The sequence below is a fragment of the Streptomyces sp. NPDC058279 genome (genome assembly GCF_042881255.1).
Taxonomy (GTDB): Bacteria; Actinomycetota; Actinomycetes; order Streptomycetales; family Streptomycetaceae; genus Streptomyces.
The window spans coordinates 53,796-107,887 of record NZ_JBHVYA010000010.1; the positions used below are offsets into that span (position 1 = coordinate 53,796).

Annotated in this window: 57 protein-coding genes, 1 tRNA gene and 1 pseudogene (2 of these 59 cut by a window edge); 24 read left to right on the plus strand and 35 right to left on the minus strand. The window is 69.5% G+C overall.

Features of this window, described 5'->3' with window-relative positions:
• Both ACFVXJ_RS20165 and ACFVXJ_RS20170 read right to left on the minus strand, forming a co-directional pair.
• On the minus strand, positions 1-463 hold the start of the coding sequence (locus tag ACFVXJ_RS20165) for an NlpC/P60 family protein (protein WP_389663352.1). The gene continues 635 nt to the left of window position 1, outside the view; the window shows 463 of its 1,098 coding nt (coding positions 1-463); the start codon lies at positions 461-463; the stop codon falls past the left edge of the window.
• 207 nt (positions 464-670) lie between these two features.
• The gene (locus ACFVXJ_RS20170) at positions 671-1,483 is read right to left on the minus strand and encodes a class I SAM-dependent methyltransferase (RefSeq protein WP_389663354.1); all 813 of its coding nucleotides are present in this window, start codon (positions 1,481-1,483) and stop codon (positions 671-673) included.
• Positions 1,484-1,647: 164 nt separating this feature from the next.
• Here ACFVXJ_RS20170 and mshA point away from each other — a divergent pair, with 164 nt between their 5' ends.
• The gene (mshA, locus tag ACFVXJ_RS20175; RefSeq protein ID WP_389663356.1) at positions 1,648-3,030 is read left to right on the plus strand and encodes a D-inositol-3-phosphate glycosyltransferase; all 1,383 of its coding nucleotides are present in this window, start codon (positions 1,648-1,650) and stop codon (positions 3,028-3,030) included.
• On the plus strand, positions 3,023-3,520 hold the full coding sequence (locus tag ACFVXJ_RS20180; protein WP_389663357.1) for a YbjN domain-containing protein: 498 nt from the start codon (positions 3,023-3,025) through the stop codon (positions 3,518-3,520). Before mshA ends, ACFVXJ_RS20180 begins: the two co-directional genes overlap by 8 nt.
• Positions 3,521-3,571: 51 nt before the next feature.
• On the opposite strand, the gene ACFVXJ_RS20185 is transcribed toward ACFVXJ_RS20180, so the two are convergent.
• Positions 3,572-4,840 (minus strand): MDR family MFS transporter, encoded by a 1,269-nt coding sequence (locus ACFVXJ_RS20185; protein WP_389663359.1) that lies wholly within the window; start codon positions 4,838-4,840, stop codon positions 3,572-3,574.
• A 257-nt stretch (positions 4,841-5,097) separates the two neighbouring features.
• Here ACFVXJ_RS20185 and ACFVXJ_RS20190 point away from each other — a divergent pair, with 257 nt between their 5' ends.
• Complete coding sequence (locus ACFVXJ_RS20190) at positions 5,098-5,859, plus strand: phosphoglyceromutase (protein WP_389663361.1); 762 nt, start codon at positions 5,098-5,100, stop codon at positions 5,857-5,859.
• 78 nt (positions 5,860-5,937) lie between these two features.
• On the opposite strand, the gene ACFVXJ_RS20195 is transcribed toward ACFVXJ_RS20190, so the two are convergent.
• The 5 genes from ACFVXJ_RS20195 to ACFVXJ_RS20215 form a co-directional block, all read right to left on the minus strand.
• Positions 5,938-7,173 (minus strand): tyrosine-type recombinase/integrase, encoded by a 1,236-nt coding sequence (locus ACFVXJ_RS20195; RefSeq protein WP_389663362.1) that lies wholly within the window; start codon positions 7,171-7,173, stop codon positions 5,938-5,940.
• Positions 7,174-7,669: 496 nt separating this feature from the next.
• Positions 7,670-7,906 (minus strand): helix-turn-helix domain-containing protein, encoded by a 237-nt coding sequence (locus ACFVXJ_RS20200; protein ID WP_389663364.1) that lies wholly within the window; start codon positions 7,904-7,906, stop codon positions 7,670-7,672.
• Positions 7,907-8,156: 250 nt separating this feature from the next.
• Positions 8,157-9,800 (minus strand): ATP-binding protein, encoded by a 1,644-nt coding sequence (locus ACFVXJ_RS20205; protein ID WP_389663366.1) that lies wholly within the window; start codon positions 9,798-9,800, stop codon positions 8,157-8,159.
• The gene (locus tag ACFVXJ_RS20210) at positions 9,797-10,444 is read right to left on the minus strand and encodes an HNH endonuclease (protein WP_389663367.1); all 648 of its coding nucleotides are present in this window, start codon (positions 10,442-10,444) and stop codon (positions 9,797-9,799) included. Before ACFVXJ_RS20210 ends, ACFVXJ_RS20205 begins: the two co-directional genes overlap by 4 nt.
• On the minus strand, positions 10,441-11,358 hold the full coding sequence (locus ACFVXJ_RS20215) for a sigma factor-like helix-turn-helix DNA-binding protein (protein ID WP_389663369.1): 918 nt from the start codon (positions 11,356-11,358) through the stop codon (positions 10,441-10,443). Before ACFVXJ_RS20215 ends, ACFVXJ_RS20210 begins: the two co-directional genes overlap by 4 nt.
• Positions 11,359-11,572: 214 nt before the next feature.
• On the opposite strand from ACFVXJ_RS20215, the gene ACFVXJ_RS20220 reads away from it, so the two are divergent.
• The 4 genes and pseudogenes from ACFVXJ_RS20220 (at position 11,573) to ACFVXJ_RS20235 (ending at position 14,936) form a co-directional block, all read left to right on the plus strand.
• Positions 11,573-11,905 (plus strand): GntR family transcriptional regulator, encoded by a 333-nt coding sequence (locus ACFVXJ_RS20220; protein WP_389663370.1) that lies wholly within the window; start codon positions 11,573-11,575, stop codon positions 11,903-11,905.
• Between the two features lie 160 nt (positions 11,906-12,065).
• A complete protein-coding gene (locus ACFVXJ_RS20225; protein WP_389663372.1) occupies positions 12,066-13,313 on the plus strand; it encodes an XRE family transcriptional regulator in 1,248 nt (415 codons plus the stop codon).
• Positions 13,314-14,166: 853 nt separating this feature from the next.
• A pseudogene (locus ACFVXJ_RS20230) lies at positions 14,167-14,286 on the plus strand (IS5/IS1182 family transposase); the annotation flags it as partial.
• A 296-nt stretch (positions 14,287-14,582) separates the two neighbouring features.
• Positions 14,583-14,936, plus strand: coding sequence for a 5-fold beta-flower protein (locus ACFVXJ_RS20235; RefSeq protein ID WP_389663374.1), 354 nt, complete (start codon positions 14,583-14,585; stop codon positions 14,934-14,936).
• On the opposite strand, the gene ACFVXJ_RS20240 is transcribed toward ACFVXJ_RS20235, so the two are convergent.
• Complete coding sequence (locus tag ACFVXJ_RS20240) at positions 14,928-15,398, minus strand: hypothetical protein (RefSeq protein WP_389663376.1); 471 nt, start codon at positions 15,396-15,398, stop codon at positions 14,928-14,930. The genes ACFVXJ_RS20235 and ACFVXJ_RS20240 overlap by 9 nt on opposite strands.
• 728 nt (positions 15,399-16,126) lie before the next feature.
• On the opposite strand from ACFVXJ_RS20240, the gene ACFVXJ_RS20245 reads away from it, so the two are divergent.
• Positions 16,127-16,603 (plus strand): hypothetical protein, encoded by a 477-nt coding sequence (locus tag ACFVXJ_RS20245; protein ID WP_389663377.1) that lies wholly within the window; start codon positions 16,127-16,129, stop codon positions 16,601-16,603.
• Positions 16,604-16,696: 93 nt separating this feature from the next.
• On the opposite strand, the gene ACFVXJ_RS20250 is transcribed toward ACFVXJ_RS20245, so the two are convergent.
• Both ACFVXJ_RS20250 and phoU read right to left on the minus strand, forming a co-directional pair.
• On the minus strand, positions 16,697-16,855 hold the full coding sequence (locus tag ACFVXJ_RS20250; RefSeq protein WP_361314502.1) for a hypothetical protein: 159 nt from the start codon (positions 16,853-16,855) through the stop codon (positions 16,697-16,699).
• A gap of 153 nt (positions 16,856-17,008) precedes the next feature.
• Entirely contained in the window at positions 17,009-17,686 is a 678-nt protein-coding gene (gene phoU / locus ACFVXJ_RS20255) for a phosphate signaling complex protein PhoU (protein WP_389663378.1), read from the minus strand.
• Between the two features lie 283 nt (positions 17,687-17,969).
• On the opposite strand from phoU, the gene ACFVXJ_RS20260 reads away from it, so the two are divergent.
• Together ACFVXJ_RS20260 and ACFVXJ_RS20265 are read left to right on the plus strand one after the other, a co-directional pair.
• A complete protein-coding gene (locus ACFVXJ_RS20260; protein WP_389663379.1) occupies positions 17,970-19,226 on the plus strand; it encodes a sensor histidine kinase in 1,257 nt (418 codons plus the stop codon).
• Positions 19,223-19,903 (plus strand): response regulator transcription factor, encoded by a 681-nt coding sequence (locus ACFVXJ_RS20265; protein WP_030387286.1) that lies wholly within the window; start codon positions 19,223-19,225, stop codon positions 19,901-19,903. Before ACFVXJ_RS20260 ends, ACFVXJ_RS20265 begins: the two co-directional genes overlap by 4 nt.
• Before the next feature lie 108 nt (positions 19,904-20,011).
• On the opposite strand, the gene ACFVXJ_RS20270 is transcribed toward ACFVXJ_RS20265, so the two are convergent.
• Positions 20,012-20,689 carry a DUF461 domain-containing protein gene (locus ACFVXJ_RS20270; RefSeq protein ID WP_389663380.1) on the minus strand — a complete coding sequence of 226 codons (678 nt, stop codon included), beginning with the start codon at positions 20,687-20,689 and terminating at the stop codon, positions 20,012-20,014.
• 649 nt (positions 20,690-21,338) lie between these two features.
• Here ACFVXJ_RS20270 and ACFVXJ_RS20275 point away from each other — a divergent pair.
• The 6 genes from ACFVXJ_RS20275 to ACFVXJ_RS20300 all read left to right on the plus strand — a co-directional run bounded on the left by ACFVXJ_RS20275 (position 21,339) and on the right by ACFVXJ_RS20300 (position 27,772).
• Positions 21,339-21,821, plus strand: coding sequence for a CarD family transcriptional regulator (locus tag ACFVXJ_RS20275; protein ID WP_003953493.1), 483 nt, complete (start codon positions 21,339-21,341; stop codon positions 21,819-21,821).
• Between the two features lie 285 nt (positions 21,822-22,106).
• Positions 22,107-22,853 carry a 2-C-methyl-D-erythritol 4-phosphate cytidylyltransferase gene (ispD, locus tag ACFVXJ_RS20280; protein WP_389663382.1) on the plus strand — a complete coding sequence of 249 codons (747 nt, stop codon included), beginning with the start codon at positions 22,107-22,109 and terminating at the stop codon, positions 22,851-22,853.
• Positions 22,843-23,427: a 2-C-methyl-D-erythritol 2,4-cyclodiphosphate synthase gene (gene ispF, locus ACFVXJ_RS20285; RefSeq protein WP_389663384.1), complete on the plus strand. Its 585-nt coding sequence runs from the start codon at positions 22,843-22,845 to the stop codon at positions 23,425-23,427. Before ispD ends, ispF begins: the two co-directional genes overlap by 11 nt.
• A 91-nt stretch (positions 23,428-23,518) precedes the next feature.
• Positions 23,519-24,919: a cysteine--tRNA ligase gene (gene cysS, locus ACFVXJ_RS20290; RefSeq protein WP_389663386.1), complete on the plus strand. Its 1,401-nt coding sequence runs from the start codon at positions 23,519-23,521 to the stop codon at positions 24,917-24,919.
• Positions 24,920-25,014: 95 nt separating this feature from the next.
• Positions 25,015-25,986, plus strand: a complete 972-nt coding sequence (gene rlmB / locus ACFVXJ_RS20295) for a 23S rRNA (guanosine(2251)-2'-O)-methyltransferase RlmB (protein WP_389663388.1) — start codon at positions 25,015-25,017, stop codon at positions 25,984-25,986.
• Between the two features lie 151 nt (positions 25,987-26,137).
• Positions 26,138-27,772, plus strand: coding sequence for a DoxX family membrane protein (locus tag ACFVXJ_RS20300; RefSeq protein ID WP_389663390.1), 1,635 nt, complete (start codon positions 26,138-26,140; stop codon positions 27,770-27,772).
• 135 nt (positions 27,773-27,907) lie between these two features.
• Here ACFVXJ_RS20300 and ACFVXJ_RS20305 read toward each other — a convergent pair whose 3' ends face one another.
• The 3 genes from ACFVXJ_RS20305 to ACFVXJ_RS20315 form a co-directional block, all read right to left on the minus strand.
• Positions 27,908-28,678, minus strand: coding sequence for an NDP-sugar synthase (locus ACFVXJ_RS20305; RefSeq protein WP_389663392.1), 771 nt, complete (start codon positions 28,676-28,678; stop codon positions 27,908-27,910).
• A gap of 72 nt (positions 28,679-28,750) precedes the next feature.
• Positions 28,751-29,164, minus strand: coding sequence for a hypothetical protein (locus tag ACFVXJ_RS20310; protein WP_136213738.1), 414 nt, complete (start codon positions 29,162-29,164; stop codon positions 28,751-28,753).
• Between the two features lie 230 nt (positions 29,165-29,394).
• Complete coding sequence (locus tag ACFVXJ_RS20315; RefSeq protein WP_389663395.1) at positions 29,395-30,486, minus strand: ABC transporter ATP-binding protein; 1,092 nt, start codon at positions 30,484-30,486, stop codon at positions 29,395-29,397.
• Positions 30,487-30,688: 202 nt separating this feature from the next.
• On the opposite strand from ACFVXJ_RS20315, the gene ACFVXJ_RS20320 reads away from it, so the two are divergent.
• Positions 30,689-30,763, plus strand: a tRNA-Thr gene (locus ACFVXJ_RS20320).
• A 47-nt stretch (positions 30,764-30,810) separates the two neighbouring features.
• On the opposite strand, the gene ACFVXJ_RS20325 is transcribed toward ACFVXJ_RS20320, so the two are convergent.
• From ACFVXJ_RS20325 to ACFVXJ_RS20390, 14 genes are all read right to left on the minus strand, one after another.
• Positions 30,811-32,232 (minus strand): tyrosine-type recombinase/integrase, encoded by a 1,422-nt coding sequence (locus ACFVXJ_RS20325; RefSeq protein ID WP_389663397.1) that lies wholly within the window; start codon positions 32,230-32,232, stop codon positions 30,811-30,813.
• Positions 32,233-32,294: 62 nt separating this feature from the next.
• Positions 32,295-32,495 (minus strand): helix-turn-helix domain-containing protein, encoded by a 201-nt coding sequence (locus tag ACFVXJ_RS20330; RefSeq protein ID WP_361314538.1) that lies wholly within the window; start codon positions 32,493-32,495, stop codon positions 32,295-32,297.
• 271 nt (positions 32,496-32,766) lie between these two features.
• Positions 32,767-33,906 (minus strand): DUF3631 domain-containing protein, encoded by a 1,140-nt coding sequence (locus ACFVXJ_RS20335; protein WP_389663399.1) that lies wholly within the window; start codon positions 33,904-33,906, stop codon positions 32,767-32,769.
• A complete protein-coding gene (locus tag ACFVXJ_RS20340; protein ID WP_389663401.1) occupies positions 33,903-34,259 on the minus strand; it encodes a hypothetical protein in 357 nt (118 codons plus the stop codon). Before ACFVXJ_RS20340 ends, ACFVXJ_RS20335 begins: the two co-directional genes overlap by 4 nt.
• The gene (locus tag ACFVXJ_RS20345) at positions 34,256-35,158 is read right to left on the minus strand and encodes a bifunctional DNA primase/polymerase (RefSeq protein ID WP_389663403.1); all 903 of its coding nucleotides are present in this window, start codon (positions 35,156-35,158) and stop codon (positions 34,256-34,258) included. Before ACFVXJ_RS20345 ends, ACFVXJ_RS20340 begins: the two co-directional genes overlap by 4 nt.
• Positions 35,159-35,229: 71 nt before the next feature.
• Complete coding sequence (locus ACFVXJ_RS20350; RefSeq protein WP_389663404.1) at positions 35,230-35,373, minus strand: hypothetical protein; 144 nt, start codon at positions 35,371-35,373, stop codon at positions 35,230-35,232.
• A 10-nt stretch (positions 35,374-35,383) separates the two neighbouring features.
• Positions 35,384-35,563, minus strand: coding sequence for a hypothetical protein (locus tag ACFVXJ_RS20355; protein ID WP_389663406.1), 180 nt, complete (start codon positions 35,561-35,563; stop codon positions 35,384-35,386).
• A gap of 11 nt (positions 35,564-35,574) precedes the next feature.
• Positions 35,575-36,060 carry a hypothetical protein gene (locus ACFVXJ_RS20360; RefSeq protein ID WP_389663408.1) on the minus strand — a complete coding sequence of 162 codons (486 nt, stop codon included), beginning with the start codon at positions 36,058-36,060 and terminating at the stop codon, positions 35,575-35,577.
• A 230-nt stretch (positions 36,061-36,290) separates the two neighbouring features.
• Positions 36,291-38,351: a hypothetical protein gene (locus ACFVXJ_RS20365; protein WP_389663410.1), complete on the minus strand. Its 2,061-nt coding sequence runs from the start codon at positions 38,349-38,351 to the stop codon at positions 36,291-36,293.
• Complete coding sequence (locus ACFVXJ_RS20370) at positions 38,351-39,967, minus strand: hypothetical protein (protein ID WP_389663412.1); 1,617 nt, start codon at positions 39,965-39,967, stop codon at positions 38,351-38,353. The genes ACFVXJ_RS20365 and ACFVXJ_RS20370 overlap by 1 nt, the downstream gene beginning before the upstream one ends.
• 95 nt (positions 39,968-40,062) lie before the next feature.
• A complete protein-coding gene (locus tag ACFVXJ_RS20375; protein ID WP_389663413.1) occupies positions 40,063-40,878 on the minus strand; it encodes a phosphoadenosine phosphosulfate reductase in 816 nt (271 codons plus the stop codon).
• Positions 40,875-41,744, minus strand: a complete 870-nt coding sequence (locus ACFVXJ_RS20380) for a DUF2637 domain-containing protein (RefSeq protein ID WP_389663415.1) — start codon at positions 41,742-41,744, stop codon at positions 40,875-40,877. Before ACFVXJ_RS20380 ends, ACFVXJ_RS20375 begins: the two co-directional genes overlap by 4 nt.
• Positions 41,741-41,977: a DUF6284 family protein gene (locus tag ACFVXJ_RS20385; protein ID WP_389663417.1), complete on the minus strand. Its 237-nt coding sequence runs from the start codon at positions 41,975-41,977 to the stop codon at positions 41,741-41,743. The genes ACFVXJ_RS20380 and ACFVXJ_RS20385 overlap by 4 nt, the downstream gene beginning before the upstream one ends.
• Before the next feature lie 86 nt (positions 41,978-42,063).
• Positions 42,064-42,234: a hypothetical protein gene (locus ACFVXJ_RS20390; protein ID WP_389663419.1), complete on the minus strand. Its 171-nt coding sequence runs from the start codon at positions 42,232-42,234 to the stop codon at positions 42,064-42,066.
• A gap of 428 nt (positions 42,235-42,662) precedes the next feature.
• On the opposite strand from ACFVXJ_RS20390, the gene ACFVXJ_RS20395 reads away from it, so the two are divergent.
• Positions 42,663-43,451: a GntR family transcriptional regulator gene (locus ACFVXJ_RS20395; RefSeq protein ID WP_389663421.1), complete on the plus strand. Its 789-nt coding sequence runs from the start codon at positions 42,663-42,665 to the stop codon at positions 43,449-43,451.
• Positions 43,448-44,101, plus strand: coding sequence for a YdcF family protein (locus ACFVXJ_RS20400; RefSeq protein ID WP_389663423.1), 654 nt, complete (start codon positions 43,448-43,450; stop codon positions 44,099-44,101). The genes ACFVXJ_RS20395 and ACFVXJ_RS20400 overlap by 4 nt, the downstream gene beginning before the upstream one ends.
• 62 nt (positions 44,102-44,163) lie before the next feature.
• On the opposite strand, the gene ACFVXJ_RS20405 is transcribed toward ACFVXJ_RS20400, so the two are convergent.
• From ACFVXJ_RS20405 to ACFVXJ_RS20415, 3 genes are all read right to left on the minus strand, one after another.
• Complete coding sequence (locus ACFVXJ_RS20405) at positions 44,164-45,573, minus strand: hypothetical protein (protein WP_389663424.1); 1,410 nt, start codon at positions 45,571-45,573, stop codon at positions 44,164-44,166.
• Between the two features lie 61 nt (positions 45,574-45,634).
• On the minus strand, positions 45,635-46,603 hold the full coding sequence (locus ACFVXJ_RS20410; protein ID WP_389663426.1) for a restriction endonuclease: 969 nt from the start codon (positions 46,601-46,603) through the stop codon (positions 45,635-45,637).
• A gap of 475 nt (positions 46,604-47,078) precedes the next feature.
• Positions 47,079-48,458 (minus strand): NAD(P)/FAD-dependent oxidoreductase, encoded by a 1,380-nt coding sequence (locus tag ACFVXJ_RS20415; protein WP_389663428.1) that lies wholly within the window; start codon positions 48,456-48,458, stop codon positions 47,079-47,081.
• Between the two features lie 191 nt (positions 48,459-48,649).
• Here ACFVXJ_RS20415 and ACFVXJ_RS20420 point away from each other — a divergent pair, with 191 nt between their 5' ends.
• The 5 genes from ACFVXJ_RS20420 (at position 48,650) to ACFVXJ_RS20440 (ending at position 52,214) form a co-directional block, all read left to right on the plus strand.
• Positions 48,650-49,141, plus strand: coding sequence for a GNAT family N-acetyltransferase (locus tag ACFVXJ_RS20420; RefSeq protein WP_389663429.1), 492 nt, complete (start codon positions 48,650-48,652; stop codon positions 49,139-49,141).
• Positions 49,142-49,178: 37 nt separating this feature from the next.
• Positions 49,179-49,871: a pentapeptide repeat-containing protein gene (locus ACFVXJ_RS20425; RefSeq protein WP_389663431.1), complete on the plus strand. Its 693-nt coding sequence runs from the start codon at positions 49,179-49,181 to the stop codon at positions 49,869-49,871.
• Positions 49,872-50,091: 220 nt separating this feature from the next.
• Complete coding sequence (locus ACFVXJ_RS20430) at positions 50,092-50,454, plus strand: hypothetical protein (RefSeq protein WP_389663432.1); 363 nt, start codon at positions 50,092-50,094, stop codon at positions 50,452-50,454.
• A complete protein-coding gene (locus ACFVXJ_RS20435; protein ID WP_389663433.1) occupies positions 50,451-51,803 on the plus strand; it encodes a hypothetical protein in 1,353 nt (450 codons plus the stop codon). Before ACFVXJ_RS20430 ends, ACFVXJ_RS20435 begins: the two co-directional genes overlap by 4 nt.
• Positions 51,804-51,830: 27 nt before the next feature.
• On the plus strand, positions 51,831-52,214 hold the full coding sequence (locus ACFVXJ_RS20440) for a hypothetical protein (protein WP_389663435.1): 384 nt from the start codon (positions 51,831-51,833) through the stop codon (positions 52,212-52,214).
• A 162-nt stretch (positions 52,215-52,376) separates the two neighbouring features.
• Here the strand turns inward: ACFVXJ_RS20440 and ACFVXJ_RS20445 are convergent, their stop codons facing one another.
• The 3 genes from ACFVXJ_RS20445 to ACFVXJ_RS20455 form a co-directional block, all read right to left on the minus strand.
• Positions 52,377-52,880 (minus strand): hypothetical protein, encoded by a 504-nt coding sequence (locus ACFVXJ_RS20445; RefSeq protein WP_389663436.1) that lies wholly within the window; start codon positions 52,878-52,880, stop codon positions 52,377-52,379.
• Between the two features lie 134 nt (positions 52,881-53,014).
• Positions 53,015-53,635 (minus strand): response regulator, encoded by a 621-nt coding sequence (locus ACFVXJ_RS20450; RefSeq protein WP_389663438.1) that lies wholly within the window; start codon positions 53,633-53,635, stop codon positions 53,015-53,017.
• On the minus strand, positions 53,632-54,092 hold the 3' portion of the coding sequence (locus tag ACFVXJ_RS20455) for a sensor histidine kinase (protein WP_389663439.1). The gene runs 820 nt beyond the window's last position; the window shows 461 of its 1,281 coding nt (coding positions 821-1,281); the start codon falls outside the window, past its right edge; the stop codon is at positions 53,632-53,634. Before ACFVXJ_RS20455 ends, ACFVXJ_RS20450 begins: the two co-directional genes overlap by 4 nt.

Genomic DNA, 54,092 nt, shown 5'->3' on the forward strand with positions numbered 1-54,092 from the left:
CCTTCTCGCCCTGCCGCAGCCGGTCCGCGCCGTCCAGGTACTGGCTCGGGCTGCCGCTCAGCGCCAGGCGCGCGCCCGGCGGCAGGCCGCCGGAGCGGTACTGGGCGCGGGCGGCGGCGCCCGCGCGGTCCTTCAGCGAGGTGATCCGCTCCCGGCCGGCCGCGACCTGCTTGGCGAGTTCCACGACCCGTTCGGACTGCGCCTTGGTCTCGCTCTCCGCCTGGTTGTACGCGTCCGTGGCCGTCCCGGCCTGGCGGTACAGCTCTTCGATCTCCTTGCGGACCTCCTCCAGGGACTTGGTCCCCGGTTCCGGCGCCGGCGCCGCGGGAGCGGTGGGCGCGCCGGGCGCCGCGTACGCGGTCCCCGCGAGGCCGAGGGTCGGCGCGCTCGCCAGCACCGCCATCGCGCACAGCAGCGTGAGAGCGGATGCGCCCCGCCGGCGCGCTCGCTTCACGGTCCCCATGGTTCCCCCCAGGCGCCCCAAGTCGGATGGGACACACGGACATCACCGGGTATCACATCTGACTATCCATCAGTAACTTACTCTGGCATTCGGGATGGTGCCACGAGTCGGTGAATTCCGACACCCTCTGTGGATAACCCCGCACCGCCTGCTCAACGGACGGTTTCCCACCCCGGTTTCCCACCCCGGTTCCCCGAGCGGCGATGTTCACCCCGTCGGGCGCAACGCCTCCCACCGCACGGTCAGTTCACCCTGCCGCCAGCGCACCGGCCCGTCCGCCAGCGGCCAGTCGCCGGCCAGCGCCCGCGCCGTCCGGATCCAGCGCTGCCGGGCCCCGTAGGAGGCGTACGGGGCCGCCGCCGCCCACGCGCGGTCGAAGTCGCGCAGGAACGCGTGCACCGGCTCACCCGGCACGTTGCGGTGGATCAGTGCCTTCGGCAACCGCTCCGCCAGGTCCGAGGGGCGCTCCAGGGAGCCCAGTCGGGTCGCGAAGGTGACCGTGCGCGCCCCCTCGGGCCCGAGCGCGACCCATACGTGTCGCCGCCCGATCTCGTCGCACGTCCCCTCGACGAGCAGCCCGCCCGGCGCCAGCCGCGCGCACAGCCGCCGCCACACCGCCTCGACCTGCTCCTCGTCGTACTGCCGCAGCACGTTCGCCGCGCGGATCAGCATCGGGGCCGCCCCGCCGTCCAGCGGGACCTCGAAGCCGCCGTGCCGGAAACTGAGCCCGTCCCGCTCGTACGGCTTCGCCGCCGCCACCCGCGCCGGCTCGATCTCGATGCCGACCACCCGCACCCGCGGCGCCGCCTCCCGCAGCCGGGCCAGCAACTCGACCGCCGTCCAGGGAGCGGCCCCGTAACCGAGGTCCACCGCCACCGGCGCCTCCGCCCGGCGCAGCGCGGCCCCGTGCGTGGCGGCGATCCAGCGGTCCATCCGGCGCAGCCGGTTCGGGTTCGTGGTCCCGCGCGTGACCGTGCCCACGGGGCGTCTGGGGGGCGGTGGGGTGCTGCGGGAAACCATGCGCCGAGCGTATGCGGAGCGAAAAGAAGCGAGGAAATCCGTCCACCTCGGAATGCGGGACGCGTCCATCCGGGTTGCACTCCTTGCAGGGCGCTGACCGCGCTCTGCGAGCCATGCCCTACGTCATGCCCCAGCGCGCCGTCCGAGCGAGAGGAACTGCTCCCTTGAGCCAGTACGTGTCCCGCCTCGGCGGCAGTATCAGCGGCCGTATCGCCGCCGCCCGCTCGACCCGCCACGAGCCGCCCCGCCTGCGGCTCCCGGCCGTGGGCCACTCCCGCAAGCCCCGCCGCGTCGCCATGCTCAGCGTGCACACCTCACCGCTGCACCAGCCCGGCACCGGCGACGCCGGCGGGATGAACGTGTACATCGTCGAGCTCGCCAGGCGGCTGGCCGCGATCAACATCGAGGTGGAGATCTTCACCCGCGCCACCACCGGCGGGCTGCCGCCCCGGGTCGAGCTGGCCCCCGGCGTCCTGGTCCGGCACGTGGACGCGGGCCCGTACGAGGGCCTCGCCAAGGAGGAGCTGCCGGCCCAGCTCTGCGCCTTCACCCACGGCGTGATGCAGGCGTGGGCCGGGCACCGCCCGGGCTACTACGACCTCGTCCACTCCCACTACTGGCTCTCCGGCCATGTCGGGTGGCTCGCCGCCGAACGCTGGGGCGTGCCGCTCGTGCACGCCATGCACACCATGGCCAAGGTCAAGAACGCGGCGCTGGCGGAGGGCGACACCCCCGAGCCCGCCGCCCGCGTCATCGGCGAGACCCAGATCGTCGCGGCGGCCGACCGGCTCATCGCCAACACCGCCGAGGAGGCCGACGAACTCGTCCGGCACTACGAGGCCGACCCCGGCAAGGTCGCCGTCGTCCACCCCGGCGTGAACCTCGACCGCTTCACCGTCGGCGACGGCCGGGCCGCCGCCCGCGCCCGCCTCGGACTCCCGCAGGACGCCGTGATCCCGCTCTTCGCGGGCCGCATCCAGCCGCTCAAGGCCCCCGACATCCTGCTGCGGGCGGTCGCGGAGCTGGTGGACCGCGATCCGTCGCTGCGCGCGCGGCTCTTCGTACCCGTCGTCGGCGGCCCCAGCGGCAGCGGCCTCGCCAAGCCGGAGGGGCTGCAGAAGCTCGCCGCGAAGCTCGGCATCGCGGACGTCGTCCACTTCCACCCGCCGGTGGCGCAGGACCGGCTCGCCGACTGGTTCCGGGCGGCGTCGGTGCTGGTCATGCCCTCGTACAACGAATCCTTCGGACTCGTCGCGATCGAGGCGCAGGCCACCGGCACCCCGGTGCTCGCGGCGGAGGTCGGCGGGCTGCCGGTCGCCGTCAACGACGGCGTGACGGGCATCCTCGTACCCGGCCACGATCCGGTGGACTACGCGCGCGAGCTGCGCCGCTTCCTGGACGAACCGGGGCTGACGGACCGGATGGGCGCCGAGGCCGCACGGCACGCGCAGTTCTTCGGCTGGGACACCGCGGCGAGCGGCACGGCGGACGTCTACACCGCGGCGATGCATGATCATCGCCGTCGCGTACGCTCCCACCATGGCTGACGCAGACGCTGACACCACCGCGATCGTCGAGGACACCCTCTCCGAGGCCGGCCTGGACTGGGAGAGCCCGGCACCGGGCTCCTACGTCGTCCAGTTGCCCGGCACGCGCAAGCTGAGCACCACCTGCTCGCTGCGGGTCGGCAAGCACTCCCTGTCGGTGAACGCCTTCGTCATCCGCCACCCCGACGAGAACGAGGCGGGCGTCCACCGCTGGCTGCTGGAGCGCAACCTCAAGCTGTACGGGATGGCCTACGCGGTCGACGGTCTCGGCGACGTCTACCTGACGGCGCGGCTCCCGCTGAGCGTGGTCACCCCCGCCGACCTGGACCGGCTCCTCGGCACGGTCCTGGAGGCGGCGGACGGCGCGTTCAACACGCTGCTGGAGCTGGGTTTCGCGAGCGCGATCCGGCGCGAGTACGAGTGGCGCGTCTCGCGCGGCGAATCCACCCGCAACCTGGACGCGTTCCGGCACCTGACGCGCCCGGCCTGAGGCGCCCGGCCTGACGCGCCCGGCCCGCCGGTTGCAGGCGTTTCGGGCGTTTCAGGCGACGGCCGGATCGGGGGCCTGGGTCGGGGCGACGGGGGTCGGGACCACGGCCGGCCGCTCCGCCGGCAGCCGCCGCATCAGCAGCCAGTACCCCAGCCCGGCCACCGTGCCCAGCGCCCCGGTCGCCCCCCACAGCCACCCGGCCCCGAGGTGGTCGATCACGTAGCCGGCCATCAGCGGGGCCACCAGCGAGGCCACCGCCCACGACATCGTGTACATCCCCTGGTAGCGCCCCCGCCCGTGCACCGGGGACAGCCGCGCCACCAGCCCCATCTGCGTCGGCGAGTTCACGATCTCCGCCAGCGTCCACACGCACACCGTCAGCGCGTACGCCCACAGCGACCCGGCGAAGGCCGTCATCGCGAACCCGTAGCCGGCCAACAACGCCGAGATCACCAGCAGCCGCTGCGGGTCCCGGTGCTCGATGAACCGGGTGACCGGGATCTGGAGCAGCACGATCAGCAACCCGTTCGCCGCGACGACCAGCCCGTAGTCCCCGGCCGAGTACCCGGCCGCGCCCATCGCCGCCGGCAGGCCCACCGACCCCTGGGTGAAGATCAGCGAAATCAGGAACGACAGCCCGACGACGCCCATGAACCGCCCGTCGCGCAGCACCGTCCCCAGCCCGATCGCCGGCCCTTCGTCCGCGCCGCCGCTCGTGTCCCGCACCGGGCGGGACTCGGGAAGCTTCACGAACACCAGCACCGCGCACAGCAGGGTGAGCGTCGCCTCGCCCAGGAAACCGGCCAGGTAGCTGTACTCCGCCACCAGCCCGGCCGCCATCGCGCTGACGCCGAAACCGAGGTTGATGGCCCAGTAGTTCAGCGCGAAGGCCCGTACCCGGTCCTCCGGCCGGACGATGTCCGCCATCATCGCGGTGACCGCCGGGCGGGAGGCGTTCGAAGTCATGCCGACCAGCAGCGCCACCGCCGCGATCGCCCCCGGATGCTCCATGAAGCCCAGCAGCGCCACCGAGAAGGCGGTGGAGAGCTGCGCGGCGAGCAGCGTCGGCCGCCGCCCCAGCCGGTCGGTCAACACCCCCGCGACCAGCGACGACAGCACGCCGCCCAGGCCGTGCAGGGCCAGCACCAGACCCGCGAAGGAGGCCGAGTAGCCGCGGTCGATGGTCAGGTACAGGGTCATGAAGGTGGCGACGAAGGCCCCGAGCCGGTTGATCAGCGTGCTCGTCCACAGCCACCAGAAGGCGCGCGGCAGTCCTGCCACGCTCTCCCGCGCCCCCCGCGTCAAACGGCCCACCGACATACGGATTCCCCCAGGCGATCAAGCGTCAGCAAGTAAGTGCCTCTTCGGCTCTCCGCACCCTACGAGCGGCCGTCGTGGAACCGCCACCCAATTGACGCCGAGCGTCAATCGGCGCGACCCGGCGGGGAGTCGACGGGGCCCGGCGGGGCCGGGCGCGGGAGGCTCGACCGGGCCGCGGGCAAGGGCCCGAAACGGGGCCGCCGACGGCCGTGGACACCGCGCGCGAGCGCCCCGGGCCGTCCATTAGGCTCGTACGCATGGCCGACGCACCGTACAAGCTGATCCTCCTCCGTCACGGCGAGAGCGAGTGGAACGCGAAGAACCTGTTCACCGGCTGGGTGGACGTCAATCTCAACGAGAAGGGCGAGAAGGAGGCGGTCCGCGGCGGTGAGCTGCTCAAGGACGCCGGCCTGCTCCCCGATGTCGTGCACACCTCGCTCCAGAAGCGCGCGATCCGCACCGCGCAGCTGGCGCTGGAGGCCGCCGACCGCCACTGGATCCCGGTCCACCGCTCCTGGCGCCTGAACGAGCGCCACTACGGCGCCCTCCAGGGCAAGGACAAGGCCCAGACGCTCGCCGAGTTCGGCGAGGAGCAGTTCATGCTGTGGCGCCGCTCGTACGACACCCCGCCGCCGCCGCTCGAGGACGGTACGGAGTTCTCCCAATCCGACGACGCGCGCTACGCGACGATCCCGCCGGAGCTGCGCCCGCGCACGGAGTGCCTCAAGGACGTCGTCGTCCGGATGCTCCCGTACTGGTACGACGCCATCGTCCCGGACCTGCTGACCGGCCGCACGGTCCTGGTCGCCGCGCACGGCAACTCCCTGCGCGCCCTGGTCAAGCACCTGGACGGCATCTCGGACGCCGACATCGCGGGCCTCAACATCCCGACCGGCATCCCGCTCTCCTACGAGCTGGACGCGGACTTCAAACCCCTCACCCCGGGCGGCACCTACCTCGACCCGACCGCCGCCGCGGCCGCCATCGAGGCCGTCAAGAACCAGGGCAAGAAGAAGTAAGAAAAGCGATCATGCCCCTGACCTGCCCACATGGTGCAGGTCAGGGGTTTTCGTTTGCTCTGGGCCCACTGTGGGCCCTCAGTGCGGGGGGCCGTCCGGCCGCAGAGCCTTGCCGAGTGCCTGCCTCGCGCGGTCCCGGCTGCTGGGCATGAGGTGGGCGTACACCTTGAGCGTGAGTCCTGGATCGGAGTGCCCCAGGTACTCGCTCACGGCCTTGATGCTTTCTCCCGCGTCCAGCAGCACGGACGCGTAGAAGTGCCTCAGCGCGTGCATGCCGTGCTCTCGCGCGGCGGCGTGCCCGCGGCTCTTCGCCGCGGGGATGACTCCGACCTTGGCGAGCGAGGGTTTCCAGTGATCCTCGTTCAGCGACGTACGCCAGACATGTCCGCCAAGGGGGCCGGTGAAGATCAAGCGCTTGGTTACGGGCGGCCCGCCGGCACGCATCCACGGCAGCGTGATCTCCACCGGAGGGAAGCGCTTCATGTGCGCCTTGAGCGCGTCCGCCACGGGGTCGGGTAGCGGCACGTCGCGCAACTTGCCGCCCTTCGGAGGAGCGAACACGGGCGTGCTCAAGCTCAGCTTGAGCTGCTGGACGACGTGAAGGGTGTGGTTGTCGAAGTCGAGTTCTTCGAAGGACAGCCCGAGGATTTCCCCCTGCCGCAGACCGCACCCGGCGCCCACGTCCACCATGGGCCGGAACCGCTCCACCAGCGCGCCGCGCACGGCGAAGACCCGTTCCGGCAGCCAGGGGACCACACGGCGCGCGCCCATCTCCGGGAGCGTCACCGTGCGCGAGTTACAGGGGTTCCGAGGCAGGTACCCGTCTTCGACGGCCGCGCTCAGGACGGCGCGCACGTTGGAGAAGATGACGCGGGCGTACGAGCCGGACATCCCGGAGGCTTCGAGCTGGGTCACGAACTCGCGGATGTGGCTCGGCTGGAAGGAGCCCAGCGGCCGGTCCCCGATGCGGGGGAAGGCGTGCAGCTTGAGCTGAGACGTCATCGACGCGCGGGTGTTCGGGTCACCGCTCTGGCTCGCCAGCCACTTCTCCGCGAACTCCTTGAAGGATGTCCGGGCCGCGTTCGGGTCGATGTACTGGCCGCGCGCGACGTCGGCGCTGATGGTGCTGAGCCACTGCTCGGCGAGGCGCTTCTGCCCGTCCTCGAAGGACTTGGACTTCCGCTTGCCGTCGGGTGCGAAGTAGCGCGCCCTGTAGCGCATGCCGGTGCCATGGCGCTCGGTCTTCACTCGGGTGGTCTTGCCGTTGCCGTCGGTCTCAGTCCTGAACCAACGGTCTTGGATGCTGCCGGCCATGTCGAGGGGTTCCTTCGAGTAGGTGGATCGGGTCGTGGCTGGTACTCAGGGAGGCCGGACGGGGGTGTCCGGCGGGCTCTCTGCGAGGGTTCTGGGGCTGGTTGGCGGGGTGCCTCCCTGCCTCCCTGAAGGGCTGTCTGTGCAGCTCAGGTGGAGGGAGGTGGTCCAGGGAGGCGGTCAGGGAGTTCTCCCTGCCTCCCTGGTGCTTCCCTGGGTTGCGAGGGGTTGGGCGGGGCCCCTTTACCGGCGCTACCGAGCTGTTCAGGGGCCGCTACCGCGCCCGCTACCGGGGTAAGGGGGGTGGCTCTACTTGCGGCGCCCTCTCGGACGCTGTGACGGGGAGCTACTGCCTACTGCCCACCGGCTAGTGCCTACTGCCTACTGCCAACAGGCCTGTTCAGGGGTGGTGGGGTGGCTGCGGAAGGGGTTCTACTGCCTAGTGCCCGGTGGGCAGTAGGCAGTAGGCAGTAGCTCTGCGTGGAGGATGTCGGGGTCGTCAGGCGGCGTCGCGGTCGGCCTGTTCGCGGATCCAGGCGTGGACGGCGGCGGGGTCGTAGCGGATGTGCCGGCCGACGCGGAATCCGGGCGGGCCGGTGCGCTTCTTGCGCCAGCCGTAGATGGTCTCGATGGGGACGACGAGCATGGAGGCGAGGTCTTCGGGGGTCAGGTACCGGTCGGGAAGTCCGGCGCGGAGGATCGCGCGGGGGTCGTTGTCCGGGCTGTTGGCGGGCATGGGCGGGGTGACTCCTCGTGTCCTTGGCGGCGTGCTGAGGGTCGGTGCGGTCGCGGTCCTAGAGAGTTGCTGCATCGCAGCGTCCATAGCGCCCCAGCGTCCGAAGGGTCTCTATCCGTGCAGGTCGGGCGCGGTTTGCGGTGTGGACGCTGGTGTGGACGCTGCGGACGCCGGCGGGGGCTAGCGTCCGCAGGGGCTGACGTGCCCGGGCCGCTGGTTCGCGGCCCGGTCCGGGGGTGATCCGGCGGTGTCAGTGCTGTTCAGGGATGGTGCGGCCTTGCCCGAGTGATGCCACTTCGGGCCAGAGCGGGTCCTGCGGGGGTGCGGACGCTGCGGGCGGGGCGGGGTCGATCCGGGAGAGGACGAGTAGGCGGTGGCGGTGCCGGTCCTGGCTACGTTGTGTGTCGTCCACGGCCACCCCGATGGACCGCAGGAGCGGCGCGAGCCGTTTGATGCGCCCGCTGGCCCGGGTGGCGTCCTTGGGCCAGCCCTGCGGCCGGAACCCTCCGGGGAGCGGGAGCTGTTCCAGGAGTTGGGCGGCAGTCCCGCTCCAGGTCCCGCACTCCTCCACGAGGGCGGCGACGGCTGTGCCGAAGGGGTCCCCTTCGAGTGCGTCTCCGGCGACGTTGGCTGAGGTGGCGAGGTAGGAGTCGAGGGTGTGCCACTCCTGCACCTGATCGACGGCGGCGAGGACGCGGGCGAAGTCGGCCATGCGGGGCATGGAGTCCAACTTGATGCCGGGCAGGACGGCTAGGACGGCCGCCAGGAGGTCGAACAGGGCACCCAGGACGGCGGGTCGGACTGCCTCGAAGGCGGCGTCGAGTTCCTCCTCGGTGCGGCGCTGGTCCTCTTCGATGAGCTGCAGGTCGAGCATGAGGAGCCGCTCTGCGAGGTCCCCGGCCAGGGCTCCGGCGTCGATGGTGGTCATGGCGAGGACCCGCCGGAAGGAGAGCACGACCACGTCGTCGTCGGTGTAGAGGGCGCGGTCCACGATCCCGTCACCGGTCACGGCCTTGCACAAGGTGTCGGACAGCCAGGGCGGGATGGTGCTGATGTTGTCCAGGCACAGGGCCCAGGAGTTGAAAGCCTGAGCCGACCACGCCTTGACGTCCCGGGGCTGGCTCCGCTTGCTCGCGGGGGACGGGTCGATGAGGTTGACGACCATCTGCGCAGTCTTCGACTTCCCCGTGCCCTGCTCGCCCTTGAAGGTGATCACCGGGTGCGGGATGTAGGGGATCCAGGCCGCGATGAGCCAGCCGACGAGCTGGTGGAAGGTGGGCGCGTCCATGTTCAGCAGGGCGTGGAGCTTGGCCAGGCCGTCGCCGTCGAGGACGGGTGCGGGCATGGGTGCCATGGCGCCGGATCGGCGGAACAGGATCGGGGAGCGGTCCACGATGTGCCAGCCGCCGGCCGACACGGTCACCGCCCGGCCGTCCGCGCTGCCCAGGTCCACGACGATGCCGTTCGGACCGCCTCCCACCCGCAGGTCCACCGGCGCGGGGTCGTCCTTCTCGGCGACTCCCTCCAGGACCATCATGGCGTCCGCCAGCGCGGACTGTGAGGCCACGTTGCCGTCGTAGGTGTCGGCGTACTTGCGGGCGAGACGCTGACGCAGTCCGGCCCGGCCGCGCAGCGGGAGGGCGATGTTCGGGCCGTCGATCGCGACCGCGTACGGGCGGCCGTCCGTCGAGGTGACGAACGTGTACCCCTCCCGGGCCAAGGCGACCAGTCGGGCCGCCGCGGCGGGCTTCTTGCCCTCCCCGCTGCTCGGGTCGGCGAGGGTCGATCGGCCTGCCGTGCGGGGGGTGTGCGGATCGGGCGTGCGGGACTGTGCGGGGGTGTGCGGATCGACGGTCGGGGTGTGGCCGTTCACGGTGTTCACGGCGGCGTTCACGCCGACTCCCTTCGGGGTGTGCGGGCGGGTCCGTGCGGGGCGGAACACAGTCGGGTGCGTGCGGGTCGATCGGCTTCCCGTCCACCCCGTGAGCTGCGGTAGACGGCCGCGCGGGGGTGCTCGTGAACACGGTGAACACCCTGGTGAACACCCGACCGTCCACCCGACTCGACGGCCGTGCGGTCGCCCGACTGACGTGCGTGCGCGAGGCGGGCCAGCAGCCGCAAGGCGTCCGGCGTGAACACCCCGACGAACCGGTGAACGTCGACCCGATCCACCCCGTGTCCACCCGACTCGATCAGCGGACTTACCCCGGCGGGAACGGTCGATCGATCGAGGGTGGAAGTCGGGTGGACGTCGGGGTGGACGGTCGAGGCGTCCACCCCGTCCACCGCGTGGATGAGTAGTAGGGCGATCAGCAGCGGGAAGCGGTTGGCCTTGGCGTGGTTGCACGGTCGGCAGGCCAGGACGAGATGGCCGGCCGACCAGGTGCGCAGGAGGTGGAACGGCACGACGTGATCCAGGGTGGCGTGCCGCAGGTGGGCGAACGGGGCCAGGCAGTAGGTGCAGTGAGCCCCGTCGCGGACGGCGAGCTGGAACTTCCGCGCTCGCCGTCGTCGCGCGTTGAGCTGGTGGGTCCTCACGCCGCCACCGTCATGTCGTCGGCGTTCAGGGCGCGCAGCGACTTGGCGCAGGCACCCAGTACGGGCAGCACCTGGTAGCGCGGTACCCCGAGCTTCCGGGAGACGTCCGTGATGTTGAGTCCCTGACCGACGTGCAGCAGCAGGGCGCGCCGGGAGACCTCGTCCATTCGCAGCAGGGCTGCTTGCTGGGCGGCGCTCATCCGGTTCAGCTCGTCCCGCTCCCAGCGGGGCAGCGTCTCCACCGCGACGGGCTCACCCGACAGCTCCGGGTTGTCGATCTGGAGGAGCAACAGGGCCGTTTCCACGAGCCGGTTGGCCGTGGGGTAGCTGCACCCGACGTGCTCCGCGACGAGCCGCATGTTCATGCCCTCCAGCCGGAGCAGGAGCGCCTGACGCTCGCGTGCCGGGAGGGCGGCCACCATCCTGTCCAGGTAGGCCGGGAGGATCGTTCGCACGCACTCGTTGGACACCAGCGGGCACAGCCAGTTGCAGATGACCGGGTCGCTCCAGTCCACCGGGCCCTCACCGGCCATACCCCGACGCAGGTGCTGGTGGATCTGGGTCTTGACCTGCGCGAACAACAGGATGCGCCGGTCGTCCTCGCTCAGCGGCTTCGGGCCCATGAGCGGCTTGGTGGTCTCCCGGGCCACCGCCACCCACGTCTCCTGGACGATGTCCTCCGCCAGCGTGGCAGCCTCCGAGCGGCGCATCCCACGGTTCATCAGCTTGCGCCGGGCGTAGCTCTCCAGCCGCCCGCCACCGAACTCGGCGTAGAGGGCGGCCAGGCGCTCCGACTGCTCGGGCGTCAGCGGGATGATCTCCCCGTTCTGTAACTTCCGACCGCCAGGGCCGTTCCCAGTCGGCCCATTGGTGACGGCGCGGTCAGTGATCCGCTTCGTGAGAGTTCCGGGCATGATGGATACACCCTTCAGCGGGTCGGGGAGCGGCTGACTGCTTGGCGGTAGGTGGCCGCTCCCTGCTTGAGTCCTGGCTTTGACCAGGGCTTTTCTGCTTTCCGGCGGCCCTTTCGAGCGCCTTAGCTATTAACTAGCGTGCACTAGTGCGCGCTAGTCGTCGAGGTCCATGGAGTGGCGTGCACTAGTTCGCTCTGGTGGGTACGCTCAGGGCATGACAGCTACGGGAGGACCCAAGTCGAAAGCCGCCCAAGTTGCCGACGCGCTGCGGGCGGAGCTGAAGTCGATGCGGCCCGGCGAGAGGCTCCCCACGCAGAGGGAGCTGGTTGAGCGCTTCGGGTACGCCGGCCAGACCATCCAGAACGGCCTGGCCATCCTGCGCGCTGAAGGGGCGATCGTGTCTGCGGGCAACCTCGGGAACTTCGCTGCTGGCGGTGCAGGGCAGGACGATAAGCCGGACGAGATCAAGGAAATCCGCTCCCAGATTCAGGCGTTGACTGAACGCGTCGCAGAGCTGGAATCGCGATGCGGCGCTGGTGGTGCTTGATCTGCAACCAGCCTGCGGTGTCAGGGAGTTGATCCGTAAGTGACACAGAGGTGGCAGCCAGTCGGATAGGGGGACACCCCCGAAGTCCCCTGGCTGTCCCCTTGCGTGTCCCCTGGGGCGACAGGCAAGACTCGCGTTAGGCACTCGGGAGAGAAGGCACATGGGCGACGACAGGCCTGCATGGGCACGACGGATGGCGGCAGAGCGCGCGGCGCGGGACTGGTCGCAGCGAGACGCGGTACGGGCTCTTCGGGCCCACGCCCCGACTGAGCTTCCCGCCGACGACAGCCTGATCCGCCAGTGGAAGCGCTGGGAGTCAGGCGCCACTCCGAACGACTTCTACCGTCCAATCATCGCGGCCATGTTCGGCACTGTGACGAACGCGCTCTTCCCGGCTCCCGGCCGGCGGGACGGGAACCGGGAGATCCTGGAGGTGAGCGGCATGGAGACCCTGGAAATCGTGAGTCGCCTCAATCGCTCCGACGTCGACAACGCGACGCTGGACGCGCTTCGCATCACGACCGACAGGCTGTGCTCCGAGTACCCGTTCATGCCCAGCGAGCAGCTCCTAATCGAGGGCCGCCAGTGGCTGCGGCGGGTGGTCGACCTCCACTCAAAGAGCCTCACGCTGGCTCAGCACCGCGAGGTGCTTGCACTCTCAGGCTGGCTCGCCCTGCTCGTGGGCTGTGTCGAGTACGACTCTGGCGAACGCCACGCGGCCGAATCGACCCGCAGGGCCGCGCTCTCGATCGCGACTGAGTCCGACCACGGCGAGGTTGCTGGGTGGGCCCACGAGATGCGGGCGTGGTTCGCCCTCACCACCGGCGACTACCGCGGCGTCATCGCGGCGGCTCAGGCCGGGGCAGAGGTTGCGGAACACCATGGCGTCGCCGTGCAGCTTGCGGCGCAGGAGGCCAAGGCCTGGGCGCGTCTCGGCGACCGGCGCCAGGTTGAGGTCGCTCTGGACCGCGGCCGGCGGATGCTCGAAGGGATGCCGCATCCGGAGAATCTCGACAACCATTTCGTTGTCGACCCGGCGAAGTTCGACTTCTACGCGATGGACTGCTACCGCCTGGTGGGCGAGGACAAGCTGGCTCGCACGCTCGCGGAGGAGGTACTCCGGGCGGGCACGGACTTCGACGGAACAGAGCGGGCCCCTATGCGGAACGCGGAGGCGCGCGTCACGCTCGGCGTGACGGCTGCACGCGAGGGCGACCTGGAGCAGGCGCTCATCATGGGCGAGCGCGCGCTGCAGGGCGACAGGCAGTCGGTGCCCTCCCTCATCATGACCAGCCGCGAACTGGCGGCGGAGATGAAGCGCCGTTACAGCGCGGAACCAGCCGCTCAGGACTACCTCGCCAACCTGCGGGCCCTGGGCCAGGAGAAGCCCGGCTTCCTCCCTGGCTAGCGATCGGAGCTGAAGCCCGAGACCCCGATTCCGGCCGGAATCGGGGTCTCGGCGTATGGGCTTGCTAGTCGCTAGTGCCCAGGTCAGTGGCCCTTCAAGTTGCTAGGACTGGTGCTAGACCTAGCACCCGTTTCCGTGGCTCTGCGAGGTGGACAGACTGGAAGGAGCGGCCTTCGGCCGCCGACCCTTGGCAGCTCGCTGCGCTCGCGCTCGCCCAATCGGCGGGGGAGCGTCGCAGGTTGGCGGCGGGCGGGGCGTCACGGGTGTGACGCACCCGCGTCACACCCCACTGCGAGTGACAGCCCGGGCCAGTCTTGGCGCCCTTGACCTGCGTGCCTCTGCGTCACGGCTGCCGTGACGCCCGTGACGCTATGAACCACCTGCCGTCCGTCGGCCGCCGCCGTGGAGAAGAGACCACCCGGTCGCGCCCTGGTGGTCTCTTCGTCTTGCGGCTGTGCTGAGTAAGGATGCAGCGTCCGCACGGGCCTTGGTCTCGGCAGCGCTTTGACCTGTGGTGACGCTCTTAGTGGGGGGTGGAGCTGTGGACGCTGCGGACACTGTCGGACGCTGGGCATTCTGGTTAGCGTCCACACCTTCTATGCAGGTCAGATGGTGTGGGATGAACGCTGTGGACGCTGTGGACGCTGTCTTCCTTCAACTCTCTAGGACGGCAGATGCACCCCTCGTTAACAGCCGCCCCTCTCCTCTGGTGACGGCGGCTTTTCAGGTGGTGGCGGGCCCCATCCCCTGAAAAGCCGTCCTTCTCGTACTGGGGCGGGGCCTTCCAAGGGGGCCGTCGCCGCTCGCCCCCTTGGAAGGCCCCGCCCTTCCACGTGGCCGTCCTACTGGGTAGACCTGCTGGCGGCGCCTGGAGCGGTGGCAGCAGGCCGGGGTCTTCGACCAGCGGCACCGACTTCTGCTCGCCGAGCTGAACGCGGCCGGCCGCCTCGACTGGTCCAGGGCCTGCGTGGACGGGCTACGTACCGTACGCCCATGGACGAGCACGTACCGTGCTGGATCAGGCAGCAACCGAGACTAAAACTGAGACTGGCCCCAGCCGTACGGCTCCCCTCCGACCAGAAGGGTAGAAGCCATCGGTCGGACTCCAACAACGGGGCGGGGAGCGGCCGTGCGATCAGTGGTTACAGGCAGAGAATAGAAGTGGAGGCGCCCCCGGGATGAAGACATCAGGGGGCGGGCTGCCAGTGGTGGGACCCCGCGCGAACGCAGTCCCAGGGCGAGTAACAAGATCTCTGAGCGAGGTGGGCCATGGAAAGCATTTACAGCCCGAGCGGTCAGCTAATGGGCTCCGTTGGGAGCGGTGGGACGGTGACGAATAGTCAAGGGCGGACTATCGGGAGAGTCTCTACATATGACGTATATGAGAACGGCGACAAAAGGGTAGGCGAGGTAGAGTACTCAGGAAATGTCCTAGACTCAAGAAGACTCCCGGTTGGATACGTGAGAGACACCTCCGTATACGCCAACAATGAACAGCTTGTAGGAACCGTGGAGGCCGAAAGTGAGCCGGACTGGCAACGTAAGGGACCTACAAAGGCGGAGAGAGCCGGAGCGGCGCTGCTCCTTCTGCTAAGGGAGCGGCCTTTCCCTTGGTCAGCTTGACCCGACACCGGCATGGCCGCCGTTTCCAAGGACACTCGACCTTGAACGTGCCCTCAGGAGGTGTTGCAGTTGGCAGGCGCGGAGAGCATCGCCAGTCGAGAGACCTTCTGGCCAGAAATGCTCAAGTCTCACAGTGTCTCCGCTGAAGAAATTCGCCCGTCCCTTCCTGCGACCGAACAGCACCTGGTAGTCCACGTTGAACCAGTCGAATTCCAGGTGGCTAAAGGTGCCTAGTGGACTGGTCTGCCAGTCGTAGATGATCTCGTGATCGCCCATCCAGAGACTCCAACCTTCGATGCCATGGGCATCCCTGAGGTGCACTCCCGTCTCGTACTTGGCCATGTTGATATTCATTTCGAGGGTCAGATTCGGGAGATCTCGAACCGATCCATCCATGAAGCGGATCACGGGTTGAGGGATCTGAACTCTGTCTTCGGCCAATCGGCAGCAGATATTCTTCACCAGATACTTCGTCAGTGCTCTGCGCTCATCCCTCCAGCCTTTCCCCAAGATCCTGTTACGAGCTCTAACGGTTGTCGTGCACGCCCGGGGTAGGTGGTGAAACGCAGTCCAGGGTGCCGTCCTGGCCCCGGGACTTGTCGCTTGTCGCTTGTCGGCCCGCAGGTAGCAGGCCCTTTCGGAGCACCTCAGGGCCGAAGTGAGTCCGCCACGGTGACGACAAGCGACAAGCGGCCACGTGGAGCGGACGCCCTTCGTCGTGATGGCCAGTTTGTGGAGAGGCACGAAGAGCGCCAGACCCGGTTACCGGTTACCGGTTACAGGTCCTGGGGATGCTGGTTCGCGCTGCTCGGAGCGGTCCAGGGTGATGTCTGCGGGCTGTAACCGGTAACCGGCAACTGCGCGGCTGGCTTCTGGACAAGCAAGAGGAGCACCACGCCCGGCGTGCTCCTCTTGCTTGTTCCTGAGGCCTTCCAGGTGCGACATGGGCCCGGTCCTTGGGCCCTCTCTGGGCCCTGCGAGGGTGACCGGGTGCGACGGACAACGACCAACGATGACCGTTCGACAGCAGGTCAGGCGGGGTGCGCGGGCCTCTGACCAGGGCAGGAAAACGGGCCCGCCAGACCCAGGGCAAGAAGTAACCCGAGCCACGAAGAGGCCCCCCACCCGCCGTTTCCCGGCGGGTGGGGGGCTTCTCGTCGCGCCGGGCCCGAGCGTGAGAGGGAACGCGCATGGCCGCGGCTGTCGCCCTGCACTTCGACCGAGTCCGCACGCGGGGGGATCACGGTGATCTCCGACTGAGCCTCGGCTCCCACCGGCACACCTGCGACTCCTACTACTTCGCCCTCGACGACGGCCCCGCGGTCGCGGGCGGCCTGGGGCCGCGGCTCGCGCGACTCGTGGGGCAGTGGGCCGCCCACCTCGCGCGGCTCGAAGAGCCGGGCGGGGTCGCCTACCTGCCGTACGACTTCTCGGACCAGTGCACGGCGTGGCTGCGCGTGTCGTCCGAGGACGGGCGGAACGCCGAGGTCCAGGCCGGCTGGAGTCGGATCGAGGGCTGGGCGATCACGCCCTCCGACTACCTGGCCACAGCGCCCGGCGTGACGGACTTCGAGCCGATCAACGGTGCCCGCGTCGAGTGCTCCCTGGCCGAACTCGCAGCGCGTCTCGACACCATCCGCACCGCCCTCGCCGCCACGGGACCCTAGGGGTGTCTGACCTCCGAGCGGCCGAAGGGCCTCCGCCCGCCTGCTTGGGGCGGGTGGAGGCCCTACGGGGCGCCGGCCGGGATGCCGAGGTCATCAGCCGCCGCACTGGCACGGGGCGCCGGACTGGCAGCCGCAGCCGCAGCCCGAGCCACAGCCGCAGGCCGCCAGCAGCGGGAGGCGCAGCGGCTCCCGCGCCGGCGGGGGCTGCGGCCGCTCGTGCTCCGGGGTGATGGGGACGGGGGAATCGGGCATGGATCCTCCTCGCGGGCGGTGCGCAGGCGGTGTGCCTTCGCCCCCATTCACGCCCAGGGGCCCCGGCGCGTCAACGGCGCATTGGAGCTCGCCGCGCTCGGCCGGCCAGACGGCCAGAAGGCCAGACGGCCAGACGGCCAGACGGGCGGGCGCTCAGATGCCCTCGACCTGGGTCGGCGGCTGCAACTCGTCCGCGTGCTCGCCCGTCACCAGGTAGACGACCCGCTTCGCGACCGACACCGCGTGGTCCGCGAACCGCTCGTAGTAGCGGCCCAGCAGCGTCACGTCGACCGCCGTCTCGATGCCGTGCTTCCAGCGGTCGTCCATCAGGTGCTGGAACAGCGTGCGGTGCAGCTGGTCCATCTCGTCGTCGTCCTGCTCCAGTTGGAGCGCCAGGTCCACGTCCTTCGTGATGATGACCTCGGCCGCCTTCGCCATCAGCCGCTGCGCCAATTGCCCCATCTCCAGGATGGTGGCGTGCAGGTCCCGCGGCACCGCCCGGTCCGGGAAACGCAGCCGCGCCAGCTTCGCCACGTGCTGCGCCAGGTCGCCGGAGCGCTCCAGGTCGGCGCTCATGCGCAGCGAGGTCACCACGATGCGCAGATCGGTGGCGACCGGCTGCTGCCGGGCGAGCAGCGCGATCGCGCGGGCTTCCAGGTCGTGCTGGAGGTCGTCGACCTTCTGGTCGGCGGCGATGACGCTCTCCGCCAGCTTCAGGTCGGCGTCGAGCATGGACGTCGTGGCCCGCCCGATCGCGGAACCGACGAGCCGGGCCATCTCGACCAGGCTTTCTCCGATCGAGTCCAGTTCCTCGTGGTACGCGTCGCGCATGGGTGTCCCTCTCTTGCCTGCTCTGCCTGCTCGCTACTGCCGACCGCTCGCTCTTGCGCGCGCCACGCGCCGCGAGGCGCTCCGGCGGCCGTGGCGGCCGTGGCGGCCATGAGGCCGCGGGGGCCCATCCGGCCCCACGGTGCCACGGTGGGCCGCGAACGCGTCCGACTCCGGCACCCCAAGTGAATCAGCACCATCGCCACGGTGAACTCTGGGCGACGAGTGTTCGAGCTGCCACCCGAACGGCTGTGGAAGTGTCATCGCGCCTGCTTAACCTGGATGCATGGACGTGAACGCGGCGGTCGCCGCAGCTGCAGCGATCGCCGGGCTGTGCACCGGTGTGATCGCGATGCTGGCGTTCCGCTGGAGCGAGCGCGACCAGGCCCGCCCCACCCGGAGCTCCATGCGCCCCGACATCAACGCGGTGCTCCCGCCCGGAGTGGACACCGTCCTCTCCGTGCTCCGCTCCTCCGCCGTCGTGCTCGACGAGGGGGACGCGGTCGTCAAGGCCAGCTCGGCGGCGTATGCCCTCGGCCTGGTCCGCGGCGGCAAGCTCGCCGTGGAGCCCATGCTGCACATGGCCCGCGACACCCGCCGGGACGGGGAGATACGCCAGGTCGAACTCGATCTGCCCCGGCGGGGCACCGGCCGCGGCGAGGCCCTGGCCGTCTCCGCCCGCGTGGCGCCGCTCGGCTCCCGGCTGGTGCTGCTGCTGGTCGAGGACCTGACCGAGGCCCGACGGATCGAGGCGGTCCGCCGTGACTTCGTCGCGAACGTCTCGCACGAGCTGAAGACCCCCGTCGGGGCGATCTCGCTGCTCTCCGAGGCCGTGATGGACGCCAGCGACGATCCCGAGGCGGTCAGCCGCTTCGCCGGTCGTATGCAGATCGAGGCCACCCGCCTGATCAACCTCGTACAGGAGCTCATCGACCTCTCCCGGGTGCAGAACGACGACCCGCTGGAGGACGCCGAGCCCGTCCGCGTGGACACGCTGGTGGCGGAGGCCATCGACCGCTGCCGCCACACCGCGACCTCCAAGCAGATCACCATGGCCGCCGGAGGCACCGCCGACCTGCGGGTGTGGGGCAACCGCGGCCAGCTCGCGGCGGCCCTGGGGAACCTCGTGGAGAACGCCGTCAACTACAGCCCGGCCCGCACCCGCGTCGGCATCGCCGCGCGCAGGGTGACCGCGCCGGGAGGAGACTTGATCGAGATAGCCGTGACCGACCAGGGCATCGGCATCCCGGAAAAGGACCGCGAGCGCATCTTCGAGCGCTTCTACCGCGTCGACCCGGCCCGCTCCCGCGCCACGGGCGGAACCGGACTGGGCCTCGCCATCGTGAAGCACGTGGCGGCTTCGCACGGCGGAGAGGTGTCGGTGTGGAGTTCGGAGGGACAGGGCTCCACCTTCACCCTGCGCCTTCCGGAAGCGGCCGCCCCCGTCCCGGCCGGCACCCCCTCCACCCCCTCGGCCTCCACCCCCGCCCGACCCCTGCTCGACTCAGAAACAACCATCCCTGCCCCGGAGGTCCTTCCGTGACCCGAGTGCTCGTCGTCGAGGATGAGGAATCCTTCAGCGACGCCCTGTCCTACATGCTCCGCAAGGAGGGCTTCGAGGTCGCGATCGCCGCGACCGGCCCCGACGGGCTTGACGAGTTCGAGCGCAACGGCGCCGACCTCGTCCTCCTCGACCTGATGCTCCCCGGCCTGCCCGGCACGGAAGTCTGCCGCCAGCTGCGCGGCCGCTCCAACGTCCCGGTGATCATGGTGACCGCCAAGGACAGCGAGATCGACAAGGTCGTCGGCCTGGAGATAGGAGCCGACGACTACGTGACCAAGCCCTTCTCCTCGCGGGAGCTGGTCGCCCGCATCCGCGCGGTCCTGCGCCGCCGCGGCGAGCCGGAGGAGGTCACCCCGGCCGCGCTGGAGGCCGGGCCCGTGCGGATGGACGTGGACCGGCACGTGGTCACCGTCGCCGGCGGCAAGGTGGACCTCCCGCTCAAGGAGTTCGACCTGCTGGAGATGCTGCTGCGCAACGCGGGCCGGGTCCTGACCCGCATGCAGCTGATCGACCGGGTGTGGGGGGCCGACTACGTCGGCGACACCAAGACCCTCGACGTCCACGTCAAGCGCCTGCGCGCCAAGATCGAGCCGGACCCGGGCGCGCCGCGCTACCTGGTCACGGTCCGCGGCCTGGGCTACAAGTTCGAGCCGTAAACCCCGGCCGCGGCCGCGTACCCATGCGACATGCGGCCCAGGATGCACACAGGGAAGGGCCCCCATCCGCGGATGGGGGCCCTTCCCTTTACGTCCTGTCCGCGCGGCTCAGTGACCGGCGGCGTGCGAGGCGGCGCCCGCGGGGGTTCCGGACGGCGAGCCCGACGGGGCGCCCGACACGGCGCCGGAGGGGCTGCCGGACGGCGCGCCCGCCGGGGTGCCGGAGGGGCTGCCCGAAGGGCTCGCGCCGGCCGCGCCGGGGGCGCCGGCCGGGGCCTCGGTCGGACCGAAGGCGGCGTACATGCCCGCGCCGGGGACGACGTAGGCGCTCAGCTTCACGTCGCCCGCGTTGCTGAGCTGGAAGACGACCTCCTGCACGTTGCCGTCCTGAACGGCCTCGCGGCCGCCCTCGACGACGGCGGAGGCGTTGCCCTTGCCACCGAGCACCACCGAACCGCCGGCCGGGACGGTGACCTTGCCCGAGCCCTCGGCCGGCTTCAGCGTCACCTTGGCCTTGCCACCCGCGAGGGTGATGGCGTCAATGGTCTGGGGGGTGCTGCCGCCGTTGAAGACGGTCGCGGAGACGGCGGCCGGGCCCTTCTTGTCCTTGGTCTGGGTGATCACCAGGGCGTTCTGGATCTTGATGTCGCCCTTGGTGACGGCGGCGTTGTCCGGCTTGATCTCCAGAGTCTGCGCGTCGTTGCCCGCAGCGCATGCGGAGAGCGAAGCGATCGAGAACACGATGGCGGTAGCGGCGAGAGCGCCGCGTCGAAGGCTGCGGCTCACGGCGGCGGCAACTCCTTGGACGTACGGACGGAAAGGTGGACGGCCCCGGCTCGCGCCGGGGGAGGTGCACCGTCGGACGGCTGAGGTAAAGCCGCCCTAAGGGTGTGTCAGCGCGCTTAGGTTACCGAGCCGCCGCCCCGCCCCCGCACCCGACCCTCCGCAGCGCCCGAGGCGCCCTGTACGGGTCCGCGCGATCACCGCGGGGAACCGTCCGCGATCACTCGGTGATGGCCGGCGAGCACCGCGCCGGTGGCTTCCCGTACGCCCGCCGATCTCGCATTCCGCCGAATCGCGATGATCGATTTCCCGATTCCGCCGAACGCCTCTCGATGATCAATTCGAGGATTGGGCCGGAACCGCTCCGTACGGGCGCCCGCCAGTCGAACGGAGTAGTTCGGTTTTCAGCCTTCGAACCCGGCAAAACGGGACGTACATCACACCGAGCGGCGCGTCCTCCAGGTGTAGCGTGGTCGTTTCGTCCGGTCCGCACAGCGCCTCCGACCTGCGAATACCCCCTTCCGGAAGCCCTCCGCAGCACGTACGTGTCGCTGTTGTCAAGCCCCGAGATGTGCCCTGACCTGCGAAAACGCCATTCATAACGGTCAGTTCTCGTGTTACCCTGGATAGCCACGGAAGGGGTACCTGTCACATGACGTTCAAGGTTGGCGACACCGTGGTCTATCCCCATCACGGGGCCGCGCTGATCGAGGCCATTGAGACTCGTCAGATCAAAGGCGTGGACAAGACCTACTTGGTGCTCAAGGTCGCCCAGGGCGACCTGACGGTTCGTGTGCCTGCGGACAATGCGGAGTTCGTCGGCGTTCGCGACGTAGTCGGCCAGGACGGGCTGGACCGGGTCTTCGAGGTGCTCCGCGCACCGTATGCAGAAGAGCCGACGAACTGGTCCCGGCGCTACAAGGCAAATCTGGAGAAGCTCGCTTCTGGCGATGTCATCAAGGTCGCCGAAGTTGTGCGCGACCTGTGGCGCCGTGAGCGTGAGCGCGGGCTTTCCGCGGGCGAGAAGCGCATGCTCGCGAAGGCGCGCCAGATCCTGGTGAGCGAGCTCGCGCTCGCCGAGAACACCAACGAGGACAAGGCCGAGGCCCTCCTCGACGAGGTCCTCGCGTCCTGACGCGAGAACCCGTACGCGACGAGCCGGACGGATCCAGCTCCACAGATCCCGTCGTACAGGCCCGTCGCAGACAGTTGTGCCGCGGTGCCCGATGACAAGGAAACTTGTCGCCGGGCGCTGCGGCATGTCTGTTCCCACGCCTTTTCGCGCGCCTTCTCACGAGCCTCGGGTCCGGGCAGCCGACTCGACCGGTCGTCACGGAAGGGGCGAGGGCGTCGCACCCGGAGTCACCTCCAACGCCATACCCATGTCGGCCGAAGTCACAAACCTGGCTCGGAGCTACTGATGTCTGACGAATCGCGCCCCCACCGCACCGCCGCCGTCATCCCGGCCGCCGGGCGGGGCGTACGCCTCGGCCCCGGCGCCCCCAAGGCCCTGCGGACCCTCGGCGGAACCCCGATGCTGATCCACGCCGTCCGCGCCATGGCCCGCTCCCGCGCGGTGTCCCTGGTCGTGGTCGTCGCCCCGTCCGACGGCACGGCCGAAGTGCGCCGCCTGCTGGACGAGCACCCGCTGCCGGAGCGGACCGAGATCCTCGTCGTACGCGGACGCGAGACCCGCCAGGGGTCGGTCCGCGCCGGCCTGGAGGCCCTCCCGGCGGACGTCACCTCCGTACTCATCCACGACGCGGCCCGCCCGCTGGTCCCCGTGGAGACCGTCGACGCCGTCGTGGAGGCCGTCCGCGACGGCGCCCCCGCCGTGGTGCCCGCCCTGCCGCTGGCCGACACCGTCAAGGAGGTCGAGCCCGGCAAGCCCGGCGAGCCGGAGCCCGTCGTCGCCACCCCGGAACGCGCGCGGCTGCGCGCCGTCCAGACCCCGCAGGGCTTCGACCTGGCCACGCTGCGCCGCGCGCACGAGACGTTCGCCGTCAGCGGCGAGGGCGCCACGGACGACGCGGGAATGGTGGAGCGCCTCGGCGTCACCGTCGTGGCGGTTCCCGGCCACGAAGAGGCGTTCAAGGTCACCCGCCCGCTCGACCTGGTCCTCGCCGAGGCCGTACTCGCCCGCAGGAGGGCCACCGATGCGTACTAGTCCCGCAGGTCCGGCCGGTCAGGACCCGAGCGCGGGTGCCGATGCCGGCGCCGGTGCCGGCACCCCCGCCGACGCGCTGCCCGCCGCCCCGCTGATCCCGCTCGTCGGCATCGGCACCGACGTGCACGCCTTCGAGGCCGGCCGCGAACTGTGGTGCGCCGGCCTGCTGTGGGAGGGCGAGGACGGCCTCGCCGGACACTCCGACGGCGACGTCGCCGCGCACGCCGCCTGCGACGCCCTCTTCTCCGCCGCCGGTGTCGGCGACCTCGGCGCGCACTTCGGCACCTCCCGCCCCGAGTGGTCCGGCGCCGCCGGCGTCACGCTCCTCGCGGAGGCCGCCCGTATCGTCCGGGCCGAGGGCTTCGAGATCGGGAACGTCGCGATCCAGGTGATCGGCGTACGCCCCAAGATCGGCAAGCGGCGAGAAGAGGCACAGAAGGTGCTCGGCGCAGCCGCCGGCGCCCCGGTATCGGTCTCGGGCACCACCACCGACGGGCTCGGTCTCACCGGCCGGGCCGAAGGGCTCGCCGCCATCGCCACCGCCCTCGTCTACCGGACGAACCGGACCCGGTGACGCCCGCGGCGACACCGCTTCGGCAACAAAGGGGGCCCCGCGTCCGCAAAGGGTCGCGGGGCACTGCTACGGGCGCACTACCCTGGATGCCGTGACTATTCGCCTGTACGACACCAGCGCCCGGCAGATCCGCGACTTCACCCCGGTCACCCCGGGCTGTGTCTCGATCTACCTCTGCGGCGCCACGGTGCAGGCCGCCCCGCACATCGGGCACGTCCGCTCGTACCTGAACTTCGACATCATGCGCCGCTGGTTCGCCTACCGCGGCTACGACGTCACCTTCATCCGCAACGTGACGGACATCGACGACAAGATCATCGCCAAGTCGGTCGAGCAGGGCCGCCCCTGGTGGTCCATCGGCTACGAGAACGAGCGCGCCTTCAACGACGGCTACCACGCCCTGGGCTGCCTCCCTCCCACCTACGAGCCCCGCGCGACCGGCCACGTGCCGGAGATGATCGAGATGATGCGCGGCCTGATCGAGCGCGGTCACGCGTACGAGGCCGACGGCAGCGTCTACTTCGACGTCCGCTCCTTCCCGGCCTACCTGTCCCTGTCCAACCAGAACATCGACGACCTGCGCCAGCCCGCCGAGGAAGGCATCACCGGCAAGCGCGACCCGCGCGACTTCGCCATGTGGAAGGCGTCCAAGCCGGGCGAGCCCGACTGGGAGACCCCGTGGGGCCGCGGCCGCCCCGGCTGGCACCTGGAGTGCTCCGCCATGGCGCACAAGTACCTCGGCGAGGCGTTCGACATCCACGGCGGCGGGCTGGACCTGATCTTCCCGCACCACGAGAACGAGATCGCCCAGGCCCAGGCGTTCGGCGACACCTTCGCCAACTACTGGGTCCACAACGCCTGGGTCACCATGACCGGCGAGAAGATGTCCAAGTCCCTCGGGAACTCGGTGCTCGTCTCCGAGATGGTCAAGCAGTGGCGTCCGATCGTCCTGCGCTACTACCTCGGTACCCCGCACTACCGCTCGATGATCGAGTACAGCGAGGAGTCGCTGCGCGAGGCCGAGTCGGCCTTCGCCCGCATCGAGGGCTTCTACCAGCGCGTCATCGAGAAGGCCGGCGGTCCCGTCGAACCGGCCGCCGAAGTGCCGCCCGCCTTCGCCGAGGTCATGGACGACGACCTCGGCGTGCCGCAGGCCCTCGCGATCGTGCACACCGCGGTCCGGCAGGGCAACAGCGCCCTCGCCGCCGACGACAAGGACGCGGCCATCGCGCGCCTGTCCGAGGTGCGGGCCATGCTGGGCGTCCTCGGCCTGGACCCGCTCGACCCGTTCTGGGCCGACGAGACCGACCGCGGCGAGGACCTGCACGGCGCCGTCGACACCCTGGTGCGCCTGGTCCTGGAGCAGCGCGAGTCGGCCCGGGCCCGCAAGGACTGGGCCACCGCGGACGCGATCCGCGACCAGCTCCAGCAGTCCGGCCTGGTCATCGAGGACAGCCCCACGGGACCCCGCTGGACGCTCGGCCCCCGCTGAGCCCACCGGAGCAGTCCCGCTGTGCCGCCCGGCGTCCCGGGCGGCACACTCTTCATACGTACACATCGCAGCATCAACGAAAACAGGTAGAGGTCATGGCCGGGAACAGCCAGCGCAGGAACCGCCGCACGTCCAACAAGAAGGGCGCTACGGTCGGCAGCGGTGGCCAGCGGCGCAAGGGCCTGGAAGGCAGGGGCCCGACGCCCAAGGCCGAGGACCGCAAGAAGCACAAGGCGCACCGCATCAGCAACGCCATGGCCAAGCAGGCCGCCAAGCGCCGCCCGGCCCCCCGCCGAGGCGGGCCCAAGGGCACCAGCGAGATGGTCGTCGGCCGCAACCCGGTCTTCGAGGCGCTGCGCGACGGCGTGCCCGCCACCACCCTCTACGTGCAGCAGTTCATCGAGAACGACGAGCGCGTGCGCGACGCCCTCCAGCTCGCCGCCGAGCGCGGCAACATCAACCTGATGGAAGCGCCGCGCCCCGAGCTCGACCGCATGACCAACGGGCTCAACCACCAGGGCCTGGTCCTCCAGGTCCCGCCGTACGAGTACGCGCACCCCGAGGACCTCACCACCGCCGCCTACGACAACGGCGAGGACCCGCTGATCGTCGCACTCGACGGCGTCACCGACCCGCGCAACCTCGGCGCGATCGTCCGCTCCGTCTCCGCCTTCGGCGGCCACGGCGTGGTCATCCCCGAGCGCCGCGCGGCCGGTATGACCGCGGGCGCCTGGAAGACCTCCGCCGGCACCGCCGCCCGCACCCCGGTCTCCCGCGTCACCAACCTGACCCGCGCCCTCCAGGAGTACAAGAAGGCCGGCATCGCCATCGTCGGCCTCGCCGCCGAAGGCGAGCACACGGTCAACGACCTGGCGGCGCTCGCCGGTCCGGTCGTCATCGTCGTCGGCTCGGAGGGCAAGGGCCTCGGCCGCCTGGTCGGCGAGAACTGCGACTACCTCGTCCGCATCCCCATGCCGGGCGGTGCCGAGTCGCTGAACGCCGGTGTCGCCGCGGGCGTCGTGCTCTACGAGGCCGCCCGCCGCCGCGCGGAGGCCCCGCGCACCTGACAGCCCCGCGTCCCTTGATCCGGTTGGCTCAGGGAACGTGACCCGTGAGCGTGTCACCCCGCCCCTTTCGGGCGGGGTGACTTGATCTTGACGGGTCTCGGACACATCCCTGCTGTCAAGGCAGTGTCCTTATCACTCGTCACTCGGTTAGATGAGTGTGGACACCAGAACGTCAGGGTTCGACGACCAGCCCGCGCTGAGCATGGTCAAGGTGCCGTGCGATCCCGCACAGGTCATCGTCAACCACGCAAGCTTCCGCGTGCGGCTCGCACCGAGCCCGAGCGCGCGTTCCAAGCCCTCGATGCCCGGCAACGGCCCGGCCCGGGGGGCCGTCCTCGGCGGTGCCGCCGTCGCGGCCGCCGGGGCGACCCGCCGCCGGGCGCCCATCGTCTGGAGCGGCAAGGCCGACACCGGCGACACCGCCGCGATGGGCGGACTGCTCCAGGCCGCCCGGGAGGCGGGCCGCGGCCACGACCGGTTCGACGGGGGGGCCACCCAGACCATTCCGCGCGTCGACCTCGCGCACGACCTCGCCGACGACACCTTCGCCACGCCGACCGTCATCGGTCAGCGCAGCTACGGCGACCCGGACGAGACCCGCCCCCTCGGCGCGGTCCCGCAGCCCGCGCGGCGCTCCCACGACTACGGCCCGCCCGACGGCTACCACGACCGCTACGACGATGGCTACGGCCCGGGTCACGGCGGCGGACCCGACGACGCGTACGCGTACGACGAGGACGGCGCATCCGCCGACCAGTCCCGGCGGCCCGCCGCCGACGCCCGCGCGCAAGCCTCGTACTACCCCGGCCGCCGGATGAACCTCGGTGTCGTGCTGCTCCCGTTGCGCGTCTTCCTCGGCTTCATCTCCATCTACGCCGGCATGGGCAAGCTGTGCGACCCCGTCTACTTCGACGGCGGCGAACGCGGCTCCATGGTCACCTGGCTGCACACCCTGCACCCCTGGGCCCTGGCCGAGCCGCTGCGCGACTTCGCGCTCGCGCACCCCGTCGGCGCCGGGCTCACCGTGGCGTTCCTCCAGGTCATCGTCGGCGTGCTCACCGTCTTCGGGCTCTGGCAGCGGTTCGCCGCCTGCTTCGGCGCGCTGCTGTCCGCCGCCCTGCTGATGACGGTCAGCTGGAAGACCGTCCCGGCCTACGACGCGCCCGACATCATCTACCTCGCCGCCTGGAGCCCCCTGATCATCGCGGGCGCCCCCGTCTACTCGCTCGACGGACGCCTCGCGAGCGAAGCCTGGCGCACGCTCGGCCCGCGGTCCGAGGTCTGGGAACTGCGCCGGCGCGTCCTGCGCCGCGGGGCCCTCATGGGCGGTGTGATCTGCGGGCTCGCCCTGATCGTCGGCTCCGTCCTCGGCGGGGCCGTCCGGTCCACCGCCGTGGTCACCGTCCCGGGACCCGGCCGGGCCCCGAGCAACTACCTGCCCGGTACCCCGCTGCCGGCGCAGGCCCCGGCCAAGCAGCAGCGGCAGCCCTCGCAGCAGCCGTCGAAGCCGGCCACGCCCTCGGCGAGCGCCTCCACGCCGGCCGCCAAGCCCGGTCACGCCGGGGCGGGTTCGGCGCCCTCGCAGAGCGCCGGGACGGGCGCGCAGTCGCCGTCCGTGAGCCGGAGCGGCGCCGGCAGTCAGAGCACCCCGCGCAGCACTCCGCGCCAGTCCGGCCCCCAGCAGCCGCCGACGTCGTCCTCGGGCAACGGCGGCAGCAGCGGTGGCAGCAGCAGCGGCGGGAGCACCGGCAAGAAGCCCGGCCTGGTCGGGGGTCTGCTCGGCTGACAGTCCTTCCGGGACCGTCCTACCCGGCCCGGGGCCCGGCGCGCGAGGAGCGCGCCGGGCCCTTCGTCATGCGGGCCTGCTCGGCGGCGCCGGGGGAGCGCCTTCGTACGACCGCCCCCACTTCGTTGCGACCGCTCAGGAGCCGCCGTACGCGGCCAACTCGCGCGCGGCTTCGGTCAGGTCCTTCGCCGTGTCGATCGCCCGCCAGTAGGCCCCCTGGGGCAGCGGGAAGCCCGCGAGCCGGCGCTCGCGGGCCAGTCGGGGGAAGGTGGTGCGTTCGTGATCGCCCAAATCGGGCAGCAGCGGCGTGAATTGCGGGCTGAAGACGTACACGCCGGCGTTGACGGGATACGGTGACTGCGGGGCCTCGATGAAGTCCAGCACCTGCCCGAACTCGTTGGTCTCCACGACCCCCCACGGGATGCGCGGCCGGGCCAGCGCCAGGGTCGCGACCGCGTCCCGCTCCCGGTGGAACGCCGCCATCTCGCGCAGCGAGAACCGGGTCCACACGTCCCCGTTGGTCGCGTACCAGGGCTGGTCCGGGTGCGGGAGCCGGCGCGCCGCGTACTTGAGGCCGCCGCCGCGGCCCAGCGGCTCCTCCTCCACCACGGTCGTCACGCGCAGCGGGAGTGGGGTGCGACCAAGCCAGTCCTGGAGCACACCGGCGAGGTGCCCGCAGGAGACGACGGCATCGGTCACCCCCTCCGCCGCCAGCCAGGCGAGCTGGTGCCCGATGATCGGCATGCCCGTCCCCGGGATCTCGACCATCGGCTTCGGCCGGTCGTCCGTGTACGGCCGAAGCCGCGTGCCCTGGCCGCCCGCCAGGACCACGGCCTGGGTGGGGGCGGTCGGGAACGCGGCCGCGTCGTGCGTGGGTTGGGGCGGTACGGGGGATGCGTCGGTCATGCCCGCCAGCGTAGGCAGGACGCCGCTGCGGCGACGGCCGACTCGGCGGCCGTCAACCGGCTGGAAGGACCGTCAGCCCATGGAGGCGACGCCGGACGCGTACGAGGTGTCGCAGACCGGGCGGGCGAAGGACTGCGCCTTCGTCGGCCCGTACGCCTCGACGGCGGCCCGGCCCAGTGCCCGCGCGATGCCCACGCAGTGCTCGGCGAGCGAGGGCCGCCGGTCGACCTCCTGCTGGAGGTGCGTGAGGACGTCGCCCGGCTCCTCGCCCTGGCGCAGCTCGGTGAGGAGCTTGTCGCGCAGCAGATCCTGCGCGGCGCGCGGCTTGGCGGGAACGGACACGCCTTCGGCGGAGGCGGTCAGGATCTGGGAGGAGGAGTTGTCCGCCCAGGGGACCATGGTGACCGCCAGCGTCCCGGACAGGACCAGGACGACGGGCAGGACCAGGGCGAGGGATCGGCCGATACGGCGGGCAGTGTGGGTCACGAAGGCGAGCGTAGCGCTCGGTGAAGGTGTGACGACATTCGGTCACCCGGTCGGGGGACGGTTCGACGTGGCTTTTCGATTCCGAGGTTGACGGGTAGAGCCGAATGGCCCGATCTGCCCGGGATTCAGGTTACGGCCTGCCGCAACTCGCGGCGCAGGGGCGCCCCTTGGCGGGACGCCCCTTCACCGGCGGTGCTCGGACCGTCGGTCGGTGCCGTCGGTCGGTGCCGTCAGTCGGAGAGGCGGGCGCCCGAGGACGTGGAGAACACGTGGATCTCGTCGGGGCGCGGCACGACGTGCAGGGTCGAGCCCTTCTCCGGCACGTGGCGGCCGTTGACGCGGACCACGAGGTCCTGCCGGCCGGCGGTGGCGTCGGCGACGGAACCGTAGACGTAGCCGTCGGCGCCCAGCTCCTCGACCACGTTCACGGTGATCGTCAGGCCGCCCGCCTCGGCGATGTCGAAGTGCTCGGGACGCACGCCGACCGTCACCGTGCGGTCGCCCGCGTCGGCGGCGGCCGTCAGCGCCTCGCGGGAGACCGGGACGACGCTCTCGCCGAACTTCACGCCGCCGTCGGTGATCGGCACCTCGACGAGGTTCATGGCGGGCGAGCCGATGAACCCGGCGACGAACAGGTTCGCCGGCCGGTCGTACATGTTGCGCGGGGTGTCGACCTGCTGGAGCAGACCGTCCTTGAGGACCGCGACCCGGTCGCCCATCGTCATGGCCTCGACCTGGTCGTGGGTGACGTAGACGGTGGTGATGCCGAGGTCGCGCTGGAGCGCGGCGATCTGCGTACGGGTCGACACGCGGAGCTTGGCGTCGAGGTTCGACAGCGGCTCGTCCATGAGGAACACCTGCGGCTTGCGCACGATGGCGCGGCCCATCGCGACGCGCTGTCGCTGGCCGCCGGAGAGCGCCTTCGGCTTGCGGTCGAGGTACTGGGTGAGGTCGAGCATCTTCGCCGCCTCCTCCACCTTGCGACGGATGGTCGCCTTGTCCTCGCCGGCGATCTTCAGGGCGAAGCCCATGTTGTCGGCGACGGACATGTGGGGGTAGAGCGCGTAGTTCTGGAACACCATCGCGATGTCCCGGTCCTTGGGCGGCAGGTGCGTCACGTCGCGCTCACCGATGCGGATGGCGCCGCCGTTGACGTCCTCCAGGCCGGCGAGCATGCGCAGCGAGGTGGACTTGCCGCAGCCGGAGGGGCCGACGAGGACGAGGAACTCCCCGTCCTCGATCTCCAGCTCAAGCTGGTCGACGGCGGGCTTGTCGCCGCCGGGGTAGAGCCGGGTCGCCTTGTCGAAGGTGACAGAAGCCATGGTGGTGAATCCCTTCTACCGGCAGGAACGTGCCGGACGATCCGAGTGGAAGGTCTAGTCCAGTAACCGGACTCCGCCCGACGCTACCCGCCCGCCCGCCTCCTGTCAGCACCCCCGGGACATGACGTGGGAAAGTTCTTGGCTGGCGGGTTGGCGGGCTGTGTAAAGTGAAGGCGATTCTGCGCGTCGCGCAGGGTCAGTCGCCTCCTTAGCTCAGTCCGGCCAGAGCAACGCACTTGTAATGCGTAGGTCGTCGGTTCGAATCCGACAGGGGGCTCTGGGGAAAGCCCAGCTCAGACCTCGTCTGAGCTGGGCTTTCGTGTTTCACCGAATCTTGCGGCGGCGACGGGCGCGGGCCGCACGGGTGCTCTCTGTCTCAGTTCTGGTCTCAGACACGGGTCCGGGGCCAGGTCCCGGGGCGGGCGCGGAGCGGGTCGCGGGCGCCGGCATGAAGGCCTCTCCCATCCGGCGCATCGCCTCGCGGGACAGCTCGGAGCGGCCCTTGACGTAACGGCGGGTCTGGCTGATCTGGGTGTGCCGGAGGATCTCCATGATGGTGGGCATGTCCACCCCCAGCTCGTTCAGGATCGTGCCTGCCGTGTGACGACTGCCGTCGTGCTGGCGGCGGTCGCTGATCCCCGCCTCGGAGAGCAGCTCCTTGAACTCCTCCCAGTCGCCCCGCGGGTCCAGCGGCCTGCCGTCGGGCCGGGTGAAGACGGCGCCGCACTCCTCCCAGAGGTCGCCGGCCGCCTGGCGCTGCTCGTCCTGCCTCGCCTTGTGCTCGGCGAGGTACGGCAGGAAGGGGGGCGGGATGGGGACGGGGTTCTGGCTCTTCTTCGTCTTGGGCCTGGTGAAGGCCAGGCCCCCGCCCTTTCGCTCGGGGCAGGTGCTGGCGTGCCGCCGGCAGGTTTTCGGGCAAGGCGGGGGACACCCGCGTTTGTAGCCCTTGTGCACCGAGCAGTCGGCCGGGCACGGCTGGAACCGGTGGAGCCGGGCCCCGCAGGCGTGCGGTTCCTTGCAACCGTGCTTCCACGTCAGGCGCTGTAGCTGCCAGGCCGGGTGGAACAGTCCGTGCTCCAGGTCGACGTACGCCCACCGCAGGCCCAGCGCCTCACCCTGCCGGAAGCCCATGCCGACGCCGATCGCCCACCGCATGAACGTGGGCCGCTTGGCCGCCGCGGCGAGGAAGGCCTTCGACTCTTCCCGCGAGAACGGGTTCGCCTCCGTCTCGTCCACGGACGGCGGGTCCACCAGGGTGGCCACGTTCTCGTTGATGATCCTGCGGCGGTGGGCGATTTTCAGGGCCCGGGAGAGGATTCGGTGCACCTTGAGCACGTGGGACGCGGCGTGCCCTTCGTCCAGCATCGCCGCGTACATCACCTCCAGGTGCTCCGGGGCGAGCTTGTCGAGACGGTGCCTGCCGATGCCCGGGATGATGTCGTTGCGGGTCTTGGACCAGTAGTCGTCCAGCGACCGCGGCTTGAGCTTGAGACTCGCGATGGTCGACAGGTACGTGTCCATCCACTCCGCCACGGTCGGCTTTCGCCCCGCCTTCGTGGCCCGGCCCTCGTCGCGCAGCTTCTCCAGTTCGCGGACCTTCTTGGCGACTTCCGCCTCGGTTTTGCCCCGGCGGTGCCGGCGGTCCGGGCCGCCGTCGGGCTTCACGCCCATCGTGACGCGGCCGTGCCACCACCCGTCACTGCCCAGGTAGATGGACGACTCCATGTTCGGCTTACGGGGACTCATGTACTCCTCCATGCGAAAGGCGGCCCCGGGGACTTCCCGGGGCCGCCTGGGCTGGGCTGAGATCAGACGGACTGGGGCTGGAGCTGGGCGGCGAACGCGTCGATGTCGGTCCGGCGGATTCGGCGCGCCCGACCGACCTTGACGAAGGGCAACTCGCCGGCGGCCATCAGCTCGTAGATGGTGGAGCGGCCGAGTGACAGCAACTCGGCCGCCAACTCGACCGTGCAGAGGACGGGGGCGACGGGCATGGCAGCGGTGGTCATCGAAGTGCCTCCACGGCGATTGGATGTCGGGGCTGCGCCCCGTCTGTAGAAATCCGCTACTGCCGCTACCTCCGCTACCGCCCTGGTCAGGGGCTTGATCGTGGTAGCGGATTGGGTAGCGGTAGCGGATAGATGCGCGACCGGCCCGGCCGTTGGGGGCCGGGCCGGTAGCGGGTGTGACTGTTGGGGTAGCGGATGTTTTCGGGCTATCCGCTACCGGCGCAGGGGGTGTGACCTGCGGGGTAGCGGAGGTAGCGGCAGTAGCGGATTCTCAGGGGGTGGGGGGAGGGCAGTACCTCGCCCACGCGTCCGCGAGGTCGGCCGCGTAGTAGCCCTTGAGGACCGTGGAGCCGGTCTTGATGTTGCGGGGCTCGATCGGCTTGTTGTCTCCGGTCATGTACTCGCCGAGCATCTTCGCCAGGCCCCGGGAGGTCAGCGGCTTGCCGCCCATGTCCGCCCAGGGCGCCTCTTCCAGCGCGTAGAGGCGGTCCAGTACGGCGACGGTGGGCAGTCGCTCGATGCCTTCGAAGACGTGGTCTCGAAGGTCGGTGAGTAGGCGGATGCCGATGCTGCCCTTGTCGTCCTGCTTCGACGCGGCCACGATCTCGGCGCACGCGGAGCGGGCACGCGTCGGCCAGTCGCCTCCGGCGGCGTCTGCGACGGCGATGAGGGGCTCCCACACGTCCGCGGGCCGGTCGGTGACCTCTTCCGGCATGTCCGGGAACACTCCGTCGACCAGGTGCCGGACGCTGTCGGCCCAGACGGCGAGCCGGTCACGTAGGGCGTGGCCTTCGGGGGCGTGCAGGCGCCGACGGAACGGCTGGACGCGTTCGTTGCGGGCCCGGCGGCGCATCCGGATGATGACCGACCGGGTCAGGATCGTGTCCGGCAGCGAGCCGAGTCCGGCCATGACCACCACGCAGAAGCTGGGGAACTCCTGGACGGTCTGGTTGGTGCCGTCTCCGACGCACCGCCACATGCCGGCGCCCCGGTGGTGACCGGCGTTCAGAAACCCGCGCAACGGTTCGTTGTCCCCCGCCTTCGGGCCGAAGATCGTGTCGACCTCGTCAAAGAGGATCGTGGGCCGGGTCTCCAGGGTGGAGACGGCCCGGAACAGGACCGGCGCGGACGCGTTCGCGGCCACCAGCGGCTGTGGGACCAGCGTTTCCACGATCTCCAGCGCGCGGGATTTCCCCGATCCGGGTTCTGGGGAGAGGAAGGCGAGGCGAGGGGTGGAGTCGAAGCAGTCCAGCAGGTGTGCGTGCGCGTCCCACAACGTGACGGCGACGTAGGCGGCTTCGGTGGGGAAGACGTTGAAGCGCCGGTGGAAAGCCTCCACCTCGTCCAGCAGCACGGAGCCGTCGGTGGCGGCCTGGATGGGCGCGGGCATGGTCTGGGTGTCGAGGGTCATGCGGCCTTCCTCCGGTCGGCGGAGACGCGGCCCAGCGGGCACACGGTGCGGTGGTCGGTGTGGAGCTGGATGAGGGCGAGCACGTTGTTGTGTCCGACCGCACTGCGGTCATGGCCGCACTCGCACTTCGAGTGAGCGGTCGGCACCGCACCGCGCGGGGCGCAGATGTGGAGGACGGCGACGACGTACCGGCCGTCCGCCGGGCGCGGATCAGGGCGAAGAGATGAAGGGACGCCTTCGGCGACGACCTTCGGCGCACCACTGCCGCCTGTGGCGGGGGCCGGTTCGGCGGAGCCCAGGCCGGTGGGAGGTGCGGGGAGGCTCTTCAAGGAGGAGCGGGGACGCTGGTTCATGCCGTCCGCCTCATCGCGTTGCGGGCGATGGACCAGTTCAGACCGGAGCGGATCGTGTTGCGGCACTCGGAAGACGGCAGGCCGGCCGACTCCCCCGCCCATTGAAGAGCCTCCTCCACCACATCGCGGGGGAGGTCGCCCGCAGCGATGAACCGCCCCAGAGCGCGGGCGGCCCGCAGCAGCGTCCCGTTGCGCTCCCCGGCCTGGGCCGACTCCACCGATGCCGTCTCGGCGTTCAGGGCGGCGGTCGCGTACTTGCCGGTCCGGAGCGTGGCGGGGCGCCCGGTCAGCTTGCGCAGGGCCTGCTTCGGAGCCAGCAGCCCGTACAGCCACGTGGGGAAGGGCTCCGGGGCCGCCGGGTGGGTGACCTCGTACACCCCGGCAGGTGTGACGCTGCCGGGTGCGACGACGTATCCGCCCCACGCCCGGGTGTCGATCAGCCTGCCCAGACGGCCCGCCGTGTTGCCCAGCCGTACCCCGGCCGGGGCGGTGAAGTACAGGTGGGACCCGCCGGTGGGAGTCCGCACCGAGAGTGTGGCCGGGACGGGCTGCCCGGCGCGCTCGCAGAGCGCCAGGAAGTTGTCCGCGCCGTCAGGCGCGTCCGAACGGCCGTTGCTCTTCGGCACGTCCAGGTCCACGACGACGAGGTTGGACGGGCCGGTTGCGATGCCGACGTTGAAGGGGAGCCGGTCCCATGCGCGGCGGATTCGGTCCGGGTCGCTGGTGGCCCGGTCCTCCCATTTGCGGTGGCCGCCGGCGCAGTCACCCAGGGCGGGGCAGTGCTCCTCACCGTGGAGAGCGGGGCGCTTTTGCCCTGGCCGGAGCGGGAACACGCTCCAGCCGAGGGCGGCGGCATCGAGCGCGGCCGTCAGCAGCGCGGATGCGGGTTGATAGGTCATGCTGGATTCCTCCAGTGGTAGCTGGAAGAGGGCGGCCCGGACTTTGCCGAGACGGGGCCGCCCTCGCCGTGTCAGTGGTCGTGTCCGTCGCAGTCGCAGTCGTCGGGCTGCTGCTGGCAGTACGGGCAGCGGGGGCAGTCGCATCCGCAGGCGTGGGAGTCTGCGGTGCAGTAGCAGATGCAGTGACCTTCGCCGCAGGCGTAGTCGTCGTGCATGAGGGACTCCTCAGTGGCGGCTGTGGTCGGTGGCGAGGTCGGTGAGGCGCTTGGCCTCGTCGGGGGTGACAGCGCGGTAGCGGACGCTGACGCGGCAGCCCAGGTGGGGGCAGCGAACGGTGTGCTTGCCGACGAGCAGGGCGACCGCGTCGGAGATCAGTTCCGACAGCGGGGCCGGGTCCTGGTTCATGGGGCGGCGTTTCAGCGCTGGTTGAGGGTGCCGGTGGCGCGGCCGAACATCCCGGAGGCGGAGATGTTCTGGGTGACGTGCTGGACCGGCGCGGTTCCCCGTCCGGCTCCGCGTGTGGTGCGGAGGAGGAGCGGGGCGAGGGTGCCGGCGGCGATGAGTGCGATGGCGGCCCAGAGGGAGTCGGTCATGGCGATCAGTCCCGGGGCGGCGTAGGAGATCCCGAACCCGGCGGCGGCGATCCCGCCGCCGACGGTCGGGGCGAGGAGCGCGGTCGTCTTCGCCCACGCGGGGATCGGCTGGGCGGCCGGCGCGGCCGGGGGCGGGGTGGGGTGGGTGTAGGCGAGGGTGCGGTAGCCGTTGGGGAGGGTGACCATCTCGACCCCCGGCGGGAGTTCCGCAAGCGACATCGCGGGCTGCTGGATCGTGGTGGGGTGGTAGATGGGGTCGCCGTAGCGGGCGGGCGGGGTGGTGCTCGCGGTCGTGGGCTCATAGGGCATTGCAGGCTCCTGGACGCGGTGCGGGCGGCCCCGTTGGTGGTGGGGCCGCTGGCGTGGGTGGTCGCTCTGCGTGTGTGCGGCTACTGCCTACTGCCTACTGCCTACTGCCAACCCGGTACTTCCTACTGCCAAAACGGCTGGTGAGGCCGCCTGGTGGGCAGTAGGAGGCCCGTATCGGGGGTTACTGCCAATTTGGCGGTAGGCAGTAGGCGGTAGCGGTGGGTGGCCGTTCAGGCGTGATCGGGGTGGACGTAGACGGAGTGCGGGCCCCGGTCGCGGTAGTGGAGTTCGCCGCGTTCGGCGGCGGCTTTGAGGGTCTTGCGGACGGCTTCGCGGCTGCGGCCGACGAGGTCGGCGACGGCGGCGGGCTTCATGCCATCGGCGCCGGCCGCGCGGATCGCGGTGATCGCGTCCGGGAGCCAGGAGGGCCCGGCTTCCTTGTCGTCGCGGAGCGCGGACAGGTTCAGCCCCGAGGGCTCGGCCTTCGGCTCCTGGAGAGTGTCGGGGGTCTGGGGCTGGGGGGTGGTGGTGAATTCGATGCCGATGAGCCGCTCGAATTCCGCGTCGACCGCGTCCACCGCCGGGGCGGCCGGGGTGGGGTCGGTGCGGAGCGCGGAGAGGTTCAGGCTCCCACCGCCCGCCGTCGGGGGCTCGACGGGCGGGGTGGTGTGGTCTTCGGAGATCCAGGCGGTGCGGTTCTGGTCCCAGCGGCGGGCGTAGTCGGGGCCCGCGGCTTTCGCGGAGACCGGGTCGAGGCGGGGGTGGCGGTCGGAGGTGGCGATGACGATGTCGCGGATCTGGGCGGGCTTGATCCGCCAGGACTTGAACAACCCGATCCCGGATTCGGGGGTGCCGAGGAACCCGGCGCCCTTGTAGGGGGCCTGGTCGACCTTGAGTCCCCGGGAGCCGGGGAACAGCTTGGACAGGTCCATACCCTCGGTCTCTCCGCCGGTCAGGGCGGCGCGGACCTTGGCCTCGCGGCGGATCATCAGGTCCCCGAGGACGGCGCCAGTCGCGCCCAGCGCGGTCAGCACGGTCCGCAGGGCCATGGCGCGGGCGATGCGGATGACTTCCAGGATCTTCCGGGCGAGGACCCGGTGCTGCTTGTCCGTGGAGGCGAGGATCTCGGCGCCCTCATCGATGACGATCTCGATCTGCGGAATCTCGTGACTGACTGGAAGGAGGTCGGTGTTCGCCTTGGACATGAGGTCCTGGTAGGCCATCTTGCGGTGCTTGGCCACTCGGATCGCGGTGTCCAGCATGAGGAGGGCTTCCTCGTGGGTGGAGGCGAGCCAGTCGATGCCCGGTCGGGCGCCGCCGGTGTTCTCGGTGCGGACCCAGGGCAGGCCGGCGGAACCGGCGTTGAGGTCGATGACCCAGGTGATGACGTCGGTGCAGCGTGCGAACCCGGCGAGGATCGTGTGGACCATGTTGGTCTTGCCCGATCCGGTGGGGCCGACGACGAGGGCGCACTGCTCGCGCAGGAACACCGGAACCTCGTCGGCATTGGTACGGATTCCCCAGGGGATGCCGGTCAGGACCGACAGCGGCCCGTAGTTGGCGGGGTAGGGCATCTCCTGTTCCAGGACGTTGACGGTGGTCACGTCGATGAGGACGCGGCCCTGGTGGATGCCGCGGGAGGCGGTGGCGGTGCAGCCGTGCGGCAGCCGGGCGTCGGCGGACAGACGCGCGGACTCGGTGGCGATCTTGGCGTAGGTGATGCCGCCGGGCGGGAGTTCGGCGTCGATGGTGAACCCGGCGCCGGTCGGCCACATCTCGACCGCCAGAACGCGAACGGTGATGTGGCAGACCCGCTCGATGCGGTCGACCCACTCGGCGGCGATCTCCCGCCGCTCCGCCGACAGTTCCCGGGCCACCTGCCGTTCGGCCGCCGCGAGCGCTTCCAGTTCGCGGGCCTCCTCGTAGAAGCCGACGGAGCGGGCGGCGGCGCCCATGCCGACCCCGATCACCGCGAGAGAACCCAGGGCGGTCCAGGTCAGGGGGTTGGTGGCGAGCGCCCAGGTGGTCCAGCCGGACCCGAGGAGCCAGGAAGCGGCCCGGGCGCCGATGGTGCGGCCGGCCAGCTTCTGGCGCAGGCCGGTGGCGGTGTGGCCGATCGCGCCGACCGTGCCGACCGCGAGCGCCCAGGTGGGCGGCATGTGGGCGAGGGTCCCGACAGTGGCGACGGCGAAAGCGCCGGTCGTCGCGGACAGGGCCCCGGTCACCGGTCCGTGTCCGGCGGCCCAGTCCAAGGCCAAGCCCTGGTGCTTGATGGCGGAAGTGGTGGTCATCAGACGTTCCAGCCCTTCTCGGCGTCGGGGCCGTTGCGGGGGTCCTCGTGGCGGGCGATGTCGGCCTCGTGGGCCTGGCGGAACACCGCGCCCAGGTCCTCGGCGACGGCGGTGGCGGAGTTCAGGGCGCCGTAGATGTCGTTGAAGCCGCCCGCGACTTCCTTCTCCAGCGGGAACTCCGAGTCGGAGCGCTCCGCGAGGATCTGCATGATGTTCGCGATCGAGCCGAGGGCCTGGGGCAGGCCCTCGATCATCGCGAGGATCTCCATCGCGCTTTCCGGCTCGTAGGACTGGGCGGCCTGTTCCATCTCGGCGGCCAACTCTTCGAACCTGAACCCGGACGTGGTGCTGTCCATCTCGTGTGCTCCTTCGCTGACGGGAGGTGCGGGTACCTGTCCTTCGGGCCGCTCGACCCGGTCGGTGATCTGCTGCTCGTCGTCTTGCTCCAGCTCGGCCGCCGCTTCCTGCTCGGCGTCCTTCTCGTCCTGGTCGAGCCGGGCGCGGATTTCCTCGTCGCGGGTCTCGCGCTCGGCTGCGGCGCGGCCGGCGAGAAGTCGGTAGAGGCGCCGTCCGGGGTGCATCAGCCACGTCCAGCCGAGCTTTCGCCCGAGCGGCGTGGTGAGCATGCCGACCACTCCGGCCAGCAGCCCGCACAGCGCGGCCATGGCCCGCCGCCCGTGGAAGCGGGCGGCGGAACGGAGCAGGGCTTTGCGGGCCGCCTTCTGGGCGGGTGCCTTGAGCTGGGCGACCCTCGCCCGGAGTGCTGCCGACCGGACACCCTGGCGGCCGGCGGCCACGGCCCGGCCGCTACTGCGATCCCGCGCCGACCGGGCGGCACTCACGGCCTTGTCCCGAACGGCACCGGCCTTTCCCATGCCCTTCGCCAGGGTCCGCGCCGCTACCCCCCGCGGCTTGCCGCCGGTGGTGTTGGCGCGCTCGGCGGCCTTCGCGGCACGGCGGGCGTCGGCGACCTGCCGGCGGGCCTGAACCGTCGCCGCGCGCGAAGCCGCCCGAGTCGGAGACTGCGTACGGGCCTGAGACCGCAGCGCCTGCACCTGACCGGCCCGGCCCCCGGCCAGACCCTCAGCCACACGGGCGGCCCGCTGACGAGCCGAGGACACCCCGGACTTGCCCGCAGTTGAAGCGGACCGGCCACCAGAGGGGGCGCCCGCACGATGCCCGACCTGCCGACCGGCAGCGGCCTTTCGGGCGCTGGCGCCCCCACCACCGGCACGTGGTGCGGTGCGGGGCTGGGACGGCACACGGCCCAAGAGGCCACGGCCACCCTTTCCGCCCGGCGACCGGCCGGCGCCCTGGGACGGCATCGCAGCGGTCTTCTTCGCGACGGTCTTGGAGCGGCGCCGCACGGCGGCGGTGCCCAGGACCGCGGCGCCGGTCATCGCGACCGCCGCCGCGATCGGCCCACCCACCAGGGCAGAGGCGGCGAGCAGGCCCGCCGTGGTGTTCGCCCCGGACAGGGACAACGGCACCACCGGAAAACCGCCCGGTGTGTGGTCAACGTCCTTGGCCGACGCGGGCTTGTCGGCCTCCCGCGGGGTCGGGGCGGAGGTGGATTCTTCGGGGGGAGCCTGCGGTTCGGTAATGGTCTCGGTCATGCTGAACGTGCTCCTTCACGGGAGAAGAGAGCCCGGCCGCCTACCTCTCACAGCGTCGGCCGGGCTCTCGCGGGCGGTTCAGTGGTGGGGCTGCCTCAGGTCATGCACCAGCCGGAGTCGCATCCGGGGTCGGTGTCGTCGAAGGGGAGGGTGTCGACACCGGGATGGATCGCGGCCCGCAGGGGCCGGCCGAAGCGGGTCAGGTAGACGTGGTCCTTGCCGAGCGCGTCGCGGCGCTCGTTGAGGAGCTCTTCGAGCCGGCAGGCCTTCTCGAAGAGTTCGGGCTGCTCACGGCGCATGTCGTGCCAGGCCTCGGGCCGGTGGAAGGGGCAAAACCAGCACGACGATTTCGGGGGCACGGGCAGCCCGGCGGAGCGGATGATGCGGGCGCAGTCGATTCGGCGGATCCCGCGTTCCAGCAGGGGGTACTCGATCTGCTCGTAGGGCTCACAGCGGCGCTTGTTGGCCCGGCCGATCTCGTCCAGGCTGATGCCGATCCCGACCGTCGCCGGCCGGTCCTTGGTGGCGCCGCGGCGTTTCAGTTCCCGGCCGATGACCTTGATCTTGTAGTCGGCCGTGCAGGAGCGGGTGCCGGGGGCCCCGTTGCTCATCCGCACCGGGATCTTCAACGACCGGGAGCCCTCACGGGTCAGCTCCCCGTACAAGGTGCGCCTCTCGCCGGAGCGGACCATGACCCGGTCCAGCAGGACCAGCTCCAGGTCGTGTTCTTCGGCGTAGGGGCGGGCGTGAGCGTCGAGGTACGCCATGGTGGCTGGGTTCTCGGAGTCGTCTCCGACGTTGGCCATCAGGAACGTGCGGTAGTCCAGCTCGCCGGTCGCGGCGAGGACGAGAGCGGCCATGGACTGCCAGCCGCCCCCGAAACTGAACGCCTTAAGGGGCTCGGGACTCATGCCGCCGCCCCTGTGGTGGCTAGACGCTGCTCGCCTTCGCGGGCGGCGAGGATCTGCTTGCGGCCCCAGGACTCGCTCATGCCGAACGCCTCGCCCAGCGCACGTGCGGACAGGGGGCGTGCGGCCTGTACGGACTCGACGTACGCACGGCGGGCGTCCTGCCGCATCCGCTCCAGCTCCGCCTCCTCGAACACGTCCTCCGATACTCCGACCGGGTTGGTGGGTGCGGGGTGTGCGGGCAGGGCGTGCGGGGTGCGCGGATCGTCCGCCCGCACACCATCCGCATAGGCCGTGAGCTGCGGCATCACCTCCCGCACCAGCGAATGGGCCGCTTCCTGGGCCGGGACCGGCTCCCGGTCGATCTCGACCGTGTCGGGGGTGTGCGGGTGCTGTGCGGGCACAGCCGCACAGTCCCCGTACGGTGCGAGCTCGGGCGGTGCGGGGCGGGGGTGGAGGACCTTGGCGACGAGGTCGGACCCGAAGTAGATGGACCCGACCGGCAGGCTCGTGGCGAGCAGGACGAGGGCGTAGTTCGCCGGATCCCACTCGGCCAGCCGCATCCAGTCGACCGTGTGGTCGTGGAGTGCAGGCACCAGGCCGTGCACGTAGTTCAGAACCAGCGAGGCGACGGTGTAGGCGGCGAGGACGTTGAGGGCGAACTTGCGGGCCCTGCCGGTCAGGACCAGGGCCGCGACCAAAGCCAGGGCCATCAGACCGTCCACGACGAACGGGTAGAGCGTCGCCGCGGTCTCGTCCGCGCCGATGGCGCGGGCCACATCCCGCAGCGCGTTCCACGAGACGCGGAAGGCCATGCCGACCACGGCCACCAGGGCCAGAACCAGGAGCACCCTGGGGTCGCGCTTCATGAGGCGTCCCCGATCGGGCGGGCGTCCAACACTCGGTTGCGGGCCCGGCGGATCCGGCGGGCGTCAAACTCCGACGGCGTCCGGTCGAGCTGGGCGATCAGCGCGTCCAGTAGCTCAACCTCGGCCAGGACCACGGGCATCTCGGTCTCGATCGCGTCCAGCTCCGCATCCGACGGCTCCAGACCGTCCGACCACGGGGTAACAACGTCGTGAAGTGCAGCGATGGACTTCATATGTCTTGCTCCTTCTGAGGAGGAACGGGACTCAGCAGCCCCCGGCGCGGGAACGCCGGGGGCTGCACTGCGTTGAGCGGGGTGGTTCAGGCCGGGCGCGGGTAGTGGCTGACGCTCGGCGCGGTGTGCGCCGGGTCGTCTTCGCAGTCCGCGGCCCAGCTCTGGTGGGTCCAGCAGGTCTTGCGGTCGTCGCCGTGCATACCGGCGTCCTCCAGCTCGTTGTCACGCTGGATCGCCGGGGCGAGCTTCTTGTTCATCTCGAACCCCTTCCGGGGCCGGGCACTCCGGCTCCCCTCAACCCCGCCCGTACGACGCCAAAGAGGCGGACGGGCGGAGGAGGCAACCGGCCGCAGCAGCACTGCGGGGGCTGGTCTCGTGCAAGTTGGTCTCGTTTCCGGGAGCGCGCTCCCGTTGGTAGGCAGAGACCCGCCGTCCGGCTGCAAAGGGTTGCCGGCGCCCTCCCCCCGTCCGTTGCGGGGCTCCTGGTCACGCATTCGCCTGAGGGCCGTGTAAGGCAGTCCAGGCGGGTGCTTAGTGGACTAGCACCGAGAGCAGCCCAAAGAAGGCCCTCTCCGGTCCACTGTCCTAGGACTGCGGACTTCTGTGGATGACTATGGACTCGCAGTCCCAGGACTGTCAACAGTCCTGGGACTGTGTTTCACTGGCTGCGTCGAAAGGAGTTCCCGTGGCACCGAAGTGGCGAGAGCTGGCGGACAAGCTGGCCGAGCGCATCCGAAGCGGCGACTACGCCCCTGGCCAGCAGCTTCCGCACATCCGGGACCTGGTGGACGCGGGCGAGGGCTCCAAGTCCACGGTTCACGCGGCGTACAAGGCGCTCGAAGCCGAGGGCCTGGTTACGTCCTCGCGTGGGCATGGCACGGTCGTGCGGGAGCGGGCGCCGCTGAAACGGCTCGGCATTGCTCGGTACGACAAGGCGAAGTGGCGAGACGGGGACGAGGTCGCGTTCATTGCCGACCGTGTCGCATCCGGCCGTGCGTACAAGCGGGGTGAACAAACGCAGAGCGTCAGCCGGGTGCCGGCGCCTCCGCTGGTGGCCGCGGCGCACGGACTTCCTGAGGGTGCCGAGGTGTACGCGCGAGCACGGCTCGTGAAGGAAGGCGACCAGCCGACGCACACGCTGACCAGCTACTACCGGCCTGAACACGTCGAGGGCACGCGCATCGTTGACTCAACCCCGGGGCCCGCTGGCCGCGGCGGCGGATTCCGCGTCCTATACGACGCGGGCTACGAGATCGACCACATGCGAGAGGAACTGTTCGCGAGGGTCGCGACACCGGAAGAGGCGGCATTGCTCCAACTCTCGCCCGGGGAATGGGTCGTTGAACTCCACCGGACGACGTACACAGCGGACGGCACCGTTGTTGAATTCGCCGTCGGCCTCCACGCGGCCACCCGGTTTGCGTGGGCCTACGACTTCCAGGTTCCCGACTCGGCGCGGGAGGCAACATCATGATCTCTGCACAGAACTGGGCCGACGCTGAACAGCTCTGGGATTTCCAACAGATGCACCACGAGGTGCGGCCTTGTTCTGTAGCCATCGGGCTCGGAAGCCATGACCTAGGGGTCGCCGAGGTTGCGGTCGACCTCTACAACCGCGGCATGGCGCCCCTGATCGTCTTCACGGGAGCCACAAGCCGAACGACTCGCGAGCGGATGCCTCGCGGTGAGGCGGAGCACTATCGCGAACGGGCCCTTGAACTGGGCGTCCCCGACTCCGCCATCCTCGTGGAGCCGCAAGCGCGGAACACAGGCGAGAACATCCGCTTCTCCCGGTCGCTACTTGCCGCACAGGGCATTCCCGTCGAGTCGGTGTTGCTGGTCAGCAAGCCCTACGAAGAACGGCGGGCCTATGCGACGGCCCGCAAGCTGTGGCCTGAGGTGGAGATCGTCAGCGCATCCGCGCCGATGACGCTCGGTGAGTACGCGGATTCGATTCAAGATGCTGGTCTAGTGCTTGACATGCTCGTGGGCGCCCAGCAGCGTCTATTTGTCTATCCGAAGCGAGAATTTATAGTCAGCATGGACGTTCCGGCGAACGTAATCGAGGCATACCACCGTCTTCGCTTGGCGGGTTTCACGAATCGTGCAATCTCTAGCTGCTAACCAACGCTACGGAATCCCTTAGCGGCGACAGGGAGTCGGATCCATCCGAGAAGACAAGTCCGCTACAGCGCCTCGCAAATGTCACGCATCGGATGCAAGGAACTGATGTGCAGGGTGTGCATGCGCTCCGTTATTGCGATGAAACACCGCACATATGTCTCTTTGGCAGTATCCAGATCGACCTCGGGAGGCACCACTCCCGAGTGCACTACAACGTTCCGAGCCTTGTAAAGAGCATGCACCGAATCGGAGTACGATCGCACGCCCCTAGTTCCTTTAAGCAGTAGTCCGACACGTTCGCGTAGTCGATCTGCAATCTTACCTTTACTGACACCATCGGTTAACATCATTTCAAATGCGGTGGCCAAGCTGATCACTGAGGACCAGCCTTCCTCGGATGCATGAAATGACCTGCGGAAATATGATTGTGAATCGTTCAATTTCTTGAAGGCGTGATACTGGGCCGTATCCCTACCCGGGCGCCGCAAAACGACGTGGCGCATGTGACCCTCGTAGACCGCATCCACCGCAGCTCTAACCCTGGCTGCTTCTCTATTGTATCTCTGCCAGTAGCGAGGATCTATTTCGACATTCAGTTCGCTCATGTCTGACAAGGCAGCTTTCCTGCGATTAATGGGCACGCAGTCGCCTTTTAGGGTTCTTTTCGAATCGGGAACTTCGAAAAGGTTGATATAGTGGTGAATGTCGCGGGTTTCTCGGTTGTTCAGCCTTGACGAGCTGGTCCACGCAAATTGGCTGTGATTTCGATTAGGTTGCAACATTGCAAGCATGCATACCAGTGTCACCCCAGCTTGCAGCCTGCCTAGGGCGAAGAATTCAGTATCATAGTACGAGCCGGGAGCGATCCTTGCGCGCATAATCATGACCGGGTTGCGCTCAAGCCATGCGAGGTCGCGGCTCTTTCGCCAATGCTCCAGAAGGTCGGCGGGAATCTGCTTTCCTATACCCAAACTGCGTCGCGCGTTGTCGATTCGCTCGAGAGTCCTGCACCACTCGTTGGTTTGAGTGAAGATAACGAGATCTGCTTCTGGTGGGGCGAAGGACCACCGGCGCTCCCGGTGGAGCCGCATGAGCCCCCCGCCCAGAACGCCAAACGAATGCACCGGGAAAATGATTATCCCTGGTCTCGCAACCCGGTTATCTCTAATTATCTCAAGGCATCTAAGGAGCGGGTCTTCTGATCGCTCTTCAGTCAGGACGTGATATAGAATGTCGTCAAGCGCGCTAGGTCCGACAAAGAACCGCCGAGACCACAGCTCTCTACCCAACTCCCAACGCACAACGGACAGGTGGTGGACCAAGCCCTTAAGCGTCGAGTCCCCCTCCATGTGTTCAACGGCTAGGTCATCGATACTGCCGTAGCGAGAAAGTATTTCTGCGTTAGAGACGAGATACTCGACTGATTGTGAGGTGCCCTTTCGTCTCTTTAGGTCGCTGTTCAACTTTCGCACGCTGGGGAGTCTTTGTGACATTGGCCGTCCGGGGTGAATTCGAGACATGTAATGTGTTCGACTAAGTGAAGTCGATTCCGAAAATGGTCAGCGGCCGTCGCTCAATTGCCGCGAGTCGTACCTTCTCTCGCAGCCAACTTGCCGTGTTCCCTGCCTGTTCCAAGAGGTAAACGAGCTCCCGCAACTCGCCAAGTACCACCACTCTATTTGTTAGCGCGCGGGTACACTCTTCAACGGCTGCCGACGTGTAGCCTGACGCAGAAATGAACAGTCCTCGAACCTCGGCTCGGCTGAATACACGGACGAGTTGGCGGCAGACGGGGTCAACCCCAATTGGCTTGTTCCAAAACTTCATCTCGACGATATATTGAATGGCGTCCAGCTCGATGACGCCATCGATTTGTTCGACGCTCTGCCCGTCGTCGTTGCGCATCGCGAAAGGTTCTCGAATTAGAATTCCTTCAAATGCGAAAATTGCATTCAATGCTGTTTCGAGCGCGGTGCCTCTGGCGTGTGGATCTGTCATAGAAAATACGGACGCCAGTTGATCGCGTAGTGTGTTGAGTTCCAGCCTGCGCGCGGCCGCCTTGGCCTGCTCTGCCCGCTTCTCGGCTATACGTCCGCTACGTTCTTCGTCGCGCTCCATCCTCATTCGAGTGAACGAATCCTTCACGTTCACGACGTTTCGAACGTCAGCGATTAGGCCTTTCGCCTTTAGTTGATCTTCTTGCCAAAGTGTCGAGAACTCCTGGAAATCGGTTACGCGACGGAGCAACTCGCGTCGGACCCCGAGTGCTCTATCCCCTTGCTCGTTCAGGTGGCCCAGGACCGCCCTTGCGATCTTGAATTTGCCTACCGAGGCCCGGTCGTCCGCCAACTGGCGTCGGTAAGGGGCGAGCAGATCCTCGCTGACCCCGGCACTGCGAAGGAAGGTGAGCACACCCTCTTTGCTCCGGCTCAGCCGCGGGACGGTCTCAATCAGAAGTTCGAGCAGCTCGGGGGGCCAGTGGTAGGCGTCATCGTGCAGCATTGATCAAGCCCCGCCTTCTTTGCGCGTGGTGCCGTGTCGATCAATTGTGGTGGTGTTCGGGTTCTGAGTCTCGGTTTTCGCCTGACTCGTGGGGGCTTCGATGGTGCGAGGCGGTTGACCGGTGCCCGTGCCCGCCTCCGCTCGTGCCCCACTGGTGAAGCTGCCAAGTGCCCGACTCCGTCAGCTCGGTCGCCCTCCAGTCTCACTTGTGGGCTCAGTGCTTGCTCATCCCGGACTCGTGCGAGAGAGTCCGTACTTGTCCACGAGGCTCGCTGATCTGCAGGTCAGGGAGCGTGCAAGACGCTCACGGACGTGTGCGGAACAAGATCGGACAACTTGTAATGCGTAGGTCGTCGGTTCGAATCCGACAGGGGGCTCCGTCCCAGGTCGGGTGTTTGCCGACCGCAGGGATTCGTACGGAAGGGGAATGCCCCGGACCCTCAGGGTCCGGGGCATTCCGCGTGTACGGAGGCGGTCAGTGGCGGCCCGAGACGCGGTCGGCGAGGCGGGCCAGGGGGGCGGTGGTGGGGGTGTGGGTGGCGGTTTCGCGGCGGTCGGCCTCGCGGTAGGCGGCGTAGAGGGCCTGGACGCCGAGCCAGCGGAAGGGCTCCGGCTCCCAGCGGCGGACCCGGTGGTTGACCCAGGGGAGGGCGGTGAGATCCGTGGACTCGCCCAGGACCAGGTCGCGCAGGGTGCGTCCGGCGAGGTTGGCGGTGGCCACGCCCGAGCCTACGTAGCCGCCGGCCCAGCCGAGGCCGGTGGTGCGGTCGAGGGCGACGGTGGCGCACCAGTCGCGGGGGACACCGAGCACGCCCGACCACGCGTGGGTGATCTCCACTCCGGTGAGGACCGGGAAGAAGGAGGTCAGCAGGGCGGTGAGGGAGGCGATGGTGCGTTCCTGGGTGCTGCCGTCGTTGTCGGTCCGCGAGCCGTAGCGGTAGGGGACGCCGCGGCCGCCGATCGCGATGCGGTCGTCGGCGGTGCGCTGGGCGTACATGTAGGCGTGGGCCATGTCGCCGAGCACCTCGCGGCCGGACCAGGCGAGGGAGTCCCACACCTCGGGCGGGAGCGGCGCCGTCGCGATCATCGAGGAGTTCATGGGGAGCCAGGAGCGCTTGTGGCCCTTGAGGGCGGCGGTGAAGCCCTCGGTGCAGCGCAGGACGTACGGGGCGCGGACGGTGCCGTACGGGGTGCCGGCGCGGCCGGGGGCGATCTCGGTGACGGGGGTCGATTCGTGGATGACCACGCCGAGCCGTTCACAGGCCGTCGCCAGGCCGGTGACCAGCTTCAGCGGGTGGATGCGGGCGCCGTGCGGGGACCAGCCGGCGCCGACGGCGTCGGCGACGTCGACGCGGGCACGGGTGTCGACGGCGTCGTGGAGGACGCGGTCGGTCTCGCCGAAGGAGAGCTCGGCCTGGTGGAAGGCCTTCAGGCGGGTGAGTTGGGCGGGGGTGCGGGCGACTTCGAGGACGCCGCCGCGGTGGATGTCGGCGCGGATGTCCTCCTTGGCGGCGATGTCGATGACCTCGGTGACGGTCTCGTTCATGGCGCGTTGGAGGCGGAGCGCGGCCTGGTGGCCGTGGAGCGCGGCGTAGCGGTCGCGTCCGGCGATGCCGTTGTAGAGCCAGCCGCCGTTGCGGCCGGAGGCTCCGTAGCCGCAGAACTTCTGCTCCAGGACGGTGACGCGGAGGTCGGGTGCGGATGCCTTGAGGTAGTAGGCGGTCCACAGGCCGGTGTAGCCGCCGCCGACGATGACGACGTCTGCCGTGGTGTCGGTGGTGAGGGGGGCGCGGGGCGGTGCGGTGGCGGTGTGATCCGTCGCGTACCAGAAGGAAATGCCGCCGTTGATCGTCATGGGGGAGTTGCTACACCCGGTTTCCGAGGGGTGTCCAGGGACGGGGTGTCGCGTTTCGGGGGCGGATCGGGGGCCGGTTGGCTGATGCGGGCGGGGTGGCCGGGCGGGGCGATCGGGTGTGTCGGTCTGGCGGGTGGGATGCGGGGGTGGCCGGGCGGGGCGGTCGGGCGGGGCGGTCGTAGGGTGCGGGCATGATTCGTAGCGCTGAGGTGGCGGACGTCGCCGTCATCCATTCCATGATCCGAGAGCTGGCGGAGTACGAGAAGGTTCCGCAGGAGGCGCGGGCCACCGAGGAGCAGTTGCGGGAGGCGCTGTTCGGGGAGCGGCCGGCGGCGTTCGCGCACGTCGCGGAGACGGAGGAGGGGGAGCCGGTCGGGTTCTCGCTGTGGTTCCTCAGTTTCTCGACGTGGCGCGGGGTGCACGGGATCTACCTGGAGGACCTGTACGTGCGTCCGGGCGCGCGCGGCGGCGGGTACGGGAAGGCGCTGTTGGCGGAGCTGGCGCGGATCTGCCGGGAGCGGGGGTACGAGCGGCTGGAGTGGTCGGTGCTCAAGTGGAACGAGCCGACGATCGCGTTCTACGAGGCGTTGGGCGCGCGGCCGCAGGACGAATGGACGGTGTACCGGCTGACGGACGAGGCGCTGGGCCGGCTGGCCGGGCGGTCCTTCGACGACGGGGTCTAGGCGGGGCGTTGTCAGTGGTGTGCGTCACGATGGGGGGATGGTGCGCAAGGGGCAGGGTCAGGGGCCGGGGTCGGGCGGCTCGGTGAGGGCGGCGAAGCGGACGGAGGTGCGGCTGCCGGAGCTGGTGGCGTGGGAGGGGGGTGGGCTGGAGCCGGACGGGGACTACGACGGCGTGGAGTTCGCGGACTTGGACCTGGGCGGTCAGGAGGGGATCGGGGCCCGGTTCATGGACTGTGCGGTGCGGCGGTGTGCGTTGGACGAGGCGGGGCTGGCGAAGGCGCGGATCCTGGACTCGGTGCTGGAGGGGGTGCGGGGGGTGGGGACGGACCTGTCGGGGGCGTCGCTGCGGGACGTGGAACTGGTGGAGGCCCGGCTGGGCGGCGTCCAGTTGCACGGGGCGGTGTTGGAGCGGGTGGTCGTGCGGGGCGGCAAGATCGACTACCTGAACCTGCGCAAGGCGCGGCTCAAGGACGTGGTCTTCGAGGGGTGCGTGCTGGTGGAGCCGGACTTCGCGGGGGCGGTGCTGGAGCGGGTGGAGTTCCGCGACTGCACGCTGCGGGGGGCGGACTTCCATGGCGCGCGGATGACGGACGTGGACCTGCGGGAGGCGGCGGAGCTGGGCATCGCGCGGGGAGTGGACGCCCTGGCCGGAGCGGTGATCAGCCCGGCGCAGCTCTACGACCTGGCCCCGGCCCTCGCGGCGCAACTGGGACTGCGGGTGGTCCCGTAGCGGGCGGGGACGATCACCCTGGTCATTGGGGTCGATCGCTCTCTCGTGCGATGGGACTCGCCGGAATCCCTCATGCGCGGTTGCCGTGCTGGCTCGATATCGTTGGCGACCTTCAGATGGGGTCGGGGAAATGTCCAGAAACCGATTGACTAGCTCGGCGTCGAGGCTGACCGTGGCTAGGCTCCTGCCCACTACAGGAGCTTAACGGGAGGGGATGCACATGGGTGGCGACGACAAGGTCCTTGACATCAAGGCAGCTGATCTAAAGGTGACAGCGCCGGTGTTCCACGATCAGAGCGAGGCGCTCGCCCTGGCTCTAGGCACACTTCGCACGTCACTGGCGAAAGCCGGGGCAGCCTGGGGGGATGATGCCCCGGGGAAAAAATTCCAAGAGACGTACGGCCCCATCGTGGAGCAGATCGAGAAGTCTGCGAGCATCATCAAGGATGGCTTGGCGAGTATCCATACGGCGATGGCCGATATGGCGGACGGGCACATAGAGAATGACGCTCTCGTCGCTGCTATATTCCGCAGAGGTGTCCCTGCGGCTGGTGCGTCTGACGGCGGAGGGAATGGGCGGTGAGTAACGGTGACAAGGTCCGGGAAATTGTCACCGATGTTACAGGGGTCGAGTGGCCCGCCGCCAACGTGGGTAAATTGCGTGCAGTCGCGAATGCCTGGCGGAAATTTGCCGATGACATGGAAAACATTGCGGCAGCCTCAAACAAGGCCGCTCAAACGCTGATACACAACAATACCGGTGAGGCCATTTCTGCGTTCGCCGATCCATTTTGGTCCCGCTACTACCGCGAAAAGGTTGGGTGGCTCCGAGACCTCGTAGACGGCCCGCGCTCCCTGGCTGACGGCATCGACAAGTACGCCGACGCGGTGGCTGACGCGAAGAAAAAACTCGACCGTGAGCTGGAGATTGCCGGCGCAGTGATCGTGGCCGGCACGGCGCTGGCCTTCTTTACGTTGGGCGCCACGGAAGTCGCCGCAGCGGCAGCAACGACCGCCATCATAGAGGTCGCCGCGACCGCAGGTGTTGCCCTCACTGCTGAGGTCGCCGCACTGGCTGGTACGGTCTTTGCTACTGCTGCCATTGCTGGCATTGAATCCGTTACCGTCGACCTTGCCGTTGCCCAGCCGTTGAAGATAGCGACGGGCATTCAGGGCGGTTTCAGTCTGGATGAAGCCAGTCACGCAATAGCAGACGGCATGACGTATGGAGGAATGTTTGGAGCTCTGGGTGTGGGCTCCCAGGCGGCGGCCGAAGCTGGCGGGTGGAGGAACTTTTCTTCAGGCGGAATTCCTGGCGTGGGCCTCCCTCGCCTGACACTTGCCGATTTGGCGTACGGGTCGACGGAACCTCCCCTTACCCCTGATAATATGGGAACTCGGCGGAATCAGTGGTTGAGAAACCGAGAGAATTCCACTGTTGCCGTAGCCCCTAAGCTGGCGCCGAACTCGTACCTTTCCACTGGCGACGCCGTGTACTATAGAAACGGGTCGACGGGGATAGGTTACGACTCCAGCACCATGGTCAATCTTGATCTAGTGGCCCCTAAGTCTGGATATCACGACGTTGTGATCCATGGTAATAATCAGGGGTATTTCGAACCCGGTAGAGTCAATGCTGCAGGCAACGGATTTTCCGCCGGGAACACTAATGCAACGCACATAGTGGAGGCGATCCGGAATAATCCGACCTATGATGGAGGTCCCGTGCGGCTTATTTCCTGCCACACGGGAACGGTTGGTGATGGTGTCTCAGAGGTGCCGGCGGCGCAAAGCGTCGCCAATCAACTGGGGGTGCCGGTAATGGCGCCTACGGACAAGGTTGGCGTGCGCGCGTTGGGTGGGTCAGGTCAGACGCCGAAGATATATGGCGACGGATATTGGCGGACGTTCCTCCCCGTAACCCAGCAGTAGATCGCCTAGTATGTGAAGGTGGGACGAATGAAGATCCTCGGCTTCTATTCAGAGTTGTGGTCCCCGAAAGCTGGTGTGCCAGCCGGCAGTATCCGTGACTTCGTTCGGCCCGACCCACAGGCGGATGAATCCGAGGTGGTGCGGTACCTGGGTGCCGGGCATGAGCTAATTGTGTTCATGGGGGCGGTGGGGGACGTCCTCGGGTCTGAGGAACGCATCCTTGGCGGCGACAATATCGTCACCGACGGGGAGTGGGTCTGGCGTGCAGACCTGGCATTTTACCTGCAGCGCTACCACGTAGGGCTTCCGGGTGATTTCCTGAGCACGGTTCGCAGCAGCCATTACGTCGTGCCGAGTGTTGATCGTGATCGACTTTTGCGCATTGATGAAGAAGTGGGGCTGATTCTTTAGGCGTGCGAGAGCCTGTGGATAAGCCGTCTGAACCGTTCGTGCCGCTGAGTAACAAGCGGGTAGACCGGCCCCAGACATGCCGAACTCGCCGTACGCGATGAAGCTGCCGTGCTGATCGCAGCTGTCAATGAGTGGCGGTGATCCGCAGTTTCACAACAGGCCCTACGCCGGGACGCGGGGGAAGCGGGCCTGGAGGGTCCAGACGGCGGGGTTGTCGGCGAGGCCGTCGTGCATGTCGATCAGGTCGGCGATGAGGTCGTGCAGGAAGTCGCGGGCCTCGCGGCGGAGGAGGCGGTGCGTGAAGGTGAGGGGGGCTTCCTCGGGCGGCATCCAGTCGGCCTCGATGTCGACCCAGCCGAAGCGGCGCTCGAAGAGCATGCGGTCGGAGGACTCGGTGAAGTCGAGTTCGGCGTACTGGCGGTTGGCGGAGCGGCTGCCGCGGGGGTCTTGGTCGAGCTGCTCGACGATGTCGCACAGGGCCCAGGCGAAGTCGAGGACGGGGACCCATCCCCAGGCTGTGGACAGTTCGCGGTCGGCGTGGGTGTCGGCGAGGTAGACGTCCCCGCAGAAGAGGTCGTGGCGCAGGGTGTGGACGTCCGCGGAGCGGTAGTCGGTCTGCGGGGGGTCGGGGAAGCGGCGGGAGAGGGAGTAGCCGATGTCGAGCACGTATTGATGGTGTCACGGTGACGGGTGGGGCCGGTGCGGGGGGCGGGGCGGGGCCCGGTGGGCGGGTGCGGCGCCGTTGCGGGGGCCGGCCCCCGGGCTGACGGGCCTCGCGCCGGCGGGCGGGAGACACCCCCCTACGGGAGGAGGCGTTGCTCCTTGGCCACCGAGACGGCTCCCGCGCGGGTGTCGACGCCGAGTTTGTCGTAGATGCGACCCAGGTGGGTCTTGACCGTGGCTTCGCTGATGAACAGGGCGCGGGCGATGTCGCGGTTGCCGAGGCCGCGGGCGAGTTGGCCGAGGATGTCCAGTTCGCGGTCCGTCAGGGTGGGGCGGGACCCGCGCATGTGGGCCATCACACGGCTCGCCACCGGTGCGGAGAGGGTGGTGCGGCCCACTGCCGCCGAGTGGATCGCGGCGAAGAGTTCCTCGGGGCGTTCTGCCTTGAGGAGGTAGCCCGTGGCGCCCGCTCCGATGGCGCGGGTGATGTCGGCGTCCGTGTCGTAGGTCGTCAGGACCAGCACGTGCGGCGGGTTCGGTGCCGAGGTGATGCGGCGGGTGGCCTCCACGCCGTCGATGCCCTCGCCGAGCTGGAGGTCCATCAGCACCACCTCGGGCCGGAGCTTCGCGGCCAGGGCGACCGCCTCCTCGCCGCTGCCCGCCTCGCCGAGCACCTCGATGTCGGGTTCGCTGCCCAGCAGGGCCAGCAGTCCGGCGCGGACCACCACATGGTCGTCGCAGAGGAGGATCGTGGTCATCGGACCGGCTCCAGGGGGATCGCGGCGGACAGGACGGTGCCTTCGCCGGAGGTGGATTCGAGCGTCAGGGTGCCGCCGAGCTGCCGCACGCGGGCGCGTATCGCCGGGAGGCCGTGGCCCCGGTCTGGGGTTCGGCCCCGGTCGGGGGTTTCGCCGCCGGGTTCGCGGGGCGCGGTGAAGCCCCGGCCGTCGTCCGCGATGTCCAGGACGACCTGATCGCCCAGGTAGCTGAGGGTCAGCGCGGCGGTACGGGCCCCCGAGTGCTCCCGTACGTTGGCCAGGGCGCCCTGGGCGATCCGCAGCAGCGCGGATTCGGCGCGGTCGGGCAGCGGCGCGGGCGTGCCCTCCAGGTGGAAGCGGACCTCGATGTCCGGGCCGGCGTCCAGTGCGCGCAGGGCGTCCGCGAGGCGTCCGCCGCCCGCCAGCTCGGGCGGGGCCAGGTCGTGGACCAGCCGGC

Coding starts and splice junctions, on each gene's coding strand:
- ACFVXJ_RS20200 (WP_389663364.1), bottom strand. CDS start 7,906: ATGCCCGCCAACAGCCCGGACAACGACCCCCGCGCGATCCTCCGCGCC.
- ACFVXJ_RS20350 (WP_389663404.1), bottom strand. CDS start 35,373: ATGCACGACGACTACGCCTGCGGCGAAGGTCACTGCATCTGCTACTGC.
- ACFVXJ_RS20250 (WP_361314502.1), bottom strand. CDS start 16,855: ATGCCCGATTCCCCCGTCCCCATCACCCCGGAGCACGAGCGGCCGCAG.
- ACFVXJ_RS20245 (WP_389663377.1), top strand. CDS start 16,127: ATGGCCGCGGCTGTCGCCCTGCACTTCGACCGAGTCCGCACGCGGGGG.
- ACFVXJ_RS20190 (WP_389663361.1), top strand. CDS start 5,098: ATGGCCGACGCACCGTACAAGCTGATCCTCCTCCGTCACGGCGAGAGC.
- ACFVXJ_RS20385 (WP_389663417.1), bottom strand. CDS start 41,977: ATGAAGTCCATCGCTGCACTTCACGACGTTGTTACCCCGTGGTCGGAC.
- ACFVXJ_RS20360 (WP_389663408.1), bottom strand. CDS start 36,060: ATGCCCTATGAGCCCACGACCGCGAGCACCACCCCGCCCGCCCGCTAC.
- phoU (WP_389663378.1), bottom strand. CDS start 17,686: ATGCGCGACGCGTACCACGAGGAACTGGACTCGATCGGAGAAAGCCTG.
- ispD (WP_389663382.1), top strand. CDS start 22,107: ATGTCTGACGAATCGCGCCCCCACCGCACCGCCGCCGTCATCCCGGCC.
- ACFVXJ_RS20260 (WP_389663379.1), top strand. CDS start 17,970: ATGGACGTGAACGCGGCGGTCGCCGCAGCTGCAGCGATCGCCGGGCTG.
- ACFVXJ_RS20300 (WP_389663390.1), top strand. CDS start 26,138: ATGAGTGTGGACACCAGAACGTCAGGGTTCGACGACCAGCCCGCGCTG.
- ACFVXJ_RS20340 (WP_389663401.1), bottom strand. CDS start 34,259: ATGAACCAGCGTCCCCGCTCCTCCTTGAAGAGCCTCCCCGCACCTCCC.
- ACFVXJ_RS20335 (WP_389663399.1), bottom strand. CDS start 33,906: ATGACCCTCGACACCCAGACCATGCCCGCGCCCATCCAGGCCGCCACC.
- ACFVXJ_RS20235 (WP_389663374.1), top strand. CDS start 14,583: ATGGAAAGCATTTACAGCCCGAGCGGTCAGCTAATGGGCTCCGTTGGG.
- ispF (WP_389663384.1), top strand. CDS start 22,843: ATGCGTACTAGTCCCGCAGGTCCGGCCGGTCAGGACCCGAGCGCGGGT.
- ACFVXJ_RS20305 (WP_389663392.1), bottom strand. CDS start 28,678: ATGACCGACGCATCCCCCGTACCGCCCCAACCCACGCACGACGCGGCC.
- ACFVXJ_RS20440 (WP_389663435.1), top strand. CDS start 51,831: ATGAAGATCCTCGGCTTCTATTCAGAGTTGTGGTCCCCGAAAGCTGGT.
- ACFVXJ_RS20365 (WP_389663410.1), bottom strand. CDS start 38,351: ATGACCACCACTTCCGCCATCAAGCACCAGGGCTTGGCCTTGGACTGG.
- ACFVXJ_RS20275 (WP_003953493.1), top strand. CDS start 21,339: ATGACGTTCAAGGTTGGCGACACCGTGGTCTATCCCCATCACGGGGCC.
- ACFVXJ_RS20400 (WP_389663423.1), top strand. CDS start 43,448: ATGATCTCTGCACAGAACTGGGCCGACGCTGAACAGCTCTGGGATTTC.
- ACFVXJ_RS20355 (WP_389663406.1), bottom strand. CDS start 35,563: ATGAACCAGGACCCGGCCCCGCTGTCGGAACTGATCTCCGACGCGGTC.
- ACFVXJ_RS20450 (WP_389663438.1), bottom strand. CDS start 53,635: ATGACCACGATCCTCCTCTGCGACGACCATGTGGTGGTCCGCGCCGGA.
- ACFVXJ_RS20330 (WP_361314538.1), bottom strand. CDS start 32,495: ATGACCACCGCTGCCATGCCCGTCGCCCCCGTCCTCTGCACGGTCGAG.
- ACFVXJ_RS20415 (WP_389663428.1), bottom strand. CDS start 48,458: ATGACGATCAACGGCGGCATTTCCTTCTGGTACGCGACGGATCACACC.
- ACFVXJ_RS20420 (WP_389663429.1), top strand. CDS start 48,650: ATGATTCGTAGCGCTGAGGTGGCGGACGTCGCCGTCATCCATTCCATG.
- ACFVXJ_RS20410 (WP_389663426.1), bottom strand. CDS start 46,603: ATGCTGCACGATGACGCCTACCACTGGCCCCCCGAGCTGCTCGAACTT.
- ACFVXJ_RS20375 (WP_389663413.1), bottom strand. CDS start 40,878: ATGAGTCCCGAGCCCCTTAAGGCGTTCAGTTTCGGGGGCGGCTGGCAG.
- ACFVXJ_RS20220 (WP_389663370.1), top strand. CDS start 11,573: ATGACAGCTACGGGAGGACCCAAGTCGAAAGCCGCCCAAGTTGCCGAC.
- ACFVXJ_RS20225 (WP_389663372.1), top strand. CDS start 12,066: ATGGGCGACGACAGGCCTGCATGGGCACGACGGATGGCGGCAGAGCGC.
- ACFVXJ_RS20170 (WP_389663354.1), bottom strand. CDS start 1,483: ATGGTTTCCCGCAGCACCCCACCGCCCCCCAGACGCCCCGTGGGCACG.
- ACFVXJ_RS20425 (WP_389663431.1), top strand. CDS start 49,179: ATGGTGCGCAAGGGGCAGGGTCAGGGGCCGGGGTCGGGCGGCTCGGTG.
- ACFVXJ_RS20430 (WP_389663432.1), top strand. CDS start 50,092: ATGGGTGGCGACGACAAGGTCCTTGACATCAAGGCAGCTGATCTAAAG.
- ACFVXJ_RS20380 (WP_389663415.1), bottom strand. CDS start 41,744: ATGAAGCGCGACCCCAGGGTGCTCCTGGTTCTGGCCCTGGTGGCCGTG.
- rlmB (WP_389663388.1), top strand. CDS start 25,015: ATGGCCGGGAACAGCCAGCGCAGGAACCGCCGCACGTCCAACAAGAAG.
- ACFVXJ_RS20180 (WP_389663357.1), top strand. CDS start 3,023: ATGGCTGACGCAGACGCTGACACCACCGCGATCGTCGAGGACACCCTC.
- ACFVXJ_RS20315 (WP_389663395.1), bottom strand. CDS start 30,486: ATGGCTTCTGTCACCTTCGACAAGGCGACCCGGCTCTACCCCGGCGGC.
- ACFVXJ_RS20185 (WP_389663359.1), bottom strand. CDS start 4,840: ATGTCGGTGGGCCGTTTGACGCGGGGGGCGCGGGAGAGCGTGGCAGGA.
- ACFVXJ_RS20345 (WP_389663403.1), bottom strand. CDS start 35,158: ATGACCTATCAACCCGCATCCGCGCTGCTGACGGCCGCGCTCGATGCC.
- ACFVXJ_RS20195 (WP_389663362.1), bottom strand. CDS start 7,173: ATGGCCGGCAGCATCCAAGACCGTTGGTTCAGGACTGAGACCGACGGC.
- ACFVXJ_RS20325 (WP_389663397.1), bottom strand. CDS start 32,232: ATGAGTCCCCGTAAGCCGAACATGGAGTCGTCCATCTACCTGGGCAGT.
- ACFVXJ_RS20370 (WP_389663412.1), bottom strand. CDS start 39,967: ATGACCGAGACCATTACCGAACCGCAGGCTCCCCCCGAAGAATCCACC.
- ACFVXJ_RS20390 (WP_389663419.1), bottom strand. CDS start 42,234: ATGAACAAGAAGCTCGCCCCGGCGATCCAGCGTGACAACGAGCTGGAG.
- ACFVXJ_RS20215 (WP_389663369.1), bottom strand. CDS start 11,358: ATGCCCGGAACTCTCACGAAGCGGATCACTGACCGCGCCGTCACCAAT.